Source organism: Extibacter sp. GGCC_0201, from assembly GCF_017566055.1.
Taxonomy (GTDB): domain Bacteria; phylum Bacillota; class Clostridia; order Lachnospirales; family Lachnospiraceae; genus Extibacter.
In genome coordinates this window covers 1-57,671 of record NZ_JABFCH010000022.1, presented here as the reverse complement: position 1 = coordinate 57,671, position 57,671 = coordinate 1, and the positions used below count along the sequence as shown (strand labels likewise).

50 protein-coding genes and 2 tRNA genes (1 of these 52 running past the window's edge) are annotated in these 57,671 nt (G+C 48.9%); 8 read left to right on the top strand and 44 right to left on the bottom strand.

All coding sequences use genetic code 11. The annotated features are described in order from the left end of the window. Both HJV72_RS14340 and iolN read right to left on the bottom strand, forming a co-directional pair. Positions 1 to 766 carry the 5' portion of a tagaturonate epimerase family protein gene (locus HJV72_RS14340; protein ID WP_208071925.1) on the bottom strand. Its footprint begins 677 nt before the window's first position, so the window shows 766 of its 1,443 coding nt (coding positions 1-766); it begins with the start codon at positions 764 to 766; its stop codon lies beyond the left edge, outside the window. 40 nt (positions 767 to 806) lie between these two features. Further along, positions 807 to 1,937 (bottom strand): 3-dehydro-scyllo-inosose hydrolase, encoded by a 1,131-nt coding sequence (gene iolN, locus HJV72_RS14335; protein ID WP_243765654.1) that lies wholly within the window; start codon positions 1,935 to 1,937, stop codon positions 807 to 809. Between the two features lie 282 nt (positions 1,938 to 2,219). On the opposite strand from iolN, the gene HJV72_RS14330 reads away from it, so the two are divergent. From HJV72_RS14330 to HJV72_RS14320, 3 genes are read left to right on the top strand one after another with little or no spacing between them, the layout of a single operon-like run. Next, positions 2,220 to 3,278, top strand: coding sequence for a zinc-dependent alcohol dehydrogenase (locus HJV72_RS14330; protein ID WP_208071924.1), 1,059 nt, complete (start codon positions 2,220 to 2,222; stop codon positions 3,276 to 3,278). An 11-nt stretch (positions 3,279 to 3,289) separates the two neighbouring features. Further along, complete coding sequence (locus tag HJV72_RS14325) at positions 3,290 to 4,111, top strand: sugar phosphate isomerase/epimerase family protein (protein ID WP_208071922.1); 822 nt, start codon at positions 3,290 to 3,292, stop codon at positions 4,109 to 4,111. Beyond that, positions 4,108 to 5,181 carry a LacI family DNA-binding transcriptional regulator gene (locus HJV72_RS14320; protein WP_208071920.1) on the top strand — a complete coding sequence of 358 codons (1,074 nt, stop codon included), beginning with the start codon at positions 4,108 to 4,110 and terminating at the stop codon, positions 5,179 to 5,181. The genes HJV72_RS14325 and HJV72_RS14320 overlap by 4 nt, the downstream gene beginning before the upstream one ends. Positions 5,182 to 5,249: 68 nt before the next feature. Here the strand turns inward: HJV72_RS14320 and HJV72_RS14315 are convergent, their stop codons facing one another. The 16 genes from HJV72_RS14315 to HJV72_RS14240 all read right to left on the bottom strand — a co-directional run bounded on the left by HJV72_RS14315 (position 5,250) and on the right by HJV72_RS14240 (position 24,824). Then, complete coding sequence (locus HJV72_RS14315) at positions 5,250 to 6,206, bottom strand: transketolase family protein (RefSeq protein WP_208071918.1); 957 nt, start codon at positions 6,204 to 6,206, stop codon at positions 5,250 to 5,252. Continuing rightward, complete coding sequence (locus HJV72_RS14310) at positions 6,203 to 7,069, bottom strand: transketolase (protein ID WP_208071916.1); 867 nt, start codon at positions 7,067 to 7,069, stop codon at positions 6,203 to 6,205. The genes HJV72_RS14315 and HJV72_RS14310 overlap by 4 nt, the downstream gene beginning before the upstream one ends. 43 nt (positions 7,070 to 7,112) lie before the next feature. Continuing rightward, positions 7,113 to 8,288, bottom strand: a complete 1,176-nt coding sequence (locus tag HJV72_RS14305) for an NAD(P)-dependent malic enzyme (protein ID WP_208071914.1) — start codon at positions 8,286 to 8,288, stop codon at positions 7,113 to 7,115. Positions 8,289 to 8,355: 67 nt separating this feature from the next. After that, positions 8,356 to 9,654, bottom strand: a complete 1,299-nt coding sequence (gene larA, locus HJV72_RS14300; RefSeq protein WP_208071911.1) for a nickel-dependent lactate racemase — start codon at positions 9,652 to 9,654, stop codon at positions 8,356 to 8,358. Between the two features lie 12 nt (positions 9,655 to 9,666). Then, positions 9,667 to 10,920, bottom strand: a complete 1,254-nt coding sequence (locus HJV72_RS14295; RefSeq protein WP_208071909.1) for a phosphoglycerate kinase — start codon at positions 10,918 to 10,920, stop codon at positions 9,667 to 9,669. A 164-nt stretch (positions 10,921 to 11,084) separates the two neighbouring features. Continuing rightward, the gene (locus tag HJV72_RS14290; RefSeq protein WP_208071907.1) at positions 11,085 to 12,107 is read right to left on the bottom strand and encodes a type II glyceraldehyde-3-phosphate dehydrogenase; all 1,023 of its coding nucleotides are present in this window, start codon (positions 12,105 to 12,107) and stop codon (positions 11,085 to 11,087) included. A gap of 282 nt (positions 12,108 to 12,389) precedes the next feature. Next, positions 12,390 to 12,698: an AtuA-related protein gene (locus tag HJV72_RS14285; RefSeq protein ID WP_330619000.1), complete on the bottom strand. Its 309-nt coding sequence runs from the start codon at positions 12,696 to 12,698 to the stop codon at positions 12,390 to 12,392. Continuing rightward, positions 12,699 to 14,057 carry an acyclic terpene utilization AtuA family protein gene (locus HJV72_RS14280; protein ID WP_208071905.1) on the bottom strand — a complete coding sequence of 453 codons (1,359 nt, stop codon included), beginning with the start codon at positions 14,055 to 14,057 and terminating at the stop codon, positions 12,699 to 12,701. A 31-nt stretch (positions 14,058 to 14,088) separates the two neighbouring features. Next, positions 14,089 to 15,282: an amidohydrolase family protein gene (locus HJV72_RS14275; RefSeq protein ID WP_208071903.1), complete on the bottom strand. Its 1,194-nt coding sequence runs from the start codon at positions 15,280 to 15,282 to the stop codon at positions 14,089 to 14,091. 2 nt (positions 15,283 to 15,284) lie between these two features. Continuing rightward, positions 15,285 to 16,250, bottom strand: a complete 966-nt coding sequence (locus HJV72_RS14270) for an ABC transporter permease (RefSeq protein WP_208071901.1) — start codon at positions 16,248 to 16,250, stop codon at positions 15,285 to 15,287. Then, positions 16,247 to 17,782, bottom strand: a complete 1,536-nt coding sequence (locus HJV72_RS14265) for an ATP-binding cassette domain-containing protein (protein ID WP_208071899.1) — start codon at positions 17,780 to 17,782, stop codon at positions 16,247 to 16,249. Before HJV72_RS14265 ends, HJV72_RS14270 begins: the two co-directional genes overlap by 4 nt. A gap of 14 nt (positions 17,783 to 17,796) precedes the next feature. Next, positions 17,797 to 18,771 carry an ABC transporter permease gene (locus HJV72_RS14260; RefSeq protein ID WP_208071897.1) on the bottom strand — a complete coding sequence of 325 codons (975 nt, stop codon included), beginning with the start codon at positions 18,769 to 18,771 and terminating at the stop codon, positions 17,797 to 17,799. Positions 18,772 to 18,837: 66 nt separating this feature from the next. Beyond that, positions 18,838 to 20,004, bottom strand: a complete 1,167-nt coding sequence (locus HJV72_RS14255; RefSeq protein WP_208071895.1) for a sugar ABC transporter substrate-binding protein — start codon at positions 20,002 to 20,004, stop codon at positions 18,838 to 18,840. A 150-nt stretch (positions 20,005 to 20,154) separates the two neighbouring features. Next, positions 20,155 to 22,443, bottom strand: coding sequence for a pyruvate formate lyase family protein (locus tag HJV72_RS14250; protein ID WP_208071893.1), 2,289 nt, complete (start codon positions 22,441 to 22,443; stop codon positions 20,155 to 20,157). Beyond that, a complete protein-coding gene (locus tag HJV72_RS14245) occupies positions 22,440 to 23,390 on the bottom strand; it encodes a glycyl-radical enzyme activating protein (protein WP_208071890.1) in 951 nt (316 codons plus the stop codon). Before HJV72_RS14245 ends, HJV72_RS14250 begins: the two co-directional genes overlap by 4 nt. A 12-nt stretch (positions 23,391 to 23,402) precedes the next feature. Then, positions 23,403 to 24,824, bottom strand: coding sequence for an aldehyde dehydrogenase family protein (locus HJV72_RS14240; protein ID WP_243765653.1), 1,422 nt, complete (start codon positions 24,822 to 24,824; stop codon positions 23,403 to 23,405). Between the two features lie 84 nt (positions 24,825 to 24,908). On the opposite strand from HJV72_RS14240, the gene HJV72_RS14235 reads away from it, so the two are divergent. Then, on the top strand, positions 24,909 to 25,790 hold the full coding sequence (locus HJV72_RS14235) for an AraC family transcriptional regulator (protein ID WP_208071886.1): 882 nt from the start codon (positions 24,909 to 24,911) through the stop codon (positions 25,788 to 25,790). A gap of 206 nt (positions 25,791 to 25,996) precedes the next feature. Here the strand turns inward: HJV72_RS14235 and HJV72_RS14230 are convergent, their stop codons facing one another. Continuing rightward, on the bottom strand, positions 25,997 to 27,646 hold the full coding sequence (locus HJV72_RS14230) for a mannitol dehydrogenase family protein (RefSeq protein ID WP_208071884.1): 1,650 nt from the start codon (positions 27,644 to 27,646) through the stop codon (positions 25,997 to 25,999). Positions 27,647 to 27,809: 163 nt separating this feature from the next. On the opposite strand from HJV72_RS14230, the gene HJV72_RS14225 reads away from it, so the two are divergent. Next, positions 27,810 to 28,745: an AraC family transcriptional regulator gene (locus HJV72_RS14225; protein ID WP_208071882.1), complete on the top strand. Its 936-nt coding sequence runs from the start codon at positions 27,810 to 27,812 to the stop codon at positions 28,743 to 28,745. On the opposite strand, the gene HJV72_RS14220 is transcribed toward HJV72_RS14225, so the two are convergent. The 7 genes from HJV72_RS14220 to HJV72_RS14190 all read right to left on the bottom strand — a co-directional run bounded on the left by HJV72_RS14220 (position 28,663) and on the right by HJV72_RS14190 (position 37,766). Beyond that, the gene (locus HJV72_RS14220; RefSeq protein ID WP_208071880.1) at positions 28,663 to 29,397 is read right to left on the bottom strand and encodes a LytR/AlgR family response regulator transcription factor; all 735 of its coding nucleotides are present in this window, start codon (positions 29,395 to 29,397) and stop codon (positions 28,663 to 28,665) included. The two genes, HJV72_RS14225 and HJV72_RS14220, sit on opposite strands and share 83 nt — an antisense overlap. Positions 29,398 to 29,399: 2 nt before the next feature. Beyond that, positions 29,400 to 31,082, bottom strand: a complete 1,683-nt coding sequence (locus tag HJV72_RS14215) for a LytS/YhcK type 5TM receptor domain-containing protein (protein WP_243765652.1) — start codon at positions 31,080 to 31,082, stop codon at positions 29,400 to 29,402. A 170-nt stretch (positions 31,083 to 31,252) separates the two neighbouring features. Further along, positions 31,253 to 32,506 carry a dicarboxylate/amino acid:cation symporter gene (locus HJV72_RS14210; RefSeq protein WP_243765651.1) on the bottom strand — a complete coding sequence of 418 codons (1,254 nt, stop codon included), beginning with the start codon at positions 32,504 to 32,506 and terminating at the stop codon, positions 31,253 to 31,255. Between the two features lie 179 nt (positions 32,507 to 32,685). Next, entirely contained in the window at positions 32,686 to 33,177 is a 492-nt protein-coding gene (locus HJV72_RS14205) for a GNAT family N-acetyltransferase (RefSeq protein WP_208071953.1), read from the bottom strand. Between the two features lie 127 nt (positions 33,178 to 33,304). Next, positions 33,305 to 35,050 (bottom strand): YcaO-like family protein, encoded by a 1,746-nt coding sequence (locus HJV72_RS14200; RefSeq protein ID WP_208071876.1) that lies wholly within the window; start codon positions 35,048 to 35,050, stop codon positions 33,305 to 33,307. Positions 35,051 to 35,080: 30 nt separating this feature from the next. After that, positions 35,081 to 35,371 carry a Nif11-like leader peptide family natural product precursor gene (locus HJV72_RS14195; RefSeq protein WP_208071874.1) on the bottom strand — a complete coding sequence of 97 codons (291 nt, stop codon included), beginning with the start codon at positions 35,369 to 35,371 and terminating at the stop codon, positions 35,081 to 35,083. A 28-nt stretch (positions 35,372 to 35,399) separates the two neighbouring features. Next, on the bottom strand, positions 35,400 to 37,766 hold the full coding sequence (locus HJV72_RS14190; RefSeq protein ID WP_208071872.1) for a DUF4135 domain-containing protein: 2,367 nt from the start codon (positions 37,764 to 37,766) through the stop codon (positions 35,400 to 35,402). A gap of 103 nt (positions 37,767 to 37,869) precedes the next feature. On the opposite strand from HJV72_RS14190, the gene HJV72_RS14185 reads away from it, so the two are divergent. Continuing rightward, a complete protein-coding gene (locus HJV72_RS14185; protein WP_208071870.1) occupies positions 37,870 to 40,359 on the top strand; it encodes a LuxR C-terminal-related transcriptional regulator in 2,490 nt (829 codons plus the stop codon). A 384-nt stretch (positions 40,360 to 40,743) separates the two neighbouring features. On the opposite strand, the gene HJV72_RS14180 is transcribed toward HJV72_RS14185, so the two are convergent. From HJV72_RS14180 to HJV72_RS14170, 3 genes are all read right to left on the bottom strand, one after another. Continuing rightward, positions 40,744 to 40,817, bottom strand: a tRNA-Pro gene (locus tag HJV72_RS14180). A gap of 61 nt (positions 40,818 to 40,878) precedes the next feature. Then, positions 40,879 to 40,949 (bottom strand) — tRNA-Gln (locus HJV72_RS14175). 81 nt (positions 40,950 to 41,030) lie between these two features. Continuing rightward, positions 41,031 to 42,359 carry an MATE family efflux transporter gene (locus HJV72_RS14170; protein WP_208071868.1) on the bottom strand — a complete coding sequence of 443 codons (1,329 nt, stop codon included), beginning with the start codon at positions 42,357 to 42,359 and terminating at the stop codon, positions 41,031 to 41,033. Between the two features lie 154 nt (positions 42,360 to 42,513). On the opposite strand from HJV72_RS14170, the gene HJV72_RS14165 reads away from it, so the two are divergent. Further along, positions 42,514 to 43,311 carry a MerR family transcriptional regulator gene (locus HJV72_RS14165; RefSeq protein ID WP_208071866.1) on the top strand — a complete coding sequence of 266 codons (798 nt, stop codon included), beginning with the start codon at positions 42,514 to 42,516 and terminating at the stop codon, positions 43,309 to 43,311. 91 nt (positions 43,312 to 43,402) lie between these two features. Here the strand turns inward: HJV72_RS14165 and HJV72_RS14160 are convergent, their stop codons facing one another. The 5 genes from HJV72_RS14160 to HJV72_RS14140 all read right to left on the bottom strand — a co-directional run bounded on the left by HJV72_RS14160 (position 43,403) and on the right by HJV72_RS14140 (position 47,868). Beyond that, positions 43,403 to 44,617, bottom strand: coding sequence for an LL-diaminopimelate aminotransferase (locus HJV72_RS14160; RefSeq protein WP_208071864.1), 1,215 nt, complete (start codon positions 44,615 to 44,617; stop codon positions 43,403 to 43,405). Positions 44,618 to 44,681: 64 nt separating this feature from the next. Next, the gene (gene dapF, locus HJV72_RS14155; protein WP_208071862.1) at positions 44,682 to 45,515 is read right to left on the bottom strand and encodes a diaminopimelate epimerase; all 834 of its coding nucleotides are present in this window, start codon (positions 45,513 to 45,515) and stop codon (positions 44,682 to 44,684) included. Between the two features lie 24 nt (positions 45,516 to 45,539). Then, positions 45,540 to 46,088, bottom strand: coding sequence for an ANTAR domain-containing response regulator (locus HJV72_RS14150; protein ID WP_208071860.1), 549 nt, complete (start codon positions 46,086 to 46,088; stop codon positions 45,540 to 45,542). Positions 46,089 to 46,134: 46 nt separating this feature from the next. After that, the gene (locus HJV72_RS14145) at positions 46,135 to 47,466 is read right to left on the bottom strand and encodes a glutamine synthetase family protein (RefSeq protein ID WP_208071950.1); all 1,332 of its coding nucleotides are present in this window, start codon (positions 47,464 to 47,466) and stop codon (positions 46,135 to 46,137) included. 192 nt (positions 47,467 to 47,658) lie between these two features. Beyond that, the gene (locus tag HJV72_RS14140; RefSeq protein WP_208071858.1) at positions 47,659 to 47,868 is read right to left on the bottom strand and encodes a hypothetical protein; all 210 of its coding nucleotides are present in this window, start codon (positions 47,866 to 47,868) and stop codon (positions 47,659 to 47,661) included. Positions 47,869 to 48,061: 193 nt separating this feature from the next. Between HJV72_RS14140 and HJV72_RS14135 the strand changes: the two genes are divergently transcribed. Next, entirely contained in the window at positions 48,062 to 48,706 is a 645-nt protein-coding gene (locus HJV72_RS14135) for a PduL/EutD family phosphate acyltransferase (RefSeq protein ID WP_208071856.1), read from the top strand. Positions 48,707 to 48,756: 50 nt separating this feature from the next. Here the strand turns inward: HJV72_RS14135 and HJV72_RS14130 are convergent, their stop codons facing one another. The 10 genes from HJV72_RS14130 to HJV72_RS14085 all read right to left on the bottom strand — a co-directional run bounded on the left by HJV72_RS14130 (position 48,757) and on the right by HJV72_RS14085 (position 57,519). Beyond that, entirely contained in the window at positions 48,757 to 49,002 is a 246-nt protein-coding gene (locus HJV72_RS14130; RefSeq protein WP_208071854.1) for a TM1266 family iron-only hydrogenase system putative regulator, read from the bottom strand. 38 nt (positions 49,003 to 49,040) lie between these two features. Next, positions 49,041 to 50,237, bottom strand: coding sequence for an FprA family A-type flavoprotein (locus HJV72_RS14125; protein WP_208071852.1), 1,197 nt, complete (start codon positions 50,235 to 50,237; stop codon positions 49,041 to 49,043). A gap of 156 nt (positions 50,238 to 50,393) precedes the next feature. Beyond that, the gene (locus HJV72_RS14120; RefSeq protein WP_208071850.1) at positions 50,394 to 51,035 is read right to left on the bottom strand and encodes a lysoplasmalogenase; all 642 of its coding nucleotides are present in this window, start codon (positions 51,033 to 51,035) and stop codon (positions 50,394 to 50,396) included. Between the two features lie 91 nt (positions 51,036 to 51,126). Further along, positions 51,127 to 51,897 carry a polysaccharide deacetylase family protein gene (locus HJV72_RS14115; protein WP_208071849.1) on the bottom strand — a complete coding sequence of 257 codons (771 nt, stop codon included), beginning with the start codon at positions 51,895 to 51,897 and terminating at the stop codon, positions 51,127 to 51,129. A 115-nt stretch (positions 51,898 to 52,012) separates the two neighbouring features. Continuing rightward, positions 52,013 to 52,165: a hypothetical protein gene (locus HJV72_RS14110; protein WP_208071848.1), complete on the bottom strand. Its 153-nt coding sequence runs from the start codon at positions 52,163 to 52,165 to the stop codon at positions 52,013 to 52,015. Positions 52,166 to 52,217: 52 nt separating this feature from the next. Then, a complete protein-coding gene (locus HJV72_RS14105; RefSeq protein WP_208071847.1) occupies positions 52,218 to 52,637 on the bottom strand; it encodes an Hsp20/alpha crystallin family protein in 420 nt (139 codons plus the stop codon). A 163-nt stretch (positions 52,638 to 52,800) separates the two neighbouring features. Then, positions 52,801 to 53,760 carry a DMT family transporter gene (locus HJV72_RS14100; RefSeq protein ID WP_208071846.1) on the bottom strand — a complete coding sequence of 320 codons (960 nt, stop codon included), beginning with the start codon at positions 53,758 to 53,760 and terminating at the stop codon, positions 52,801 to 52,803. A 22-nt stretch (positions 53,761 to 53,782) separates the two neighbouring features. After that, positions 53,783 to 54,667, bottom strand: a complete 885-nt coding sequence (gene pepI, locus HJV72_RS14095; RefSeq protein ID WP_208071845.1) for a proline iminopeptidase — start codon at positions 54,665 to 54,667, stop codon at positions 53,783 to 53,785. Between the two features lie 111 nt (positions 54,668 to 54,778). After that, on the bottom strand, positions 54,779 to 56,593 hold the full coding sequence (locus tag HJV72_RS14090) for a diguanylate cyclase (RefSeq protein ID WP_208071844.1): 1,815 nt from the start codon (positions 56,591 to 56,593) through the stop codon (positions 54,779 to 54,781). 56 nt (positions 56,594 to 56,649) lie between these two features. After that, a complete protein-coding gene (locus tag HJV72_RS14085; protein ID WP_208071843.1) occupies positions 56,650 to 57,519 on the bottom strand; it encodes a DMT family transporter in 870 nt (289 codons plus the stop codon). Positions 57,520 to 57,671 lie beyond the last annotated feature (152 nt).

The window sequence follows — 57,671 nt, the reverse complement described above, 5'->3', positions numbered from 1 at the left end:
AGATGAGTTCCATATATATCTCTTCTGCAAGCTCTACCGCATCCAGATATGTAACCAGAATCTCCATCCATGTCTGCCTTGTATAGGTAATGCCAATTGATGCGGCATGCGTCAGATTCAGATACTCCTCTTCCAGAATCAGGCGCTTCCTGGCCGGAATCCGTTCATAAGCCCGGCTTAACGCCTCCGCCTGGGCCGGCGGTTCCTTCAGGACGCCGGAACAGTCCAACGTAATCATAGAACAGCCATGCTCCAGTGCCGCCTCTACCTCCTGCTTCGTCTTCAGGTGGTCGCCGTCCGCACCATAGCCTTCTCTGTAGCCGGATTTGAATACGGCCCATGAAGCCGCATCGATAACGTCATCATACGAACGCCCCGTAAGGTAGAGTTCCCGCAGGCTCTGCTGCGCCAGGACAGGCTTTACCCTTGTCTGCCTGACTGCCGCAAGCTGGCCTGCATTCGCAAGCCCGAGCCTGTCGCCGCAGCCAAAGGACGCCGTAGCTGCCCCTATTGCCTGCGGCCTTGTATATCCTATTTCCATGTTGAGAACCAGCCGGTTCGCGTGGTTCAACGGACAGATCTTAATCCCACCTACGGCTTCTCCTTCAAAAAGGAATGCTTTGCAGCCGTCCACGATAAGACACTCTTTTTCTGCTGCCGTGGCGTAGATTGCCCGCAGCCCTTCCGTCTGTGCATAAGTGCTTTCCTTTATCCAGATATCGCCATCCGGCATTGCCTGCCTGATTTTCACTATGTATCTGTCCATACAGCTCTTCCTCCCGGTTCATCAATATATCATTACAACATTAAAGATGTTCAAAAACTCCCATGCGCGGAAGCTCATCGATGGACTTCCAGCCTTCGCTCAATGGTTCTTTTAAGAATGGCTCCATTTCCTTAGGATCTCTCAGCGATACTTTATCAACCGGCGGAACAGTTCCTGCCGGATACGCCTCTAGTATCTGGTCGTGCAGAAGCGTCAGGTACTTCAAGATAGCCACGATTGGCCTCTTTGCCTTTCTGGCATCGGACTGGGATGGTACGCCGACGATGCCCTCCGGTGTCGCCGATCTCTCAATCGCCGCATGTCCCTCTCCTTCGCTCCAACGGCACGGACGTCGGAACGGATCTACCGACTTGTCCATGTGTCCGTCCGGCAGAAGGCCTTCTCCAAGCTTATCCTGCACATACTGCATATCTACCATCTCTTTGAACATAAGCAGTGCAACGGATGTCTCAGCCTCATCGGCATGTACGAAATGAGTCTCAAGGCTCAGTTCGTCTGACGTCGGATAGAAGAATTCACGTACTGCCCTGTGCCAGTCGATGACCCGGAATATGCCAGGAAGCTGGTAACGCTTGCAGAATTCCTGTATTGCAGACTCAATCATCCAGAGATGCCCGTGATTATTGATAAAAATGATTTTGCGGTATCCATCGTTCCACAGACCGAGCATCGTATAGATGAGCGTCTCTTTTACAACTTCTTCCGGCATGATGACCGTACCTGGCATACCGATATGATGATATGGATGGCCTCCGTAATTGAGCGGCGGAAATGCCAGATTAACCTCCTGGCTGTGCTTCTTCGTATATCGGCGTACACCTTCTACAATCTGCGAACACATGAACGTATCCAGCCCCGTATTGTTGTGTAGACCGTGATTTTCCGTACAGCCAAGCGGTACAAAGACGATATCATCCCTGCGGCGCTTCTCAATCTGGACAGCTCTCGGCGTATTCTGGATATAGGTTCCTGCAACGCCGAGCTCTGGAGCAGAAGGTATGCCATATTCCAGCAGCACTTCATCGAGCTGGTCTTCCGTCATATCCCATACTTCCTTTTTCAGCCTTCCCACTTCATTATCTTCAAATAGGATATTGGGATCATCTGTTCTAATCCATTTCTTTTCGGACTCATTTAATTGTATCTTCAATCTCTTTCTGCCTCCTTTTTCTTGATTATTAGTCGTATTTTTAAAACGTTTTTCTAATTCAATACTATCATCAGTGCCGTTTATTGTCAATATTTTTATAAATAACCATCATTTTTTACATTTTATTATTGATTTTTTTGGAAGTTATGACTATAATATGATTAAATCTTTTTGTTATATCAAACTTACTTTTTATCGTATTTGCGAAACGTTTTTAGAGAAATACTTAACTTTTTAATCAAATCTATTGCACTGTATTTAGAAAGAAAAGGAGAATCTTACATGAAATCAATTATATTTAAAAAACCTGGCGTATACGCTTATGAAGACCGCCCCGAACCACAGATTCAAAACCGTGACGATGTCAAGATAAAAGTGCTCGGCGTAGGCATCTGCGGCACAGACCTGCACGTACTTATGGATCCTCCCATGCATCCGGCCAGGCCCGATATCATCTTTGGACACGAATACTGCGGGGAGGTCGCAGAAGTCGGACCGGATATCGGCTGGCTCAAGCCAGGCGACAAGGTTATCGTAGATCCGCATCCTCCTTGCGGCAGCTGCAAGAACTGCAGAAGCGACAGGCCCAATCTGTGTACGACGCTATACAGCCAGCAGGACAGCCCCTGGCCGGAGCACGGGGTCACAAGAGGACTGTTTGCCGACGGGGCACTGTGCAGCTATACGGTAGTTCCTTCTATCTCCGTCTATAAGATCGACAACCGCACACCGTTCGAACAGGCGGCACTTGCCGAACCTCTTTCCTGTGTCGGTTACGCCATAGAAAAGCTGGATATCCAGGCCGGCGAGACCGTGTGCATACTCGGTGCGGGCCCTATGGGGCTTCTGTTTGCTTCTATGGCAAGGGCAAACGGGGCGACCAAAGTTATCGTATCCGAACCTTATGAATACCGCAGAGAAAAAGCTATGAAATGTGGCGCTACGCACGTAGTCAATCCAAAGGAAGAAGATATAAGGCAGGTCTGCCTCGACCTGACCGACGGGCTCGGCGTGGACCATTGCATCGAGGCAGTAGGGCAGCTCCTTCAGATGAGCATCGATGTCATCCGTCCAGGCGGAAAAATCGTAATGTTCGGTCATGATGAGACGGCCGTACCGCAGATCCGCCTGGCGGATATCGTCCGCAAAGAGGCGGCAATATACGGAGGCTTCCTTGGAAAATATTATTTTGAAAAGACAGCCCGGATCATCGAAAGCGGCATACTCCCGCTGGAAGAAATCGTAACCCATACTTTCCCTATAAGCGAATATGAAAAAGGGCTGGAGCTTTTGCGGGCCGGCAAAGCTTTGAAGGTCGTCATCTATCCGGAAGAATATTAGGAGGTATCGAATTGCACATTCAATTATCCCTTACCCTTACCGACAGGATAATCGGCAGCGCCCCCTTTCTATATGAAGGGGCCTTCGAGTCAGGAATCGCTTATGCCCGCAGGCTCGGATATGACGGAGTAGAACTGCATGCTTCAGACCCGTCGGCGCTTCATTCGCCAGATTTAACTACAGCTCTTAAGGAGAACGACATACAGGTGACTGCTCTTGGCACAGGCCGTCTCTATGTCAACAAAGGACTGTCACTGACCGATGGAGATAAAGCGGTGCGCAGCGAAGCAGTCCGTAAGATGAAAGAGTACATTGACACGGCTGCCGCCTTACGTTCCATCGTTATCATCGGCTGCGTAAGAGGCAATGTCCCATCTCCCGATAAATACAGCGATACGCTTCGGCTGCTCGGGGAATCCATGCACACGCTGGACGACTACGCTGCCAGGCAGGGCGTGACTATGGTATTTGAGCCAATCAACCGCTATGAGAACAACTACCTGTGCAGCACTTATGAAATAGCGGATTTCCTTCATACGAACCAGCTGAAGAATATTAAAATGATGATGGATACGTTTCACATGAATATAGAGGAAAAAGATATCGGACAGGCAGTCACAGACAACATCGGCGACATCAGATATGTACACTTCGCCGACTCCAACCGCCTCTGGCCGGGAAAGGGGCATATTGATTTCCGGCAAATAATTGAAATATTTTCCAATTACAAGTATAATGGAACAATAAGTGCAGAGTGTCTTCCTCTGCCGACGAAACAGGATGCTGCCGTCAACTGGCTGTCTTCCGTAAAGGAGTTGTTAGAACAGATATGACAAAAAACACAAAACCGGTAGGAATCAAGGACGTCGCAAGACGTGCCAATGTCTCTATCTCTACTGTATCAAATGTATTGAACGGGACAAAGACCGTAAGTGCGTCACTGCAGGAACGTGTCATGAATGCCGTCAGCGAGCTGAACTATGAAGTCAATATGGTTGCCCGCGGCCTGAAAAGTGGAAAGACCAACACAATTGCAGTAATCGTTCCCTCCCTTACAAGTGTTTTTTTCCCTCCTCTTTTGAAAAGTATACAGACCGTCGCTAATCAGAACGGTTATTCGCTCAGCGTATTCGGCACGACCGGAAGGCTAGAGCGGGAAAAAGAATACATCCAGACGCTTCGTTCCCAATGGATCGACGGTATCCTGCTCTCCTCCTGCGTGGACACCGATGCCCCGGATTCCGCAGAGTATATCGATATGCTGTCAGACTTGAGCGTCAATGGCCATCCGATTCCTCTTATCTGCCTGGAATCGGCTATCGGTCCAAAGTTGGATGCTGTTGTCATGGATGACAAGGAAGGGCTTAAGACTGCCACGGAACATCTGATCGGCCTGGGCAGAAAACGAATCGCCTACATAGCAGCTCCCACCACGTTCTCTATGGGCAAATCAAGACGCGAAGGATATCTGGCTGCGCTGAAGCAGAATGAGCTGCCGGTGGACAGCCAGCTGATGATAGAAGGAGACTATTCTCCGGTAAGCGGTTATGATTGTATGAACGCGCTTCTTGCAAGGGATGTCGGGCTGGACGCGGTAGCTGTCGGAAACGATCAGATGGGAATCGGCGCTATCAGGGCTATCCTGGACGCAGGACTGCGCGTCCCGGAAGACATCGCAGTTATCGGCTATAACGACAACTTCCCCGCCTCTCTCATCCAGCCGTCGCTGTCTACCATCCATGTCCCCAAGACGGAGATGGGAAAGATGGCATTTGAACTGTTCCAGCGAAGAGCAGAAAACCCCAACGCATCAAGGATGCTCGTGAGACTGAACGGTGACCTGGTGGTGCGTAATTCCACCGTAGCCGCGGCAGATACGTCATGGGACCTTCGCAGCTGGTAGTCCATGAAACATAAAGCAGCGCCCGGAGAATCATTTCCATCTTCTCCGGGCGCTGCTTTGTACTATCTTTACAGCTTTCCTGTCTTTCTCACTTCCTCTACGATGCGTTCTGCCGTCAGCCCAAAGCGTTCCTCCAGGTATTCCTGAGGCCCTACTTCTCCAAACTCATCTTCTACGGCAACATACCCAAGCGGAACCGGATACGTACACCCGAGAAATTCTGACACAGCGCTGTACAGCCCGCCAATCTTATTATGGTTTTCTGCCGTCACGACCGCGCCGGCCTTTTTGGCATATTTCAGGACAAGCGCTTCATCCAGCGGCTTTACCGTAAACATGTCAATCACCGTTATCTTGATATTGTCATCTGCCAGTCTGCGGGCCGCCTCAACCGCCTTTGCAACCATGATGCCGCATGCGATGACGACCGCATCCGTGCCATATTCCTTAACGACAATACCTTTTCCGGGCTCAAACCTGGATCCGTCTTCATATATCTTTGCATTGCTTTTACGCCCTACGCGGATATATTTGATTCCAGACATATCCTTGCACTGCGCCAGAATATCTTTGAGCATCGCCGCATCTGTTATGTCAAACACATACGCTCCCGGAAGAGCCCGGTACAGGGCCATATCTTCGAACGGCATATGGGTCCCTCCATTAAAGGCCGCACATACGCCGGGATCCGTCCCAATGACGGTGATAGAATTGCCCGCATACCCCCCTGACAAGAATATCTGGTCATAACAGCGGCGGGATGCAAAGGTACCGAACGTATGCACAATCGGCTTGAAGCCAGCGCTTGAAAGCCCTGCCGCTATGCCTGCCATGTTGGCTTCGGCTATGCCGCAGTTTATCGCCTGGTGGGGATTCTCCTTTGCCCATTTCGACGTTCCGATGCAGCTCATCAAATCGGCATCCAGATAAATGACATCTTTATCTTCCTCCGCCAGACGGGGGATGACTTCTCCCAGCACTTCCTTAAATGGCCGGTCTTTCTTTCCATCAAATACGATATTCATGAAATGCCCTCCTTCCTTACCCCGGCATATGGAATGTCATCCAGCTGCTGCTTCAATTCCCGAAGCCATCTGTCATATGTCTCGTCCGTCACCGCCATAGAATGATTTGCCATCGTCTCTTCCACTTCCTCTATGCCCTTGCCTTTCGTCGTGTCCATGATAACTGCCAGCGGCCTGTCCTGTACGTCTTTACTAAGGGTCATATAAAGCTGTTCCAGATCATTGCCGTCGATGGAAACCGCGTCAAAACCGAACGCCTCGAATTTCAGGCGCAGGTCACCTGAATCGAGGATATCCTGCGTATAGCCGTCCAGCTGCTTTTTATTATTGTCTATAAGCCATACAAGATTCGTGACCTTTTTTGCCGCTGAGAACATGGCTGCCTCCCATACTTGTCCCTCGTTCAGTTCCCCGTCTCCCACGATAAGGTATGTCCTTCCCATACGTCCCTTCAGTCTGTCGCCAAGCGCCATCCCCACAGCCAGAGATGTCCCCTGCCCCAGAGATCCTGTCGTCATATCGATACCCGGCGTTTTCTTACGGTCGCAGTGGCTTGGAAGATTCGTTCCCGGCTGGTTCAGAGTCTTCAGCTCTTCATAAGGGAAGAACCCCTTTCGTGCAAGCGCCGCATAGACAGCAGGTCCGGCATGGCCCTTGGAGCAGACGAGCTTGTCCCTGCCCTCCCACAACGGATTCTTCGGATCCACGTTCATGACCACACCATACAGCACCGCCAGTGCGTCCGCAACGCTTAAAGACCCTCCAATATGACCGAATCCCCTTGCCTTGAATTCTTCTACCGCTCCGATACGGATTTCCAGCGCCAGACGTTCCAGCTCCTTTTTCAGATTATTGTCCAGCATAGCTACCTCCTTTGCTAATCCTATTCTCTCTCTTTATCTGGTATCACAGCCGCGCCACGCCGCTTCTTCTTGCTGCTTGTGCCACTGCTTCAGCCACCGCAGGACCTACTCTTTTGTCGAAGGCTGCCGGAATGATGTAATCTGCGGAAAGCTCCTCCGGGGCAATCAGCATTGCCAATGCCCGGGCTGCGGCTATCTTCATCTCATCGTTGATATCGCCGGCACGCACATCAAAGGCCCCGCGGAAGATGCCCGGAAACGCCAGCACATTATTGATCTGGTTTGGGAAATCGCTCCGTCCGGTCGCCACCACCGCAGCCCCTCCTGCTTTCGCGTCTTCAGGAAATATCTCCGGCGTCGGGTTGGCACAGGCAAATATAACCGCCCTATCCTTCATAGTCCTTACCATCTCCGCGGTTACTGCACCTGGGGCGCTCACCCCGATGAAGACATCCGCTCCTGCCAGGATATCCGCAAGGCTGCCTCTTTTCCTCTCATGATTTGTAAGCCGTGCCATCTCTTCCTTCACAGCGTTCATCCCGTCTTTTCTTCCTTCGTATATGGCTCCCGTACGGTCACACATGGTAATATCCTTCACCCCGCTGGAAAGAAGCAGCCTCGTGATGGCAATCGCGGCGGCACCAGCACCATTTATCACAACCTTGATCTCCTCCATCTTCTTTTCCACTACTTTTAGCGCGTTCATAAGCCCCGCAAGCGTGATGACTGCCGTACCGTGCTGGTCATCATGGAAGATGGGAATATCGCAGCGTTCTTTGAGCCTGCGTTCGATCTCAAAGCACCGCGGAGCCGAGATATCTTCCAGATTAACCCCGCCGAAGCTTCCTGATATCTGATATATCGTCTCTACGATGGTGTCTGTATCCTGGCTCTTGACACAGAGGGGAAAGGCGTCTACACCGCCAAAGGCTTTAAAAAGCACGCATTTCCCCTCCATGACAGGCATCCCTGCCTCTGCTCCTATATTGCCAAGCCCCAGCACTGCGGAGCCGTCGGTCACGACAAGGCACATATTGTGTCGTCTGGTCAGTTCATAGCTTTGGGATATATCGTCTTTAATCTCCAGACATGGCTGCGCGACACCCGGGGTATATGCCAGAGATAAATCTTCCTTGGATTCCACCGGCACTGTTGCAATTACCTCTATCTTGCCCTTCCATTTTTCGTGTAACCTTAGTGATTCTTTTGCGTAGTCCATAATCTTCTCCTTACATTCGCGATGGGGTCAGGCCCCTCTTCTGTTGCAGTTTTTTTTCGCACAGGGGTCAGGCCCCTGTGTGCTCCGACAGTTTCTCCTGTAGCACCGGGCTTAAGACCCTAGGCAGGGTGGAGCCGCCGTATGGCATGACAAGCACCGTTGCCTCCCTTCCCCGCCCGCCAAGCTTCGCATCTGCCGTTTCATAGGCCGCCTGCACATTGTCGAAGGGTGTCATAAACAACGTCTCCACAAATGCAGGTTCAAGTTCTGACACAAGGTATATTTCGGCCTTTTCCAGCACCATAGCGATGGCAGCGGCCTTATGGCCGCCCAGCTTGAAGTCCCGGCGTACCCTTTCAATCAGTTCCTCAGGCTTTGACGCTTCTGTCATCCACTCTTCAAAGGTCCGCTCTCCCAGCCCCTCCCGGCAAGAGCCTGCCAGGATGATGATACCGCCGTCCCTGACCGCATGTTTGGCATTGTCAAGCGCCTTCTGCGTCTGGTACAGATTCATATCTTTCGGTGCGCCGCCCTGAGAGACGATTACAATGTCCGCCGGTTCTTTGATCTTCTTCTCATACAGCGTATCCAGAAATGTGCAGCCGGCCCGATGGGCCTCTGTCACATCGCCGGCAACAGCACATATGATCTTCTTATGCTCATCCAGCACCACATTCAATATGAAATCCACCCCGCAGATTGCAGCCGCCTCCTCAATATCCTCCCGGATGGGGTTCTCTTTCATGTTCCCCGCACAGGCCAGCGGCTCTGTCATCATGCTGTGGTTTGCCTGGATAGCAGCTCTTGTAGATACCCCCGGCATAATTGCTTTGGCCCCTCCGGAATAGCCGGCAAAGTAATGGTATTCGATATTGCCAAGGCAGATTCTTCTGTCTGCCTTGGCCACTGCCCGGACGATGTCAACCGGAGTCCCCCGGGACGTCACTCCGAGATGCACGCAGTCATTGATGTCTCCGTCGATGCACGCTATCTCTTCATATGCCCTTTTCCCTGCCAGCTTCCTTTTCTCCTTCTCTGTATGTAAGCGGTGGCTGCCAAGCGCGAAGACCAGGGTGATATCACCGCTGCCGATACCAGCTGCATATAGTTCCTCCAGCAATTCCGGCATAATCTCCCAAGTAGGAAGAGGGCGGGTGATGTCACTTGTTATAACAGCTATCTTTTCTCCCGGCCTTACAATTTCCCGCAGCGGCCTGCTTGCTATCGGCTCCCGCAGCGCCCGCCGTACCTCCGCCGCTCCTGTAAGCCCATGAGGGACGGCATTTGGAAGCAGGATATCCTGCAGCTTTTCGTCCCGAATCCGTACCGTCTGTGTTGTATTTCCGAATCCCAGCTCAACTTTCATATATCCACTCCTTTAGACAGGAAATCTGGCTGTACTGTGGCGCAGCGCTTTTACTACCGGCAGCTCTTCTCCTGTCAGAAAGCGGATCAGGGCGCCCCCTCCTGTACAGATATAAGACAGCTTCTCTGTCTGTCCATATTTAGCTGCAGCCGTAATGCTGTCTCCGCCGCCGATTACCGTATATGCTTTTGTCTCTCCCATAGCTTCAAGCACAGCTTTCGTTCCAGCTTCCGTCTCTTTTTCTTCAAAGATGCCCATCGGCCCATTGGCAAATACTGTCCCCGAATTCAAAATATGCTGCCTGTAGCATGCTGCTGTCACAGCTCCTATGTCAACTGCCCCAGCCTCGTCAGGAACCGCATCCGTCTTTGCCTCCCTGCGCACGCCGTTCTCCACATAAGCCAGATCCTCCGGCATTACGATACGGCTTTCATATCTTTCATATAAACGGCTTGCCTTCTCGATATAAGGCGCGTAGTTGGACTTGCGTATAAATTCCATACTTCCCCTGCCGATATCAACACCCGCACCGGCCAATAGGATGTTGCCCGCAAGCCCTCCTGCCAGGATACGGTCTGCGGCTCCTGATTCCAGTACCGTCTCCATCATCAGAAAAGCATCCCCAATCTTAGCGCCCCCAAGGACAAAAGTACACGGACGCTTTGGCGACTTCATCAGTTCCGACAGCACACAATATTCCTTCTCGAACAGACGACCCATAGCCGAGGGCAGTATCTGTTCAAACCCGCACAGAGAAGGCTGGTCTCTGTGGGCTGCCGCAAACGCGTCGCAGACGTAGAGGTCTGCCAGCGGCGCCAGCTTCCTGACGAGAAGCGTCTCTGCCTGCTGTTTGTGGCTTAAGCCAAGCTTCTGTTCAAACAGCGTCTGTTCCTCTGCGAGAAAACGTACATTGTCCAAAAGAAGAAGTTCCCCTGCTTTCAGTGAACGAATCTTCCCAATCGCGGCAGGCCCGCACACATCATCGATAAATTCTACCGTCTTACTGAGCAGACCGCTCAATATGCGGGCATGTGGTTCTGTCGTATAATAGTTCTTGTACTCGATATCACTTCCCTGATGTGCCAGTATCACCGTCCTGGCGCCCCTGTCCGACAGTTCCTTTAATGTGGGGACGCAGGCCTCTATCCGTGCGATACTTTTCAGCATCCCCCTCTCTCTGTCTACGGGCTGGTTTATGTCCACTCTGCACAATACGGTCTTGTCTTTTACGTCATAATCATCCAGCGTATATATCCCAAAACGCACTATCTGTCACACTCCTTTCCTTCTTCTAACCTCACATCTTTTTCGGATGTTACTCTATGTATCAGGTACTTACGGGCAGCAATTTTCTGGACAGATCCGGCCTTTGCCAGCCATTATCAAGGGGCGGGGCCATGGCATGCCCCGCCCCCCAGGAGGTAAACAAATCAACTGCCGATGTGCAGATATTCGTTTGTCTTTTCTGTCGCACCGGCACCGGTATCCTGCATCCTGCACGCAGCCCTTATGCCATCCATCGTCTCAGGTATCGTAACGCTTTCCTGCGGTATATGAATCGCAAACATGATATCATCCCCGCTCTCTACGATACTGTCTTCCCACAGACCGATTTCGTACATGTCCCCTCTTGGATTGCCCAGATCCCGGGCATATTTGAAGAAGGATGCATTCCCGAGAAAACCGTCGTCAATATTCACGACCCGTATTCTTGGATGCTTACGGAATGCTTCCAGTGCCATCTCTTTCGTTATTTTCTGTTTCCCTGTGGCCAGCACGGTTATAATATGGCCATGGGTCACGGGTGTATGTACAAGAATACCGGTCGCATCGATATGCGGCATGATTGTCATCAGATCCACTGCCTGGTGAGAAGGTGCTTTGTCCATCTGCAGCGCATTTGTCAGTCCCCTGTGATAATCTCCGGGGTCAGCCACACGCCGGATGATGGTGATTGCCACTTTCTCTACTCCATAAGATCGGTCCAGACAGTCTACGGCACGGATAAGGCCGGTAGTATTGCAGCTCGTCAGCTTAAGGTAGTCCATGCCGAGCCCCTTTTCATAATTTGCATAGCCGTGGAAGAAGACGTCGGCCACTGAATTCTTCTCCCCGCCCTGGAAGATGGCTTTGACACCCTTCTTCTCATATAATTCTTTATTTTTTGCTCCTACTCCGCCGGGGGAGGAATCAAGCATGATATCCACGCTGTCCACCAGCTCTGCAAATGTTCCTGCTACGGGAATGTCAAGCTCATCAAACGCTTTCTTCCTGGCCCCGTCTACGAGATAAAGGCTGTAAGGCATCCCTTTTTCGTATAGCGCCCTGACTGCAAGCGTAGGCGCCAGATCTGCCACCCCAACCAGTTCCATATCCTTCTGCAATGCCACACCGTCCGCCAGCCGTTGTCCAATCGTGCCATATCCGGCTACTCCAACTTTGATTTTGTCCATTCTCCGCTCTCCTTTCGTCTAAGAACGTGTCTCTTTTTGTCCATTTTATCTTTTAATAAAAACGTTTTTCTATTTGTATATTATCATTTTATTATGACTGTGTCAATATTTCGTCGTTTTACTGTCATATTTAACATTTTTATTTGAATATTTTGGTGCATTTTGACTATTAATTATCTGTTTTTTCACTTTTCTCTTTATTTGTTTTCATTTGTTTGCGAAACGTTTCTTAGATATATCAAACTATTTCTGTGCTCACACACCAGACTGATTCCATACCTCTTACCAGTCTATCTCCATCTCCAGCAGGGCAGCGCTCAGAGTCTTACCATGCTTGTCCTGAGCCAGGCTTTTCAAGACTCCGCCGCCCAGCGCCTTTTCCAGTACAAAATTCAGAGAGCAGATGCCATCCGCTTCATATCTTGTCACTTTTCCATAGCATATCTCAGAAAAATATTCCTTCACCATTTCCGCCGTTACTTTTTCTTTCAGCTTTTCATAATCACTTTCACGGTATGGGATAAGCGACAGATTCGATATGTCTCCTTTATCCCCGCCACGTGAATGTGCAATTTCCCGCAGTCTCATCATTTATACCTCCAGATAATCCACTGTAATTTTGATGTCTGAACGTTCTACAAAAACAGAACAGACATTGATGATCTCATTGATTGACATCGTTACGCCTCCACAGGCAAAGGGACCGCTGCCATACATTGAGTCAAACTCATCGCTGAAGCGCACAGCCGTCTCATAGTCTTTCATGCGGGCCGCCACCCGAAGCCTTATCTCTGGAAATGTCATCTTATCTCCACAGATATGACGGGATATCTTCTCTCTGTAAAGCGAGTTATACCCAATATAATCAAGCCTCATCTCTTCTGTCTCTATTCCCATCATCTTCATGCGTTCCACGACCATATCCCCTGCAATTCTGGCACGCTCAAGACTGCTGGATCCGCCGTATGTCACGCCTCCTTCACACGTATAGGAATCTTTATAGCAGAAGTTGGCCTTCAGCTGCCTCGGTCTTCCATGGCTCGTGGCACCTGTCACCAACACCTTGTCCTTTCCCTGTTGTTTCAGATGGACATTGCCAAAATCGGCTATCGCGTCCGGCGTCATATATGCTTTCGGATCATGTATCTCATACAATACCTGTTCCTTTACTGTATCCGGTGTAACCTCTCCGCCGCTTCCTTCAGGCTTCGTGATAATAAAGTCGCCGTTCTCACTGAACTCTACGATGGGGAAACCGATATGAGCCAGGTCGACAGCCGCCTTATATGGCGGGTCTGCAAAAGTTCCTCCTGTACTCTGCGGACCGCATTCTATGAGATGTCCTGCCAGGATACCCTGTCCGAACTGGATGGGATTCTGTTGGAGTGTCCATCCGTACTCATAACAGAGAGGTGCCAATGTCAGAGCCGGATCTGCGACCCGGCCGGTAATCACGACGTCAGCCCCGTTTCTCAGCGCCTCCACGATTCCTTCTATGCCGCAATAGGCATTGCCGGATATGAGCCTGTCCCGGATATCTCCCAGCTTCCCTTCAAATTCCAGCACATCGTAATCGTAGTATGCCTCCACATTGTCATATATGTTGTCCCCGGAGACGGCAGCCACACGAAGGCCGGTGATATCCTGTTCCTTGCATATGCGCTGTATAAGCCTGACCGCAGCTTCCGGATTGGCTGCTCCCAGATTGGATATGATCTTTACCCCTCTTCCCTTGGCCGGTTTAAGCGTCCTGCGCAGACGCTCTTCGCTTAAGCGGCTGTATCCAAGCTCCGGATTATGCATCTTATCGCGCTGGCATAAGCCAATGGTCCGCTCTGCCAGGCATTCAAAGGTCAGGTAGTCGATACGGCCGTCCCTGATCAGCACTTCTCCTGCGTCAAGTCGGTCTCCTGCATAGCCGGCACCATTTGCTATTCTTATTTTTTTCATATTATCACCCTTCTTTTATGTTTCCTCTCATCTATCTTATAGAATCATACAGTATACTTCGATATGCCAGCTTTCCACGCTTCATCGTCAATAACGGGACGAATATCTCATCGAGCTGCATAACTTCTCCAAACTTGTCCGCAAGCTCCCAGTTATGCCGCTTAAGCCTGGTTATAAAAATATCCGCCTGGGCACCTGCTCTTAGTGTACCTATCCTTCCTTGCATACCCATGATACCCGCTGGTGTTGCAGTGACGGCTCTTACAACATCCTCAAGTTCCATTCCCGTTCCCAGAAACTGAGACATAACAGATAACAGCGAATGGATCTTAGACCCATAGATGCTGAATCCAATCACATCCGTACTGATAATATCCGGAGCAAAACCTTCTTTTAATGCCTCCCGGATAATCCTATTAGAATAGTTGACACGGCCACAGGCGCAGTCAAATAAAATCCCCTTCTTCCTCCCCGCCCGCACATAATCCGCAATTTTCCCGTCTTCTCCGAGGATAGTATAGTCGTTATCTCCCTGGAATATATGGCAGATGATGTCACCGGGACGCAGCAGAGACAAGATACGGTCATAGCCGCACGTCAGGTTTGTAGCATGGACACAGACTCTGCATCCGAACCTTTCGCCTAATTCAACTGCTCTTTCCAGCGGCTGCAGTTCAAGTGTTCCTGCAGTATTTGCCCCGATACGCACTTTCAGTCCGAGCAGAACATCGCGATACCGGTTCAGCAGATATTCTATCTTAGAAATATTATAGAAATCCGGATCCAGATTCTCCAGATAGCATTCTGTGATAATCCCGGTAGCTGTCACATTTAAAAAGCATTTGATGTCAATCATGCTCCGGGTAAATACATTCGTGTACATTCCTTCAAAATTGGCCGTACCTCCCGATCCCGCGTCTACCGCTGCCGTAATCCCATTCGGCAGCGTGTACAGATCAGGATTCAGGCCAAAATCGCTGAGCTGGTACCCCAGATGGGTATGGAAGTCAATCAGCCCGGGCAGGACAAAGCAGTCTGTAGCGTCGATAACGCAAGCTTCTTCGCAAGAAACATCCTCTGACGGCTCTGCAATATAACCGCCTCTGATATATATATCTTTTCTGCCGGAGAATCCGGCCGCCGGATCTATCACATGACCGTTTCTGATAATATAGTCGTCCTTCAAGTATTTCACCTTCCAATCCTTACGCTGTATATTTCTCATATTTATCCGGCTTTCATAGCGCGCGTCTCCTTATTCGCCGTCAGCATAGCTGTAGCCAGCACGATACCGTAAAAGACATTTTCAAACCAGTAAGGCATACCGGCCAGACTCAGGCCCTTAAAGCCTGCTCCCAGCAACAGCAGCGACAATGCCACCCCACGGAGGTTGAACGTGCCCGGGCGGAATACTGTCACGCTCAGATAGACCGTTGCGTAGGCGGACATCAGATATTCCGGTCCTCTCTGAGGGTTGGCCGCCCTCGCCTGCCCAAGGATGAATACCGCCCCTAGCGCCACGAACAGACCCGCGGCCATAAACGCTGCAATTCGATACCGTTTTGTATTGACACCTGACAGGTATGCCGTACGTTCATTCCCGCCGATGACATACAGTTTCTTCCCGAAGGGTGTGAATTCCAGGATAAAATACACGATAATCATCAGAATGGCCAATATGTATACGGGCAGTGCAATACTCAGAAGACGGCTGTTACATATTTCAACAACAATTCCCGGAATGTTCAGCGCAAGCACGCGCCCCCCGCTCATAGCCAGTGTCAGTCCATACATACAGATTCCCGTACCCATGGTGGCAACTGCATTCGGAATCTTGAGGAGCACAATCAGGCAGCCATTCAGAAGCCCGGCCAGTACTCCCGCCAGGAACATGGCGCCAATCACCGCCATTGCCTGGCATCCCTTCTCAGACAGATATCCTCCCACCATCAAAGTAAAGGCGGTCATATATCCAAGTGACATGTCAAACTCTCCGATTACAAGTATGAAGATGGCTCCCAACGCCACACTGCCTATAACAGCCTGTCCGATTAAAATCCGGCTCCAGTTGCTCAGTGTTAAAAAGCTTGGATTCAGCACCGAAAACAAGACTATGATGATTGCGAAGACAAGGAGCATCCCGTATCTGCTTCTTATATTTTTCCAGTTTGTTTCTTGTAATATCTTTTTCATACGTAACACCACCTTGCTATTGATTTCCGCGTCAGTGTGCCGTCGCTTTTGAGCAGCTCATGCGCTATCTCACCTTTGCGAAGGACGATTACCCTGTCACACAGCGATGCAAGCTGCTCTGGTTCCGTCGAAAAGACAATGATTCCCACATGATTCCTGGCGGATTCTTTAAGAGCCGCAAAGATTTTTATTCGTGCCCCGGGATCCACTCCATAGGTCGGATCATCCAATACCAATACTTTCGGACACGTAAAGAGCCACTTTGCTACGATGGACTTCTGCTGATTCCCACCTGAGAACTTGGCAAACTGCTGGTTCGCAAGCGGAGGCCGGATATCCAGCTCCTCAATTGCTGTCTCAACAGCTTCATAAGCTTTTTTGTTCTTTAAGAAAAATCTGTTTTCCAACGGCAATATCACATTTTCACGCAGCGTACGGTTCATGACGCCGCCTTGCCTTGGACGGTCCGTCGGCACGAGGGAGATTCCTCTCTCTATTCCTTTCCCCGGTGTCATCTTCTTCGGAAGCTTCTCACCATCCAATCGTATCTCACCGGACTTCCACTTGCCCGATCCTCCCAGAATATATGGCAGTTCAGCTGTCCCGCTGTCTGACATGCCGACTATCCCCAGGATTTCTCCTCTGTTTAATGCAAACGATATTCCTTGAATCTTATCTGCATATAAATCATCCACTTGCAGCAACGCACCTTCCTTCTTCTGCTGCAAAGTTGAGCCGACCGAATCCCACAGACGGGATATGCCAACTCGCTCCTCTGTCTTTAAAGACTGCTCGCTCTTAAGCATTTTAGATATTATAAAATCCTGGTCTATACCTGACAAAGTTCCAGAATACACGACTTTTCCATCGTTTAATATAGTCGCGTCATCGCACATCTCCATGACAGATTTCAGCCTGTGTGTCACCATTATGACCGGTATGCCTAGCTTTGCAGCCTTTCGCGCTTTTGCAAGGAAGCGTTTTGCCTCGTCTTCTGGAACAGATGCATCTGCCTCGTCAAGAATGAGTACCTTCGTATCTGACAGCTCCTCATCCTTCCCCATCGCGATTGCCATTGCCACCATACTCCGCTCCGTAGCGCTAATCTGGCCGACAAGCTTTCTGCAGGGAAGATCTATATCCCAGAACCGAAGCAGCTCTTCGCTATACTCGTAAAGCTTTTTCCACTGTATCTTTCCAAACTTGTTTTTGGGGTACCCCCGCATGACAGCAATGCTCTCTGCAATGGAAAGCGCATCTATCAGAGGTGCCTCCTGATGGACCGCCCGAATCCCAAGCCTCTTTGCCATATTTGGGTCTTTTATCTCCTGAAACTTCTGACCGTTAATACCTATATGGGCAGCAGGTTCGGGACTGTAGATGCCCGTCAGCACCTTGACGAGCGTAGACTTGCCGCTGCCATTTGCTCCTAATACCGCGTGCACCCTCCCGTCTCCAAATGTTATGTCCACATCTTTCAATGCATACAATCCGGGAAATCTCACCGTCAGCTTCTTAACATGAATCGGCATATGCTTCCTCCTCCCTATATGAGCCCATGGGCATGGCGCTCCCATATCGATATCAGGACTGCCATAATCAATACAATCCCATTAAACAAGTGTTCCATCCAATATGTGGCTCCAATCAGTCCAAGCCCGTTTACTCCTACGCCTACTACCAGGATAGCCAGAACGAGGCCTGCGATATTATAGGTTCCTAGTTTATAGGCCGCCATACTTAACAGGGCGATTGCATATGCCGGCATGAGCATCTCCATACCATAAGACGGATTGGCGCTTCCCGATTGGCCAAGCTGTGATATTGCTGCAATCCCTGTAAACAGCCCGGCAAGCATAAACACGATAATACGTACCCTGTCGGTCTTGATTCCACCAAGATACGCAACCCGTTCAGAACCACCGATTGCATACAGACTGCGTCCAAAGCTCGTATGTTCTAATATGTAATACATGACTGCCAGCAGCAAAATCATCGCCCAAGTACAATATCCCAACCCAAGGAATCTCTTCTGCCCGAAAGCGATGACTACCTTCGGTATATTGCTGGACAGTACGTTTCCACCGCTCATTCCGGTCGTAAAACCGCTCAGCGTTATTCCCACGGCAAGAGTCGATATGAAAGAACTGACCCTGAATTTCACCGTCATTATCCCGCTTATCAGCCCTGCGAAGACAGCGGCCAGCAGCATCGCCGGTATGACGACAGCCGCTCCCTGGCCTTTCTGTGAAAGCCACGCCCCAAGCATCATGCAGAAGCCGAGAAGGTACCCGAGAGACAGGTCAAATTCATTTACGACCAGAATCATCAGCGCACCGATAGACATGCATCCTGTCGTCACTTGTATCATCAAGATATTGCTCAGGTTTCTCGCCGATAGAAAGGATTCTGTCTGTACGGAGAAAAACAAAATCAGAATACCCAGCAGAATTATCAGAATATAACGCCGCAAAAAATTAATAATGAGGGGTTTTCCACCTTTACTTTTATTCGTATCCATAATTGGCCTCCTCATAAATTTCTGCTGCCAAATGTAGATAGACACATTTGGCAGCAGTCTGACGACTTATTTCCACAATGCCTTGAATTCCTTTTCATAATCGAAGAAGGAAAGCGCCGTCCAGTCCGTCCCCTGTTCTGGGAGGTTGGTCGCGTCAAGCACCGTATATGGCAGATTCTCACCCATAGGAGCGCTGTACTCCTCACCGTTCAGGTAACGGATATACTGATCTATTACAGCGTACCCCATATAGTTATTATCATAAGCTGCTGTCGCAACCTGTACATTTTCTTCACGTATGTATTCAATATTCTGCTGGATACCGAGTACGCTGATGACTTTTACGTCGTTCATCCCCGCCTGGTTCAGGCCTTCTACTATGACCGCCGCAGCCGGATCATATGCCACAAAGACATACTTACAGTCAGGATGCTTCGTCAAATATGACGTTACGTTTCGAATCAGAGTATCACCAACCTGTGAACCAGTAAACCAGAAGCTGTCATCTACCTCCATATCCGAAAGCTTCAGTTCATCCAGAAGGCCAACACGAAGGGCACGGCAGGATGGAGCTTCGTTTGCGTCCACAATCACGATCTCCCCTTCATTCCCTGCATCATTGACAATCCAGTCTGCGATAGCAGAGCCTACTGCTGCATAGTCCGGGGACACGCCAAATTCATAAGTCAGCTGACCCTCTTCCATCTCCATCTCAGGATTCGGGTCGAAGATACCTGTGGAGCATGTTGTAACTACTATGCCAGCATCTGCTGCTTCTTTCAGACCCTGCTGGATTGTAGCCGGGTCTACAGAGCATACACATATCATATCTGCCCCCCAGGAAACGGCGTTCATAATCATCTCGTTCTGCTGTGAAGAGCTCCCTGCCCCGTCATAAAACTGATACGTCCAGCCCAGCTCATCACAGATATCCTGCATCGTGTACAGAGGAGCCACACAGCCTTGCAGCGCTGCATTTGCAGAGACAAGTGCTATCTTCTTCCCATCAGGGACAGCACCTGCAGTCTCTTTTGGCCCCTGGAAGCTTGTCGGAGTAACACCCATCGCTGCCTCCGCTTTTTCGGTCCAGTCCGTGCCGTCTTCCCCCACAACCGCTTCTTTTTTTTCCGATTTTCCCGAACTGCCGGACTCTCCCGAGTCAGAAGAACAGCCTGACATGAGACCTGCGAGAAGCAGCAGACACATTACCATACTTAACATTTTCTTTTTCATACCTGTTTCCTCCTTTTTTATTTTACAGGATTTGTTTTATAGTAATTATATTGTAACTTATTAACAAAAACACAAACATGAGTCATACTGTTTTCAATTTATGATTTTCTGTCATTTTATTTAATCCGGTGTATGTTATTAGATTAAAAATCAGAAACTGTGTTTTGTCTTACGTATGATGCTCTCCTGCATCTCCTCAGACAGTGAGATGAAGTAAGCCGACATCCCGCCGAGCCGTACACGCAGACTTTTGTGCCGCATCGGATCCTTTCTGGCATCTTCCAGCATCTGTGCGTTGACGCCTGTGATTGTCAGCATCAGGCCGCCCAAATCAAAATATGACCGGATCAGTCCCGTCATACGGCTGATTCCCTGGGGACCAGACACTTCATTCGGGTTCACCTGCATATCCAGCGGCCCGCCGATGGCGTAAGGGAGCCAGTCCAGCGTCGTTACAGACCGAATCAGCGCCGTCGGCCCGGCCTTGTCCATACCGATGACCGGAGATACGTTACTTCCTATCGGTTCCTGGGATAAGCGCCCGTCTGCAGACGCGCCTATATCATGCCCCCACTTAGCATAGAATTCAAAAGTGGCTATGCCGAGCCCTATCATGTATTTTCCTGTGCCTTCTGCCCTGAGCCGGTCTGCAATAACTTTAAAATCCTCCACCAGCCCTCTTGCAATCTCGTCGCAGTACGGCTCATCGTTGCCAAACTTCGGCACATGATTACAGATATACTGATGTAAGGCCTCATATCCTTTAAAGTTTGCTCTTGTCGCCTCTGCCAACTCTGTAAGCGTAATCCTCTGCTCTTCAAATACAAGTTTCTTAATCACTGTCAGAGAATCCACACAACCGGAGAACCCACAGAGCATGAGGGTAAAGATATCATACACAGCTCCTCCGTCCGAATACTCCCTGCCCCGCTTTATGCAGTCATCCATGAAGGCCGACAATAACGGGGAAGGTGCGATATCGCTTCTCGCTTTTGAGAACCGTATCTTATTCCTTATCTCAGTGCGTGCATTGTCTTCCAGTATACGGAGGAAGACCTTGTAAAAAGACTCATAGCCGCTATAGCTGCTCAAAGGTGGCAGCCCCTCTTTTTCCACACGGCCGCGCACTAGACTTCTGCCTTGCTGAAGCTGGTATTCCAGCATCTGCAACACCTGGTTCATACAGAAGCTAAAGCTTGTCTTTCCCGGAATAAGGGTCTCCCAGCACCCATCGTTGGAATAATTTCTGGCTTCTCTAAGAGGTATCCCCATCCGGACCAGTCCTTCTATAATCGGCTCATCATTATACAGCACCGGTTCTCCGGCTCCTTTGCGAAGAATGGACGCACACAGCTCATAGAGCTTTTGCGGGGTATTTTTATGGAAACGCACCGACATTGTCGGTGTCACCGCTTCCAGGAACTTCCACCCTTCTAATATGAGGTAGGTCAGGTCATTGGTCGCATCCACACCCTCGCCGTCCATACCACCGAGAATCATATTGATAAGCCAGTGGTTGGCAGAGGTACCGTAATTATAGCTTTCATCATTGTCGTAGGTAGCTGCGTCTTCCTGTTCCATATCCCTGCCGTTAAACTGGCTGTCCATATCTCCCAGATGCATCTCCCACTGTTCAGGCTTAAGTTGCACACGCTCGCTGAATTTGGCAAGCCAGCTTATGATAAGTTCTTCTGCCTGTTCTTCTGTTATCCGTCCGGCCGCGATATCTGCTTTATAGTAAGGGTACAGATACTGGTCCGACCTTCCGATGGGAAGGAACTCCATGGTACTATGGAAGAAGGCGAATAAGAGCCACACCGACTGCAGCGCTTCCTGAAATGTCTCAGAAGGATTTTCCGGCACCCTGGAACACACCTCCATCATCTGGAGCAGTTCTTTTTTCCTGGCCTCCTCCCTTTCCTGCTTGGCTTCCTGGCGCAGAAGTTCCACATAACGTCCTGCCAGAATTCCGACCGCATTAAGGCTGATAAGCATAGACGCATACAGATGATCCGTCTCTTCATCCAGCTCTCCGCTTCTCTCTTTTTCCCGGCGCGACTCTTCTATCTCTTCCCGCACCCCCTTAAGCCCAATCCGGAGCAGCTTTTCATAATCGGCCGGATGATGCCCTGCGACAGACTTTACCGTATATCCGCATCTGGCTGCTCTTTCCTCTTCCTCCGGAAGGGCATAGACAGGAAAACATCTTCCAAACCCTACTGAGGCCATGGTAGGAACTCCCACAATAAGCTCATCCGGACGCACAGAGACAGGCATATATTTTGCCACATGCTCTATAGCCAGAGCTTTGCGGATAATCAAAGGCTTTTTCTTTATCTCTTCCTCTGTCAGTATTGTTTCTCCTTCTCCCCACCATTCCTTTTTTTTCATAAAATCTTCATCAAATAACCGCACCTTGATTCGATCACTTCTCGTCAATCCAATCCCTCCCTTTTCTCTATGTCCTTCTTATATATTCCGCCGCCACCTATGTCTGCCGGTATCCCCTTGTTTTCTATAAGCGACCGTACAGCTTCAATCTCTTCCTCTTCCATAAGCCTGCGCCCCTCAAATGAATAGCGGCGCCCGAGGGCTCTCCACTTTTCTTCTCCCGCCTGATGGAATGGCAGAAGATGTATCTCTCTTGCTCCCACCTCTATGGCAAGCGAGCATACCTGCTCAATATTCGTCACTGTATCATTTACACCCGGTATGAGAGGAAACCGGATAATGATATGCCTGCACATTGCGCCTGCCCTCCTTATATTAGCGAGAATCTGTCTGTTAGAGACGCCAGTATACTTCTTATGTTCATTCTCATCCATATGTTTTATGTCGAAGAGAAGGCAGTCTGTCTTCCCGGCCAGTTGCACAAAGGTATCTTCGCTGCAATAACCGCATGTCTCTATGGCAGTGTGAACATTCTGCTCTCTGAGCGTATCCAGAAGACGCCCCGCAAATCTGCTCTGGTACACCGGCTCTCCGCCGCTTAAGGTGACTCCTCCTCCGGTTCGGTCATAAAATACTTTGTCCCGCTTTACGGTCTCCACAATCTCCTCCACTGTGTATCCTTTTCCTGCCATCTTTCTTGCCCGGGAAGGGCAGATTTGAGCGCACAGCCCACATTCCCGGCACTTATCCCTGTCGGTCCGGGCCCCGCAGGCGGCCTGTGCCGGGCAGGAGGCACTGCACAGGCCGCAGCCGATGCAGCCTTCCGGATAAAGCATCAGCTCTGGACGGACATGCCACGTCTCCGGATTCTGACACCACCGGCATCTGAGCGGACAGCCTTTGAAAAAGATTAAGGTGCGTATGCCCGGTCCGTCATGAACGCTGTAGCGCTGGATATCTGTAATTATTCCCGTAAATGGTCTGTCTGCTTCCATCTCTATCATCCTTTACAATACACCTTTTAGCACAAAGTTCTTTTCCTGTACCATCTCGTCCAGCGTATAAGAGATTCCTTCCCGCCCGATACCACTCTTTTTATAACCGCCGAAGGCAAGTTCCACCGTACGGTAATCTGTCCCGCCGTTCATCACGACGCTGCCGCTCTTCAGCTTGTCCGCCATCTGAATCGCCCGCTTTATATCCCGGCTGAAAACAGCCCCGCTTAGGCCATAGGAAGACTGATTGGCAATCTCAAGCGCTTCCTCATCCTTATCAAAAGTTATGATTGGAAAGACAGGGCCGAAAATCTCCATATCTTTTGCCACATCCATCTCAGGCGTAACCTCTCTTAGAATCGTCGGCTCAAAAAACGCCCTGTCCAGTCGATTGCCTCCCCAGGTACAGACCGCCCCCTGGCTTATCGTGCGCTGTACCTGATTACTGACCGCATCTGCAGCCTCCTGTCCAATCAATGCTCCCATCTGTGTACTACGTTTCAGCGGGTCTCCGACCACTATCCGGTTTAATGCTTCTTTAAGCTTTCCTTCAAACTCATCTGCCAAGGTATGATGTACGAGAAACCGTTTGCTGCCGCAGCATACTTGTCCGGCATTCAGCGTCCTGCTTAAGATGGCTTCTTCCACAGCCAGGTCCACGTCTGCGTCATCCAGCATAATGAATGCGTCATTGGCTCCAAGCTCCAGGAATACTCTCGTCAGATTCCTGGCTGCCCGTTCATAAATCCGAAGTCCTGCTGCCGTACTGCCTGTCATAGAAATTGCCTGGATACCAGGATGCCCTGCCAGCACATCACCCACATCAGAACCACGGCCTGTCACTACCTGTACTACTTCTTGGGGCACTCCCGCTTCATGGAGCAGGTCTGTCAATTTCATCAGCGTAAGAGGTGAGGTGGTGGCAGGCTTCAGGATAACCGAATTACCCGCGGCCAATGCCGGTATGACTTTATGGCCGAACATGGCTATCGGGAAATTAAACGGTATGATACAGACAAAGATGCCTAACGGCTCTTTTCTCGTAAAGGTGATATCGTGAAGCCCTCCTCCTTCCCCGCTGCCTTCCGGCATCGTCCGGCCATACATATGATTCGCACGCTCACAGTAGCCTTTAGTAAGCATCTTCAGTGCTCCAAACTCACCCTCGGCCTCTGTGACAGGCTTTCCATTTTCCAGTACGAGAAGTCTCGCAAGTTCTGGTATCTTTGGCGTAAAAAGCCGGATAAATTCTTCCAGTATACAGCTTCTTTCATACTGCGGCAAAGCCGACCATTTCAAAAATCCCCTGCCTGCCTCCTCTACCGCACGGTCCGCCTCCGTCTTCGTCATGGCAGGAATATAGTCTACTACTTCACCATTTACCGGATTAGTGACCGGTATACCACCTTCCACTACCTTATTGCATCTGTTCATCATTTCCCTCCTTTGTTTGACTGAAATAATCACTTAGTATATAATAATTTTAATATCTGACTCAATATCAGGAGATGGTAATTAATGGAAAATAATATAGATACAGATATTAAAAATCTGAAAAATTACATCGATAACCCGGATACTCCGAACCTTCTGTTCAAAGGTCCACACGTCGTCATGTCCGGTTACCTTCGCAACGACCCCGCATGGTCAAGCAAGTTCCACAAACATGATTCAGCAGAAATAATATTCTGTACGGAAGGCGCCGGCTATTCCATCATCAAGGATGTAAAGTACGAACTATATCCCGGCAGACTGATTCTGTGCAATCCGCTCACCGTACACCGAGAAGCGTCAGATCCGGAAAATCCACTGCACTTTTTCTTCGTGGGTCTGTCCGGTTTCCAGATTCCCACGCTCATTGAGAACGTGCTTATCCCAGATGATATCTGCCCTGTTCAGGATGCCGGTGAATACTACCGCCAGTTTGAACTATATTTCATGGAACTCGTTCATGAGACGATTGCCCGTAGGCTTCACTATAAAAATATATCTGCCTCCCTTGCCTCCTGCATCCTAGCTCTTATGCTCCGGCTTCTGAACAATCAGCTGCAGAATATAAACTCCACATCCAGGCACAGCATGCGAATCAAAGACTATATCGACAAGAACTATACTTCCGATATCAATCTGGAACGCCTGTCCGATGCCATATATATAAGCCAGAATTATATCTCTCATATATTCAAAGAAGAGATGGGTATATCCCCCATGAAATATGTCATCAACAAACGTATCTCTCATGCAAAGCATCTGTTGTCTTCGACCTCCATGTCCGTGTCAGAAATTGCCGCCGAGTCCGGATATGAAGACCCTATCTATTTCAGCCAGATATTCAAGAAGATTACAGGGTGTTCGCCGAAAAAATACCGGGTTGAACATGGCTCGCTACCGTCTGATTAAGAATGTTATTCTTATGTAGTTTTGTTAATACAATTATATGAAATATGAATTTAAGGCAACATAGTATATTTTGTGATATACTTAATATTTTCTGTTATCTGTAGTTTAAAGTAAAAAAGGCAGATTTCCCTGTACTGGAAAATCTGCTTGTTCTGCTACAACGTATTCTTAATATAAATGTATCCGAATCACGATGCACTTTTTATTCATATACGTTCCTTAAATACACAGCAGGAGGAAGCACTTATTCTTTCTAACACACCTCGCACTGCCCCCGGCCCTACCATCATCTCCTTATAATACTCTATTACCTTTTCTGCCATTCCAGCTTCATAAAGATTTACCCCGAATATTTTATCATCCTCCAGCAGCGTCTTTAGTCGTTCTTCCTCTTCCGCTCCCAACTGCTTGCCCAGATGAAGGCCGGATATCCTTTCCTGAAGCATGTCCAGCAGAGGATCTGGGCTCAGCTCAAACGGCTGTCCGCAATCATCAATTCCGATGAGGTATCTCAGCCAGCCTGCGAACACAAGCGGAATGCTTTTTAAGTCGCGTATATTGAGCATATCAGACTCCAAGTAAGCTTTTATCGTCTCACCAAAACGGACTGCCAGCTTCTGGGATGTATCCGTGGCAATTCTCTGGGGCGTGTCCGGCATAAATGGATTTGGAAAACGGATATTAATGACGGAATCAAGGAATTCGGCAGGGTTGATAATACCTGGATGTTCTGCTGCCGGAAGCCCTTCCCGGTATCCGATGTCACATATGAGATTATGAAGTTCCCTGTCTTTCATCTCATCAGATATCCTGTCGTATCCGAGAAGGCAGCCGAACACTGCCAGTGCCGTATGCAGCGGGTTCAGGCACGTACACACTTTCATCCTCTCTGACTTTTCCACCGTCGCACGCCCTGCAAAATATATGCCCTCCCCTTCCAGCCTGGCTCTCCCGTTCGGGAAACAATCTTCAATCACAAGGTATCCGCTTTCTTCTGCATTTACAAAGGGGGCAGCATAACTATGCATCGACATGGCAAAAGGCGTCATCTCCTCCACACCATCTTTTTCCAGCATCTTTCCTATGGAAGCATCGGGACGCGGCGTTATCTTATCTATCATCGTCCACGGGAACGACACCCTGGCGGGATTATTGATATATTCCAGAAATCCGGGGGCTGCCAGGCCCCGCTCTGTCCATTCCACTACATATTCATTTACAGCCTGTTGCAGCTTTTCTCCGTTTCGGGAACAGTTGTCCATACTTACAAGTGCTATAGGTTTTTCTCCTGATTGAAAACGTGTATAAAGAAGAGAGACTATTTTGCCGATATAGCTGTCTGCCTTTTCAGGCCCGACGCGGAAGTCTTCTGCCACATCCGGAATATAATCACCCTTTTCATCAGTAAGGCAGTATCCTTTTTCCGTAATCGTAAAACTGGCCATCTGGAGAGAATCCTTCTCGAAGATCGATTTCAGGCGCCTGAAATCCATACCGTTATCCGTGTCCAGAGTCAGCGATTCCGCAATGCTTCCTATCACCGTCTTTTCAATACTGCCGTCTGCTTTTAATGTTACAAGTATCGTATAATCATCGTGGGCACGGTATACTCTGTCAATCATCTCATAATTGTATCCTGCCGCTACTATCAGTCCCCTGTCCAGCAAGCCTTTGTTGAGCAGCTTCTGTACTGCATGTGCCAGGAAAGCTCTGAATATATTTCCAGCTCCGAAATGTATCCAGTAAGGATTCTCCTTCGTCCTCTCCTTCATCTGTCCCCGGTCATACTCCGGTACATCATATCCTGCTTCTTTCCACCAGCCACTGTTCAGCAGTCCCTGCTGATCAAGTCTCATATTATCTGTCCCCTTTCCCAAATGCTTCCTGTAATCGTTTCCTTTATCATAAAAAAAGTTCTGCCTTTTTGACATTGGCAGAATTGGTATATACATTGTAAAAGTTGCGCTTTTATGATATTGTGAAGTCGAAAGGGTACCCTTGTCAACAGGGGAGGCAGATATGAAGAAATGTTTACAGACTCCATTTGGCGCACGCCAGTACATGGTCTCAAAGGATTTTGAAATCTATTATTATAACGACACGGCATTGTCCAAAATGAACGGGCATGCCCATGACTATTATGAATTCTATTTCTTTCTCGAGGGTGATGTCAGCATCAAGGCCGGCAGCGATACGTATCCCGTGAAGTCCGGTGATATGATGCTCATCCCTCCTCATGTCTTCCACCGGCCGGTGATACACAGTCTGGAGGCACCTTACCGCCGTATTGTATTCTGGCTCAGCAAAGAATACTGCACGCATCTTGAGCAGATTTCACCGGATTACTTGTACGCGATGCACCTCGTACAGTCTGGGAAGGATTGTCTTTTTCACAATGACAGAATCACTTTCAATACGATTCAGTCTAAAGTACTTCGTCTTATGGAAGAAATACATTCTTCCCATTATGCCAGGGAAGAACAGATCCGGCTCTGCGTGAACGACCTTGTGCTGTACCTTAACCGGATTATATATGAACAGAGCAGTCCTGCAAAGAATACTCCTCTGCTCCCCTTATACGAAAGTGTCACACAGTTTATCGAGGAGCACCTGGACGAAGAGTTGTCACTCAGGAGACTTTCGCAAGAATTTTACACAGGCAAATACCACATAGCACATGTGTTTAAAGAGAACACCGGCATGTCTATCCATCAGTATATCACTAAAAAAAGAGTGGAAGCATGCCGTACTGCCATTCTTGGTGGCACAGGCATCACCGAGGCAAGCGGGATGTTCGGCTTCAATGACTATTCCAGCTTCTACCGTGCATTCAAAAAAGAATATGGGGTTTCTCCGAGCCAATTCCGCAGCCTTACCACCCAAGCAGCTGGCGCAGCACCTTTGTCCTCTCACGGCCGACCGGCAGAACCTCCTGAGCAGCCCCCTGCATCTTAAGCCCGAAGCTGTTGTTGCCCCACGGAAACACTTCCCGCACTTTATCCAGATTGATCAGGTAGCTTTTATGGCAGCGGAAGAAACGGTCCCCTTCCAGCCGCTTTTCAAATTCCCCGATACTTTTCCCGTCATAGTATCCATGTTCAGCTGTATGTATCATGCATCCTCTGTTATGCGTCTCGATATAGATGATGTCATCTATATCTTCAAATATCGTCTTTCCCTCGTTGCTGATTGCAATCTTGCCGGGACGTGTCTTTACGGCCTGTCCCTGATGGCCGGCGGGCGGACGCTGGCTCTGCATCCTCTCCAGCACTTTTTTGAGCCTTCCTTTGTCGTAAGGCTTCAGGATATAATCCTCAACTCCGAGTTCAAATGCGGTCACCGCATATTCGGAATAAGCCGTGACAAAGATTATCTTTGCATCCCGCTGCATGTTTTTCAGCGCATTCACAAGAACCGTCCCATTTATATCCCCAAGATTGATATCTAGAAAAAATATGTCGTACTTCCCGGCACCCGCTAGTTCCAGCGCCGCAGCACCGGAATCGCCTTCCTCTATCACCGCGTCCGGCACGAGTTCCCTGAGCTGGTGTCTCAGCTCGCTTCTAGCAGGCCTCTCGTCATCTATCACCGCTATCCTTACCGCCATACTTATCTTCCTTTCTTGAAACAGAGCTGTACGCAGCTTCCGTCGCCGGAACTTGTTATATAGATTCCGCAATCTTCTCCATACGTGCTCTTCATCCTTTTGTACACGTTGCTGAGACCGATGCTGCTGCCGACAGTCCCGCCTTCTTCCAGCATTTCCACGACTTCGTCAGGAAACCCCTTTCCTTTGTCGCTGATCTCCACGGCATATCCCTCTTCCGTCTCCCGCACGCTTATATTTACGATCCGTTTTCCTTCCCGGTTTATCCCATATTTTACAGCATTCTCTACGACAGGCTGCAGTATTAACGTCGGAATCATGATATCCATCTGCTCCGGCACGTCGTATGTCACAGTCAGCTTGTCCTCAAACCTGCCTTTTTCCAGTTCAAGGTAATCTTTTACATGGTTGATTTCTTCCTCCATGGGCACCATGTCAGCGCCCCCGGCAAGATTATAGCGGAAGTAGTTGGCAAGAATCACGAGAAGCTCCCTGGCACGTCCGGCATTCTCCCTGCACACGCACGATATCGTATTCAACGCATTGAAGAGGAAATGGGGATTGACCTGGAACTGAAGCGCTTTGAGCTCCGCCTGCTGCCGCATAATCTCCTGGTGCTCCAGCTCAGCCATGGCAATCTGGAACGAGCCTAGCGTAACAAGATGCTGCAGAAGTTCCAGCTCACTTTTACGGAAGACCCATCTCTTCTTCATCCATACGATTAGACACCCGACAGATTTCCCTTTTATGACAAAGGGTGCAGCAGCCATGGAATACTCCTTCATCCACTCGTACCATGAGCTGCTTCTTGGCACATTGTACATCGTGGACAGGCCGCCGGTCTGCATGGCGTATTTTCCGACCCTTGGAATGCTTGTCAGGTCCGGCTGGTACTCGATTCCCTCCTGCTGCCATTCCAGAATGACCGTCCTGTCCGTAATCATGACCCCCATCCAGTCCGTCTCCCTCAATATCGCGGATGCCAGCTCGTGCATATTATCCCCTTTGCTTATCCCGTAACGCAGCAGCGGCAGGCACTTCTGCGTCAGTTCCGAAGCCTGCTGTAGCTGGCGGCTGCTTTCGATGTCCTGCTGGATGAATACATTGTTAAAGCTGGATATGAATATGAGGATACCGATGGAGTTCAATACGATCATAGGCACCGCTATCTCCAGAACCGTACTCAACGCATCTTCAAAAGGGCTTGCCAGACGCAACAGAGCTATCATGTCACAGAACTCCGCAAAGCAGGCGAGAAGGAAGAGATCCCTGTATTTCCATTTTCCTCTCTGGAAATAAGGGTAGAACCCACCTCCGAGCAGTCCGAACAGTACCGTGGAAAATGCGGATGCCATGGCAAACATCTGAGGTTCCGAGAAAAAGTAGACGTACACCGCCCCGATAAGGGAGGCATACAAGCCTACGATCGGGCCCCCCAGGATGCCGGAAGTCATGGCGCCTATCACACGCGTATTCAGGTTATATGAGCCGATATCTATGCTCGTATAGGTAGACAGGATGATGATGCCGCCGAACATAAGGGCCAGAAGTACCTGGCTTTTCAAGCTGCGGCGTTCCTGCTGGATAATATTCTGGATGATTTTAAGTTTGGAGAGCAGATTTGCCACGAGAACCAGAAGGCCAATATTCAGTATGAGCTGGAATATCAAATTATCTGACTGCATATGCGACGCTCTCTTTCCGGCCCTCAGGACCTATATCGGATGCCTTCTCCGGCATCCTTTCCTGTATCCCATCATAACACAGGCCCCCGGCACATCGCAAGGATATGCCGGGGGCCTGCTTAAGCTTTGTATGATTTTTCTGCGTACGTCGTATATGAGATAATCAATTTTTAATATGTAACTTCCTTAACACCATTGTATACGTCCCGGTCGAGCTCACCGAGCTTGCTGGCAACGAGCATGCCGACCATGACATCCACGTCTACGTTCATCAGCGTCCGGAACATGCCTGAGAACCAGTCGATTCCTATCAGTATGGCAATGCTCTCAAGCGGCAGTCCCAGTGATGACGCGAGGAACGTATAGACGATGACCGAACCTCCCGGAACCACTATCGTACCCATGCACATGAGGCAGGATAGCAGTATCGCCATGCCCATCTGATAGACGGTAAGGTCCACGCCCGTGGACTGGGCCATGAAGAAGATGGCGACCACATAGCACATGGCAGCGCCGCAACTGTTCATGGACATCGTAATCGGTCCCGTAAAGTCTGCAACCTTGCGGCTGACGCCAAACTTCGTCACCGCGTCTTCCATCTTGGTCGGAAGACAGATGGCGCCGGACGTGGTCGTCACGGCCATCATGGACATCTTTGCGAACTTCTTCGGCATCTTCGCCGGATTCACCTTGCACAGCGTGGCCGTCAGCGGTCCATAGATAAGGAACTGGACCACATCTCCTATAAACAGCACGCCGAGGAACTTGAGCATCGGTATGATAACCTTGAAGCCGGTAGAGCCTGCCACATCTGCCAGCAGACAGAAGATACCTATCGGGGCGATATGCATGACTGTCTTGATGATATTGGTGATAATCGCATTCAGGCCGGTCACCCAGTCTGCCATATTGCGGTTACCGCTCTGGCGTGTATAGGCTCCCATGGCCACACCGAAGAACAGTGCAAATACGATACACGGTACCATGGCGCTGTCCGCCATGGATCCGATGATATTGGTAGACACGAACCCTAACACCGTATCCTGTAGGGATGTCGATTCGACGGTGGCATTCGCTATCTCTTCCGCATTTGCTATCTGTATACCCACGCCGGGCTGGATCAGCATGGACAATGCTATGCCCAATCCGGCTGAAATGACTGTAAACAATATGATCCACTTGAATGTATGGAATCCCATCTTCCCTACATCCTGTCCATCACCACTTCCCACGGCTGCCGCTACTGCAGACATGACAAGCAGGATGACGGACATCTGGATCAGACGTATGAATATGTCGCCTACGAACTTTATATTGGAGGCCCACGGCCCGACCAGCGCACCGAATATGATGCCACCGATCGTGGCAATCAATATCTGTGTCGTGAGTGATATTGAAAATCTTTTCTTCTTTTCCACTTTCATTCCTCTTTTCTCATTTTCTCATACTCTCGTCTTCCGGCCGGACAGCTTTTATATACTTATATCATATAAGAAAAAAGGAATACATCAATAGCTTTTGCCTGAAATGTCAGATTTTGTGCTTTAAACGACAGTTTCTCTGTATAAACCGGAAGGAGCTGTATGCGCAAGCAGACAGCCCTCTACCGGTTCGTGCAGTATTTTCCGTAGTTGAAGTTTACTAACTCTTTTACCATCACATATTCACCCTTCGTGTCTCTCTCATCGCTAAAGGCGAAGCCAAACTGCTCGTAAAGAGAGATGGCCGCTTTATTTTCCCGGATGACGCTCAAGTATATCTTATCCCTGTCCGGATATTCACGGTACAGTCGGTGAAGCAGATCTGACATGGCAGCCTTCCCGTACCCTTTTCCCTGGCACCGGGCATCTATGAGCAGACGGTCGAGCCAGAGCCTTCCATCTGGCGGATATTCCGGCAGAAAATATCCGTACATGGCAAATCCGACTATATTATCTTTATCATATATGGCCACAGGCCTCCAGCGGCAGTCGTCGCAAGCCTCTTCCAGGCATTGGGACACAGGCTCTATATACCCTTCCTGCCCCTTTGCCGTCCTAAGTGCAAGCACATCCTGACGCAGCGCGTCCGTAACCGCTTCATAGTGAAGCTTCATAATACTTCCTCCTGACTTGGCTGGTACCGCTTTTCTAATTGACTCTACTGCTTCATAATCTCTTATTTCTTCATTTCCAATAATCATTTATACCTCTCCCTTTTTGCTGCCATTTATTATTAAAAAATCATATGATTTTTCTCTCGAATGCTTTTACCCCGGGGTACCTGCAATAAGACACATTGCAACGGGCACAGTCAAAATCCCTGCATACCGGATAGAATTTGGTAAATACTCTGGTGGAATCTTTCAGTTCTTCATCTACCTGCTCCACCAGCTTGTGCCGGCAGACGGTCCTCAGTATTTCAAGTGTCTTCTCCCGGGAGTATCCCTGTCTTCTTGCAGACAAATACTTCTTAATCGTCTTGACATGCTCCACTTCCTCCGGCAGCACCTTGCAGGCAGACAGCGCCTTTTCAGCCTTTTCATAGTCCTCCAGATAATAATAGCATACGAACAGCAAAAACTCCACCTCATTGAACGTATAAAAATGGTGGTCAAAAGGCAGCTTATAGATGCTGCTGATAGTATTCTCCATCAGTGCATGGTGCTTGATTTGAATAAGCCGGATGATATCATTAACCTTTTCCCTTGTCATTTGTTCCAGTTCTATCATGCTCTTCATAACATCTCTGGACAGTTTCATTTCTTTAAGATAGAGCAGGTCACAGCATCTTATCTCGCTGGCTCCTGCTGCAACAACGTATACCGCCGGAAATCCCAGATTAGAATTGTCTCTGATATAGACCTCATGGCCTTGCTGTACCAGAATGTCGACCATAATTTCAGCAAGCTCCTGGTTATCATACCGGGTTCCATAATCCCAGTCCGTGAACGTATAAGACTTGGTTTCCCCTAATATCTCGCAGGGATAGGCGCCATTGCCGATTTTCTTCGTATCAAGAAGGTTCGAGCGGTTTCGGCATACTTGAGGATCAAAGGACAGCCAGCTGGAACCAGTGAACTGCTTCATATCCCGCCCCTGAAAAGCCTCTGTCAATGTCCGTTCCAGGGCGATTCCCATATTCGGATGTGAACCGAACCGTATTCCCAGCGTCTGATTTTCTTTGTCAACCATAAAGCATGCAGCCACCGGATAGGCTCCGCCCAGGGAACAGTCTTTTAAGTACACCTCATATATTCCCGTCCCCTTGATTTCATCCAGGATTTTCCGGACATGGGGATACCGTGCCAATATATCCGCAGGAATATCCGGCGGCGTAATCCCTTCTGTCATAATCCTTGTCTGGACGACACGCTCAAGTATCTCGCTGACCGCCTGTACGATGGCCTCTTCCAGGGTATTTCCTGCCGCCATACCATTACTGTGGGTAAACAGTTTAGCGAACAGGGAGGGAACCTTTTCATAACTGCCCGCCTGAACATGATAAAAGTCCTGATATTCATAGTTGCCGCCAAGGAATCTTTTCACAAGCTGCCGGTTAAAAAAATGGTTCGGTATACCCGAATTTTCCAAAATATAGTCCATCATCCAGGAGGCATAGCTTCCTTCCCGATCAAAATCTTCTTCTATATTATGTACCGGAAACATGCGCCTTTTGTACCGTTCCATTAAGCCTTCTCTGTCACAGGCATGTATTGAATATGGAAATCCCCGGTTCTCAAGACGCTCCATAAATTCTGCATAGGCGCTTGCCATGCAGTATTCTCTTGTAATTCCCTTGCCGTTCGTTCCATATACAGCGGACATCTCGCCTTGTACTGTAACACGGGAACTGTAGCAGCTCTCCATAACATCTGCCGTAAATACATGCTCCGTCTCAATATCCATTCTTTTCAGTATCTCCTGAATCCTGTCCACGGTTTGTTCCGGCCGGCATTCTTTACCCTGTTGGTTCCAGATCTCTTTCATACCAGGTTCCCTCCCTAAAGTCTATCTCTGTTACAAGGCAGCCAGCATTGCCACGAACATCGTAGACAACGTACCCTCTACCTCCGCTTCCCCACGGTTTACATCCACGCTTCCGACAATCGTCTTTATATCGGCATCCGTCATTTTCATCTGCTGGTCATGCAGCCTCTTCACTTCTTCCATAAACTCATCATAACCGGCACTAAGTCCCAGTTCCTGCGCTGCTTTATATACCTCCTCCGGTGTTTTACAGCTCTTGAATTTTTCATAGATGTTTTTGTCGAATGTCTCCATCTTCTTCATAAATTCCTGCATTGTCATCGTTCTTTTCTCCTTTCTGTGAAGCTTTTTATTGTGAATCTTTAAATATCTTTGGCAGGCTTGCAGCATCCAATATACATTTCAGACTATACAGAATCCCTCCTTCCCCGTATAAGAATGAGCCTGCCCGCATATCTTTTGAACGTAACGGGTAAGTCCCTTCACGTTCCATACGCTCTGACATCGCAGCGGCAATCTTCACAGCCCTGTCTCTTAAGTCCTGCCTGTCCGCTCTATGTGCACGTTCTGCCAACCGATAGGCGGCACCTGCATTTCCGCAAAACAGACTGTCATTCTGACAGAGCCTGTCCGTTATTGCAGGCGGGTGGCAGATATCTTCAAATGCGGGTGCACCGCTTGTCTTAAGTATCTGTTCCATGCTTTTTATTCGCAACCGGACACGCTCTGTCACCATGTCTTCCGGCAGAGCATATAGGCCGGACAGCAGCCCCTGCTCACCATAGCGCCAGGAATCGTTCCAGGGATTTTTCACACATTCACTGTCCATTACCTCTTGAAGCACCCGCTCACATAGTTCTCCAGCCATTGTAATTCGTGTCTTTCGGTAAAGGCTCCCCAACACATATATCAGCCCTCCCACCCCCTCCAGAAATCCCCGCTCCATCGCGGCAGACGGCACCTCCTGTATCTGCTGCTTCAGCCGATTCAGGAACAAAATGAACAACTCGTTTTGCCGGCTTCGGTCCATACAGTCCTCCCAGCAGAGGTTCACCAGTATCCATCCCGGTATGCTTTCCAGGAAATAGCAATTAAGGCCGGCATCGTAATAATGTAATGATTTTCGTTCCACGACAAGGACCTTGCCACCCGTGCCGCTTACTAGCCCTTCTTTTATTCTGGCATTCCAATATTCCAACAGAGAGATTGCAGTTCTTTCGATGATGCTTATGGATTCACCAGAATCGGCCGTCATACCCGCTTTTGAAAAGCAGCTGGCTCCGCTCATGGCTGTCCGGTGATCCAGCCATCGCCTGATATCTTCTTTTCTTTTTACAAGATCTGCTTCGCACAGGTGCGAACATCGCATAAGAAGGTCCTGACTGTTCACTTTCTTTGAAAATAACGGTATCTGCAAGTGGTAAAGGACATCTTTTTCCGAATCACTGCACTCTTTATTCTGCAGCAGCGCCTCCTGAAACGCTTCGTGAGAACGCAGATGTCCCCTTGTTCTCAACAGCCTCAGTACATTGTAGTAATACGAGGTAGACTTTAAGATATGCCGGGCCGTACAGCCTTCCCACACGCTCAACAGCGCTTTTCTTTTCGTGATATCCATGTGAAGGAGCAGCCGGTAAGCCTGTTCAAACCCATCCGCTACTTCTTCGGCAAACGCTCTTGCACTGAGGCATTCCCCGGCATACAGGGGCAGATTTTTCCCGGCGGCCTCCCCGGATGTCAAGGCATCGTGTCCTCCATAATAGCCTTTTTCTTTTAGCAGCCAGGGAAACATACACGTATCTTCCAGATGCAGCCGGCTCTCCACCTGGTTCCCTGCCCCGGCTATGGTCTCTGTATCCACTATGACCGGACATGCGCCGTGGGCTATCACATTTTCATAATGAATATCCCGTCCGCCCAATGCATAGATAAGCCCAGACATAAAGCCCATACGCTCAAAATACTCTCTGACATCTTCTTCGCTGTCTGCCGGAACCCGGGATATATATTCTGCAAACCCATAGTCTCCGCAGTCCAGAACCCGTGGAACATAAAAGTTTCGACACGTATTAGATGCGGCATCCTGTAGAAATGTATGCCATGCCAGGTCTGTCTGCATACTTCTTGGCTTATAGATAAGCTTACCTCCATGGCTGTAGGTGATTACATGGGCACTCTTGTGGCCGCTGTGATAATCCGAACATCCGGCGCCTATTTCCTGAACACGCCCCTGAATCCCCCGAAAAAAATAGTCTGCAATTTCTTTCTGATGCTGATATAATACCCTTACAATTTCACAGATATGTTCCTTAAGATCTGTGGCCACTTCATCCATTATGCGGTTCAGCACCGGATATTCCCGGGTCATCTCTTTCCACAGTCCACCCCTCAGTATTAATTCTTCTTCCCTGCTTTTCAGCCATTTTGTCGCATCCCCATACCGCACATTATGCTTCTCCATAATCGCAAAAAGGATGTCCTTTCCCCAGAAATCGACTGCATCCATAAACTCGCCGCGAAATGGATGCAGCACTCCCTTTTCAACAATACATAGGTACGGTTCCAGGTCACATGCGCACGACCTCTTAAACAAGCGGAAATAGTATTCCAGGTATCCTTCTTTCACCGTAATACGGTAACTGTCGTTAAAATAGAATTGTTCCCTGCTCTCCATTTCATCCTTCCTTGCCGGTTTTCTCGTTACGAATAATTCCAACTTTTCATTTGTCCAAATCTTCTTTATAATAAAATTATAGTTTTAAAGACAAAAAGGTAAATAGTACGCAGTGTACTATTTATGAGCAGGATAGGAGAACTCTATGTCAAATAGCACACCCGTTTCAAAACCTTATTATTTTACTGACAAGATGCAGCATGCACTCCCGGGGATTCTGCATTCCCCGCTCTCTGTGATAGAGGCCGGCTCCGGATGCGGCAAGACAACCTTGATAGCAGAATGCTTTCTAAAAAGAACCGCTACCGGGATGCGTCATTATATATATACTTGTCTGGGAGAATCTCCCGAAAAAGCATGGGAAGGAATCTGCACATTGTTTCAGGAGGTGGACGAAGCGGTTGGGCGCCGCCTTCTGGACCTTGCCCCTCCCTGTAATGACAGCATAACCGCGATTACGCTCCAGATGGGCAGACTCTCCTGTGATGACCCTGCCATTCTGATTCTGGATAATTATCAGCTCCTTGATTTTCCTGAACCTTTGATGTTCCTGGATGCATTGTCACTTCATGGCTGCGGCAATCTGCACATTGTCGTTTTGACACATCCGCTGAAATCCACCGTCCTGAGGCATAGCAAAAATATTTATGTTATTCCTTCTGATATCCTGACCTTTGGCCCTCAGGATATCAAGTCTTACTTCCTACAGGCAGGCTGCCAGCTTGATGACGGGCAAATCACTTCTCTCTATGAAGACTCCGGAGGATTTACAGCGGCGATTCATCTGCAGCTCATACATTACCTGGCACATAACAGTTTCATATCCGCGGTTCATATTTCAAAGTTAATGGAACAGGCTATCTGGCTGTATCTTGGCAAATCGGAGCAGTATTGTTATATCATGCTGTCCCTCCTTAAGAGCTTTACCTTGGAGCAGGCATTATTATTATCCAAAAAGGCCGGGCTGGCAGAACGGCTTCCCGGGTTATTGAGTCAAAATCCCTTTATACGGTACGATATGGAGTCACATCTCTATATCATTCACAACCTGTTTCATACTTTTCTTGATGACAGGTTCAGCCAGTGGTCCGACATCGCCAAAAAACAAGCATGGAAAGAAGCCGGACATGCCTGTGCCGCCGCGGGATCATACGTATACGCAGCACTTTATTATTGCAGAGCAGGAGCCCTTCATCTTATAACATCCCTATCCTTCTCCCCGGAAGACCGGATAGAACTGATTAATCTGGACGGGCATCTTGTCGTTACTGCACTTATAGAAGAACCGGAACAAAAGACACTTAAAACCATGCCGGAACTGGCATTAAGCCTTACGCTGGAGTTATTTATCCAGGGACAATATGCCCTGCACGCACCATATTATCTTCTGATTAAGCAGCTTCTCTTTGAGACCAGCCTGTACCACGGGCGGCGTCTTGAAAAACTTCTTGGAGAGTTCGCACTTATGGAATCCTTCCTTGCCTTCAATGATGTAACCGCCATGCGTGCGTGCCACCAAAAGGCTTACAGCCTCCTACAGTCGCCTACCAGCCTCTATTCCCTGAAGGATTCTTTTACATTTGCATCCTCTTCTGTGGTTGCAATGTTCTGGAGAAAAAGCGGGCAGTTGTCAAAAACACTTACACAGGTGGCTGATGGCATGCCCTGCTACTATCTGCTCTCCCGCAATAACGGGCGTGGCGTGCCCCAGGCCATGGAGGCGGAAATCATGCTGTTAGCAGGGGATAGCAGAGGCGCCAGGAGGATGTGTACCCAGGCACTTTATGAAGCCGCCCTGTATCAGCAGGACAGCATCTGCTTTGTAGCAGAGATGACGATGGCAAGAGCTGCCATCTTACTCGGCGAAGGGGATTCCTATATGGATTCCCTGACGCGGATAATCGATAGAGGCCGCCATGGAACCGAGCACCGCTGTCTGCAGACTTGTGAACTGTGTCAGGCGTACTTAAGCCTTATTCTTGGATTTTATGAAGAGATTCCTCAATGGCTGGAGGATATGCAGGCAATCCGGCGCCGGACCCTAAATGTGACGATTCCCTTTACGCAGATCATCTATGGGCAGCTGATGTTAAACAAGCTTAAATCTAATGGAATGACAAAAAACGAATTCGAGCGGTGTATGGAAGAATTGATATATGAAAGCGAGCAGTTTCACATGCTTTTACCTAAGGTCTACGAACTAATCTATCTTGCGATAGGGAGAGATGCCGAGGGCAGGAGGATGGAAGCGCTTGACGCGCTTGGCCAGGCACTGGACCTTGCTCTGCCTGACCACGTCTATCTTCCATTTGCGGAAAATTATGTTCCCCTTGCCCCATTGCTCCAGATTATAACGGTGCGGAATAACAAAGAGAACATTGCACAGGTAACCGCTCTTGGCCAGCAATTTCAATACGGCCGGGAACGCATGTATCAATATCTGAATCGGACTGAGCTTCCTCTGTCAAAGCGGGAACAGGAAATCGCCTGGCTGCTGAGTCAGCGGCTCTCTTCCCGGGAGATAGGGGAAAAGCTCGGAATATCTCCTAACACCGTGCGAAATACCATACAGAAAATATATCTGAAACTGGGAATACATAGCAAGAAAGAACTTTATGAGAAGAGGAGGCCGTAAGGGTGGGCGATTATCACGATAAAATAGGAAGCAAATTTTCTTGCTTGGAGTGAACCCCTTTTGTTAGACAGAATAAATGTCTAACGAATTGGAGTCGTCAATGTTAGATAACCCAGTGCCGAGTGTATGCGCTTAGTATTATAATAGACTTTGTCAAGTTTAGTGTGTAAATCCAAAAGGAAAAAAGATTGAAAAAACACTGTGAAGAAATCGAAAAGCCTGACAACGAAAAATATGCCGGGAATACAAATGAAACGGTGGCGGTATCACCAAGCTACAGAAAACAACCATTCCCGACTTACAAGCCAAAGGAACGCCAGAATCATCCCGACCAGCTTTTTTACTTCTATAAAAAGCAAAAGCCCCCATAAAATGGGGGTAAAATCGGAGTGACGTGATTCGAACACGCGACCTCTACGTCCCGAACGTAGCGCTCTACCAAGCTGAGCCACACTCCGATATTTTATTTAGTTAACCGGACTCTCTGTAAAAGAGAAATCCGGCGCCCCTGCCAAGGAACTACGGATAGAGGACTTGAACCTCTACTAACAGAGTCAGAGTCTGCTGTGCTGCCATTACACCAATCCGCAATACAGCTCGTCATTTCTTTGACGGAACATGTATTATTATACCAAATAAAACACAAAAATCAAGCCTTTTTTTACAACTTTTTAATTTTCTTTTTTCCACCCTTTTTTATACCGTATAAACAGGCCAATAGTCAGGATGAGTGTTAAGCTTTCTGCCAAAGTCGGACTCCACCATATGCCGCTTCCTTCAAACAGAGCAGTCAGCAGTCCAAGGCTCAGTACGAGCATGACGATGCTTCTGGCCACCGATATCGCCATGGCTGATACCGGCTTCTCTACTGCTGTAAAATAACCGCCAATCACGATATTATAGCCTGCTACGAGGAAGGACAGCACGAAGATGCACATTACATGTACGGAATAAGCGCTCAGCTGTGTGAGTTCTTTTGCTACGAACATTCCTACTATCCCCCTGGCCCCGATGACGCTGCCGGCTGTGAAGGCGACAGATACGACTACTGTTGCCATTATTCCATACCGCATCAGCTTCCGGCAGCGGTCAATTCGTTTCTGCCCGTAATAGTAGCTAATCAAAGGCTGGTACCCTTGTGCAATTCCGACCATGGACATGATAGCGATAGAATTTACGTATGAAATAATCGTATAACTTACGAGGGCGTCCTCATTCAGGTAATGTAGTATTGCCTGGTTGAACAGGAAGATGATCAGCCCCGTCGACAGCTCCGTGATACCGGACGGCAGCCCGTTCTTGAATTCTCTCCATACAAGCGGCAGGTCCATCTTGAACTTCTGGAATTTGATGGTTCCTTTCCCCGCCAGAAAATGCATCAGATACAGACCGATGAGCGCTACATTAGACAGGCCCGTAGCAAGAGCCGCACCGCTGATTCCCATGCCCCATTCCATAACCATGAAGTAATCCAGCACTACGTTCATGAGCGATCCGGTCGCCACGATGATGGTCGCACGCTTTGGATATCCGTCTGTCTTGATTAACGTCTCAAAGGAGTATGCCAGGATAAACAGCCCGGAGAACGGCGCAAGCGTTCCGAGATAATCCAGTACGTACTCCCGGTTGTGGGCCGTAGCCCCCAGGAAATCCGCGAACCGCTCCAGATTCAGCATCACTGCTGCTGTGACAATGATAGAAAGGATACAAAGCAGCACGATATTCTGTGTAAAGACCTCATTTGCCCGTTTGATATTCTTTTCCCCGAGCATAATCGCTACCACAGTAGATGTACCTACCGCAAATAAAATAGATATCGCAAACAGCGCCATCACATAAGGCATAGATATATTAACCGCAGTCAGTGCCACCTCCGATACCCCTCTCGCGACGAAGATGCCGTCTACCATCGTATAAAGCGCAAAAACCCACTGCGCTACGATAGATGGTATGATAAATCTTATAAAATCACTTTTCAGCGATTTGCCTTCCAATCTCATAATCAATCTCTCCTTAATTCTTTTACCTTGTATTTATAGATTAAACCTTGGTATAATACTAAGGTCAAGGGTTTATTTGGGGACGTAACATAATTCAAAAGGATCACGTCCCAAATTAACAATTGCCCTGTACCTAAATGAGGAGAAGGTCTTTATGAAGCATTATTATCGCATCGGCGAAATTTCACAATTATACAATATCGGCCCGGATTCTTTGCGTTATTATGAGAAGCTTGGGATTCTAAAGCCTCACAGGGGGGAGAATGATTACCGCATGTATCATATCCATGACCTGTGGCGGCTGAATGTTATCAGGGATCTGCGGGAGCTTGGTTTTTCTATGGAGCGCATCCGGGAATATCTGGACAACCGGAGCCTGTCCACCACGGAAACTATGCTGCAGGAGGAGCTTATTATCATCCGGGAGCGTATGAAGTCCCTGGAAACGTTGCAGTCGAATATCGAAGACCGTCTGGAAATTATACGGGACGCGATAAGACAGCCAATCGGAGTGATTGAAGAAAAGACACTGCCTGCACGGCGGTGCCACACGATACACGCCGGTTACAGCCAAGACGAGGAGATGGATATGCTTATCAAGCAGCTTCTGAATAAGAACAAGGATAAGCTTTATATCATCGGGAATAACCGGATCGGTTCTGTCATCCCTGTAGACAGCGCCGCCGCGGGCAATTACAGGAACTATACTGATGTCTTTATCATTGACAAAAGCGGGGAAGATGTTATCGAACCAGGTAATTATCTCTCTGTCAGCTATCGGGGCGACTGTGCTCAGAATGCCGACTATATCCCGAAGCTTCTGGCATATGCAAGAGAGCACGGCTACAGCCTCCAGGGTCCGTTCCTGGAACTGCTCTGGACAGATATACATCAGGCATCCGAAGAAAAGGAGCACATTACGGAACTTCAGATCAGAGCAGGCCACAGATGACCACGGCTGACATAAAAGGCCGCCGGGGAAGTAATCTTCTTCTGCCGGCGGCTTTCTCTTATACGTTCCATTTTCTTTCACATTCTAAGCTCTATATCTCTTGGATCCTCCTGAGCGCGGCAACCGTATTTTCATAAGAACCAAATGCCGTCAGGCGAAAATACCCTTCACCGCTTGGACCAAATCCGGAACCCGGCGTGCCGACTACACCTGCCCGTTCCAGCAGATAGTCAAAAAACTCCCATGAAGTCATGCCTTTTGGTGTCTCCAGCCATATATACGGTGCATTTACTCCACCGGACACACTATATCCTGCGCTTTTCAACCCCTCATAGATAATAGCGGCATTTTTCATATAGTATGCTACCTGTTCTTTAAGCTGTGATTGACCCGCATCTGAATAAACCGCCGCCCCTGCCCTCTGGACAATATATGGCGCTCCGTTATATTTAGTCCCATGCCGCCGTGCCCACAGCGAATGAAGCATGACATCCCCGCATTTCAAATCTTTTGGTACCACAGCTGCGCCCAGGCGGACTCCTGTGAAACCGGCATTCTTCGAAAAGCTGCGCAGCTCTATCGCACACGTTCTGGCCCCTTCACATTCATAAATCGTGTGGGGCACATCTTCTTCAGAAATATAAGCCTCATACGCAGCATCATATATAATCACAGCCCCGTTCTTATTGGCATAATCTACCCATTCCTGTAGCTGAGGCTTCGTGACCGTGGCACCGGTCGGATTGTTCGGGAAGCAGAGATAGATGATATCCGGCACCTCCTTTGGCAGCTCAGGCGCAAAATTGGTCTCCTTCGTACATGGCATATAGATGATATTGCTCCACGTCTCTGTATTTGTATCATAAGTGCCGGTCCGCCCGGCCATCACATTCGTGTCCACATAGACAGGATAGACAGGGTCACACACAGCTATCCTGTTATCCTTTGCAAAGATTTCCTGGATATTTCCCGAATCGCACTTTGCCCCGTCCGAGATAAATATCTCGTCCGCTTTAATGTCGCACCCTTTGGCCACATAATCATTTAAAGCCATCGCATTTCTCAGAAACTCGTACCCCAGATCCGGTGCATAACCGTGAAATGTCTCTTCATGCGCCATCTCGTCCACCGCACCGTGAAGGGCATCGATGATGGACGGCACCAGCGGCCGGGTCACGTCTCCGATTCCGAGCCGTATGATAGAGCTGTCCGGATGAGCTGCCTGGAAGGCTGCCACCTTCTTGCCGATAGTAGAGAACAGATAGCTGCCCGGCAGCTTCAAGTAGTCTTCATTTATTTTAAACATCTACGTTCCTCCTTGTTATCAATACTATAATGCCGGGGTCAAAAGGTATTTTGACCCATGATACCTATATGTCTATCTCGCCGTCATATACAACTGTGGCAGGTCCTGTCATATACACCTTGTCCGATTCACGGTCCCACCGGATCATCAGGTCGCCGCCCAGCAGCTTTACCGTAATCTCATCTTCCGTATAGCCGTTCAGTATGCTCGCCACCGCCACCGCACATGCTCCGGTACCGCACGCGAGGGTCTCGCCGGAACCACGCTCCCACACGCGCATTTCCACTGTAGTCCTGTCAATCACATGGGCGAATTCCGTATTGATGCGCTTCGGAAAGCGTTCATGGCTTTCGAACTTCGGACCTGTCTTTTCCATATCCAGTCCGTTCAGATCATCCACATATATTACAATGTGAGGGTTCCCCATAGATACACCTGTCATCCGGTACTCTGTCCCGTCTACGATGACAGCCTCATCGATAACAGAATCACCTGCAGATACGATTGGTATCTGCCCTGGATCAAGTATCGGCTTTCCCATATCCACTTTGACAAGCACGGCCTTCCCGTCCTCCACGGTCAGATCCAGATACTTGATGCCGCCAAGCGTATCTACAGAGATGCTCGTCTTGTCTGTAAGCCCGTAGTCGTACACGTATTTTGCCACGCACCGGATACCATTCCCGCACATCTCTCCCCGGGAACCGTCGGCATTATACATCTCCATCTCAAAGTCGGCAGCTTCTGAAGGCTTAATCATAATAAGCCCGTCAGAGCCTACCCCGAAGTGCCGGTCACTTACGTATCTGGCCGTTTCCGGAGGATTTGCGATTCTTTCTTCAAAACAGTTCACATACACGTAATCATTTCCGAGCCCATGCATTTTTGTAAATCTCATATTATTCCTCTCTTTCCACAACTGCTATTCCGACATGATGCTCAATACCATCTCTGCCGTCTCCACCATATTCGTTCCGCTGTCCATGCTGCTTTTCTGCAGATATCTGTGTGCTTCCCCTTCTGACATGTTGTTGCGTTCCATCAGAAGCTGTTTTGCCTTTTGGATAACCTCCTGCTGAACCGGGCTCCGTCCCTTTTTTTCCTGCTTCCTCTTCCTTCTCCTGCGGTCCATGTTCTGAAGCATCATCTCCACCGTATTCATCAGGTCGTAAACCTTAATCGGCATGTTCAGCCCCACGACCCCTTCCGCAAGTCCGCTGCTCCATTTGTCAGGAGACGCTATTAACAGCATCTCAAAATCATCAGGAAGATATTCACGAAGTTCCGAATACAGCATATCTTTCAGCTTATATCCGCACACGACAATGCCTTCGTCAACCGTATCCGCATAGTTCATAGCCTGTGCCCCAGTAGTGCATACCCCGGTGACGGCCATGCCTTCGCGGGCTAACAGGTTACGGATATTGGCGGCATTGTCCTTATTCGGAAATACAACAATTATACCAACCAAACTGACACCTCCTGTATGCGTTTCTACTGGTCATGACAGGCAGGTATCAGATTCTGTGCAGATATTTTTCTATCTCCCACTCTGTGACCTGTCCACGGTAATCCCTGTACTCTTCTGTCTTAGCTTTGATAAGCTTTTCAGATAGGTCTTCTCCTAGCACTCCTTGTATGAAGGCATCTTGTTCAAATGCACGGACTGCTTCCAGAAGGCTTCCAGGCAGCGAATCGATACCGGCTTCCTTTCTCTGTGCCTCCGTCATCTTGTATATATTGCAGTCAACGCTCTGAGGCGGCATAATCTCATTGTGTATGCCATCCATTCCTGCCGCCAGGCAGACGGACAGGGCAAGGTATGGATTAGCCGAAGGATCCGGGCTTCTGAGCTCCACTCTCATATCGCCGTCCCGCGCCGCCGGTATGCGTATGAGCGGCGTTCGGTTCTTCGCCGACCATGCAATATACGCCGGTGCTTCATAGCCGGGCACAAGTCTTTTATAAGAATTGACGGCAGGGTTGGTAATAAAGCTGATTGCCTTAATGTGCTTTATGATGCCCCCTACAAAATGATACGCTTCTCTGCTCAGCCCCTTTTCATCCTCGGGGTCTGAAAACACATTGATTCCGTCCCTGTGAAGCGACATGTTAAGGTGCATGCCCGAACCGTTCGTTCCGTATTTCGGCTTTGGCATAAATGTGGCATGCAGGCCATGGCGCTTAGCAATGGTCTTGACGACCAGCTTGAATGTCATGATATTATCTGCCGTCGTCAACGCTTCATCATATTTGAAATCTATCTCATGCTGTGCCGGGGCCATCTCATGGTGGGAGGCTTCTATCTCAAATCCCATATCCTCAAGCGTGAGCACCATGTCTCTGCGGGCATTCTCGCCCAGATCAAGAGGGCCCAGATCAAAGTATCCGGCACACTCATGCGTGAGCGTAGTCGGCAGTCCGTCATCATCCGTGTGGAACAGGAAGAACTCACATTCGGGCCCTACATTGAGCTCGTAGCCTTCCTCCCGGACCTCGCCCACTACTTGCTGCAATATGAAGCGCGGGTCGCTTTCAAATGCAGTTTTGTCTGCCTTGTATACATCACAGATCAGCCTCGCCACTTTACCTTGCTGCGGCCTCCAGGGAAATATAGCAAAGGTACTCAAGTCCGGACGCAGATACATATCTGAATCCTCCACATCTGCAAAGCCATCGATAGCCGAGCCATCGAACATACAGCCGCCGTCGAGCGCTTTTTCAAGCTGGCTTACCGTAACCGCTACATTTTTCAATGTACCAAAGATATCGGTAAACTGAAGGCGTATAAATCCCACGTCCTCGTCACGGACCATTTTCAAAATGTCCTCTCTTGTGTAATTATTCATCATCATTTCCCTCCTTACTACGTTTATGTAGCATTTAAGAATGTTTAGCATGTATATTTATGCACTTTTATGTATAATCAAAGGCGTTCCCATATTTGTGAAAACGCCTTTGTCTTATACAATATAAAATTATAAATAGTAAATGGCACTTTGTCAACGTGCCAAAGTGCCGAACATTGCCATAAATACAATCTAATCTTCGTCATCCAGCCAATAGTCATCGTCAAGCTCGTTATATACGTTTCCATTATTATTACCGCAGCTGATGCCTTTCTTGACCGGCGACAGCAAGAAGCCTTTCACGACGCCGATGAGGATACAGCATATTATGAGCAGCACCTTTTCCGCCGGTGTCCAGTCCCGCTTGAAAAATTCCCTGACCGCTTCCCAAATGTTTCTCATCCTTCTTCCTCCTTATATTATCTATACTCCAAGTGAATATGTTCCCTGTTCCTATTATATGCCATTTACCTGCAATTCTCAAGCACGTAATCTAAAATATCTGAAGATTGAAAAAAGCACTCCGCTTTGTTACAATAAGCATATATCATGTCTGACTATATTCTAATTCATGGACAGAAAGGTGCGAAGAGTTATGGGAATTGCTATACCAATCGAGACGAGTGCACGCCATATGCACATCAGCGAGGCTGATTTTAAGATTCTATTCGGAGAGGACAAGGCCCTGTCATATAAAGCTCCTTTAAGCCAGCCGGGGCAGTATGTGTCCAATGAGCGAGTCACCGTCAAGGGCCCGAAAGGCAGTTTTGAAAACATAGCAGTGCTTGGGCCTTACCGCCGCGAGACACAGGTGGAGATCTCCATGACCGACTCCCGGAAGCTCGGCGTGCCCGGGATAATCCGACAGTCCGGAGACACGCAGGGCACTCCCGGGTGTACGCTCATCGGTCCGAAGGGTACGCTTAAGCTCGAACAAGGCGTCATCGTCGCCAAACGCCACATCCATATGACACCTGTCCAGGCCGGCCAGCTGAACGTCCAGGACAATGATGAGGTATTTGTCATCATGGAAAGCTATGAACGTTCGCTCATCTTCGCGGATGTCGTCGTACGCGTAAGCCCTGACTTTGCGCTTGCCATGCACGTAGATACCGACGAAGCCAATGCTTTTGCCAATGAAAACAATCCAACCGGGGTCATCCTGACGCTCTTCGGCGGCAGGACGTATAACCTGCAGAAATGGGCAGAAGAGCTCCAAAGCGGTATTCATCGCTTATAAAAAGGGACGTAACCAGATTGAAAAAGATCACGTCCCAGTTCACACAATATTCACAATTTTGCTGTCAGCGTCTTGGCGGTGACACCTGGCTGCATTCCGAGCTTGCCGGAGAGCGCGCTTGTCACATCGCCAGGGGCGTCCAACACCACGCTTATGATGGACACGCCCCGGTCACGGTAAGGAATCCCCATCCGTCCCACGATATACTCCCGGAATTCGTGCAGCAGCTCATTAATGGCTGTCACGGATTCTTCTTCTTTTATGATTATGCTGATTACGGATACTCTGTTGTCCATATGTCTCTTCCTCTGATTTTCTCTTGCCAGCTGAATGCTTACATTGCTTCTACAATTTTCCGGGCAAATGCTTCCAACTCGTCCGCGCGGTCTTCTCTAAGGACAGACTTGATAGACAGCTGCTCCAGCACGGTGATGTCTTTCATCTCTTCCAGCCGCTTCACAATCATCTTGCCTGCTGCCGGCGCCCATGTCCCGTTATCCATAAGCGCAACCGTACGCTTCTGTACCGACAGTGCCTTCATATCGCTCAACAGGTTCTCTATCGGCGGGTAGATGCCTCCATTATATGTCGCGCAGGCAAGCACCACATGGCTGCTGCGGAATATTTCTGCAATCAGGTCCGACACGTGGGCAGAAGACGCGTCATATACCTTGATTCCCTTCACTCCCGCGTCTGCCAGACAGCATGCAAGTGAATTCACCGCCGCCTCGGTATGACCATATATGGACCCATAGATGAGGACAACAGAATTCTCTTCCGGTTCGTATCTGCTCCACTTGTCATACTTATCAATGAAGAAGTCAAGGCTGGTTCTCCATACAGGCCCGTGCAGGGGACATATCATCGCGACATCAAGTGCGGCAGCCTTCTTCAGCAGGCTCTGCACCTGTGCGCCGTATTTGCCTACAATATTTGAATAATATCTTCTGGCCTCAGAAAGCCAGTCCCTTTCGAAGTCAATCTCATCGTTGAATATATTGCCGTCCAACGCTCCAAATGTGCCAAAGGCATCCGCGGAAAATAGAATCTTGTCCTTTTCATCATAAGTCACCATGACCTCCGGCCAGTGGACCATAGGCGCCATCACGAAGCGGAGCGTGTGCTCTCCTGTCGAAAGCGTGTCCCCTTCTTTGACAAGCGTAACCTTACCGTCAGATTCAACGTCAAAAAACTGATGAATCATCTGCACCGTCTTTGTGTTCGCGACCACCTGCATGTCAGGATACCGCTTCATCAGCTCCTCGATATTGGCACAGTGGTCGGGCTCCATATGCTGTACAACGAGATAATCGATGCCACGTCCCGCAAGCACATATTCCAGATTCTCCATAAACTGGCCCGTGACAGATGCATCCACCGTGTCCATCAGTGTCACCTTCTCGTCCATGATAAGGTACGAATTATAGGAAACTCCCCGAGGTATCGGGAATAAATTTTCAAACAAAGCAAGCCGCCTGTCGTTGCAGCCGACCCACACGATATCATCTGTTACTTTTCTTGTACCCTGCATTTTGCATCCCTCCTGTCGTCATTAAGGGTCCAATACCTTTTGACCCTAACATCATAATTATAACACAAACATAAAATCAGGTATAAAAAAATTTACCCTGTCTTTGCATTTTTCTTCATACAATTTGATATTCTTTATCAATAATGTGCCTTTTTCCTACAATCCGATGAACACTGCCGCTCCAAACAGATAGACAGCGCTGTAATACAGCAGCAGGATGGCGGCCCCGTATATAGGCCCATCCTTCCCCTTCGTAGTCCTGTACGCGATAATCCCGTCTGAGATGACGAAGCAGACCGCCCCTGCCGCAGCCATGAACGATACTTCTGTTCTGTAAGAGATCCAAAGGGTAACGGCCGAGGCCGCCATATAACAGAGCACTGCCATGTATATGACTGCAGCGGCTTTCAGCTTTCCAAGGTGTTTCCATTCATTTTTAAACAGGACGAATACGACCAGATACGCCAGCGCCGCCCCTGCAAAGGTATACCATTCCGGATGTGCCAGCCTGTTATAGGATGCGATGAAGCATATGTGCGCGGTCCCGAACAGCAGGATCCCCTTTACAAAGTCCAATTCCAGCGCAACATCAGCGGCCATGCACAATACGAGACCAAGCGACATGAAGGTGCCAGTCATGCCGCCGAACCTGATAGCCCCATGTATGCCAAGGTACACGGCCATAAATGTGGCAAGCGCTTTAAATACAAGCGATCTGCACCCGATTCTCCCCCTCGTAGCTCCATATATGATTGCAAATACCAGCATGAGAACTGCTGTGATAACCAATACCCTCATGTCTCCCTCTATGTTCTCCTTATCCCTCTCTAAAACGTACAAGTATATAATCCGAGTATAGCACAGTAGTTAAGGATTTAACAGGGCCATTTCAGTCTTTTATCTGCCGTCCGTTGACGTCCATATGGTATCCGTCCTTATAGATGAGTTGTGAGACCGGCACAATCTCATATCCTTTCTTCTTAAGGCCTTCGATAAGCTGATCCAGCGCGTCTGCCGTATATTTGGCACCGTTATGGCAGAGGATGACAGAGCCGTTGCCAAGTTCCTGATTATCCAGCACCGTCGATAGTATGCTTTTCACCCCATAGTCTTTCCAGTCCAGGCTGTCCACATTCCACTGAATCGTATAGTAGCCATATTCTTTGGCTGTCAGGATGACCGCATCGTCATAGTCTCCATAAGGGGCCCGGAACAAATGCATGTCTGTTCCAGTAAGTTCCTTTACTTTCTTGTGTACGGACATAAGTTCCTGCTTTTTCTCCCCATCGCTTAGCTGCGACATATTCTTATGGCTTTCGCTGTGGCTGCCCAGGTCATGTCCGGCCTCATATATGGACTTCACGTCGTCCGGATATTTGTCAACCCACCCGCCTGTCATAAAGAACGTCACATGGACATCGTGTTTCTTTAATATATCCAGTATCTTCTGCGTGTCTTCATTTCCCCACGCCGCGTCGAACGTAAGGGCCACCTTTTTCTCCTTTGTATCTACCGAGTATATCGGAAGCTCTCTGCCATTTACATTGCTTGATACCTTCACATACTGCGACACATACTTGTATGAGCCCGCAATCGCTACTGCTGTTACAAGGATCAGTACCACGTAATTTTTAACCCTTTTGACTGTTTCCTGCTTCATAAGGCAATACTCCAGAATCGATGCACTTATTCCATGTATATGCCTGTGAAATTCGTCCTACATCCAGAATGAGGGAATAATTCACTTTAATTCTGCAGACACAAAAAAGCAGCTTTTACGGCTGCTTTTTCTTTCTTTTATTTATCCGCTCACAGGCAGTCAAATACTTGGCGTCCGGCTTGCCGTGATGCTCCCGGCAGGCGTCACATCTGCCATGCCGCTCGCATTTCACCCTTTTGCAGGGACAGTCTTTCTTGATTTCTTCCACAGTCCACCTCTTTTCCCGGGACACGCCTGCTCATGGCTGTCCGTCCCATCTCCTATCCTTCGATGGCGATATATCTGTCTTCTTCTATCTTTGGCTCGTTCTCTTCCTTAGGTACAAGAACCGTCAGCGTTCCGTCTTCAAACTTCGCTTTGATATCTTCCTCTCTGACAGATTCCCCGACATAGAAGCTCCTGCTGCATGAGCCGCTGTAGCGCTCCCGCCGGATATATCTGCCGCTCTCATCCTTCTTGTCATTGTTCCTGTCCGTGACGGCGCTGATGGTAAGATAACCGTCCTTCAATGAAGCCTTTATATCTTCCTTCCTGAATCCCGGAAGATCCATCGCCAGCTCATACTTGCCGTCAGCCTCTTTTACATCCGTCCGCATCATGCTGTCAGACGTTAATCTCTTCATCGGGAAATCCCAGAAATCATCAAATGTTCTTTCTCCAAAAATCCTTGGCATCAACATAGGTCATCTCTCCTTTTTATGATAAATGTTTTATTTGTTCTATATGTAATATAACACTTATTTTTAAAAAAGTCAACGCCCATGCTATCTTTTTTTCAACAGAGGCTGTAACATAAAGACGGCACCAAAGCCGGTGCAGATAACCGGGCTTCGGCGCCGCAGCCTATTTGGAATGGATGTTTAATATAAACAGAGTGGACAATACGAGTACAAATCCTGCCACATCTATCATGCGGAACGTCGTTCCGAGGAAAGCCGCAGCAAGCACGGTGGCTGCCACCGGTTCCACGCTCGATAGAAGTCCCGCATATACGGATCCCACGCTTTTCAGCGAAGCAAGATAGAAGCAGAACGGAAATATCGTTCCTAATATGACGATAGCTAAAAATGCGATGGCTACCGCCCAGTCGATATGTACAGAGAGTCTCCATGGCCTGGTCACTATGGTCAGTACGAGGCCGCCTATGATCATGGCCCAGGCGCACACCATCTCTGCCGGATATTTCTTCAGCAGCGGGCCCGGCAGGACACCGTAAAAGCAAGTCGTGAGCGCCACCAGAAGCCCGAGCAGGATACCCTTGGGCGATACGGAAAGAGCATGAATATTCCCGTGGGTCACTACAAGAAAAATACCTGCCAGCGAACATAATACTGCTGTTATCTCTTTTGCTTTCGGCATCACTTTATAGATGACAGCAAAATAGATGATAAGCATTGCCGGATTCAGATACTGGAATATGGTTGCTGTCCCGGCGTTCGTCTCCTGCACTGCGGCGAAAAACGTATACTGCATTCCCATCATGCCCAGGATAGAAAATACGATCTGGCGGATACCGTCCCGCTTTTCTTTCCACACTACAGGGCTCTGCTTCTTGATAAGAACTGCATACAGAAATAAAAGAATGCCCGCCATAACGAGGCGGTAGGGCACGAGCCATTCCGACGTCACTTGCTTGTCCTCGAACAGGAACTGTGCGATAGGGCTTGATGCCCCCCATAACAGCCCTGCCATAAAGGCGGCAAAAAACCCCCTTTTCCTCTGTCTGTCTTTCACTTTTCTCTCATCTTCTGCGACCGGCTCTGCTTTAACCGGCTCTTCTGTGATTAATACTTCCCCACTCATCTTCTTTCTTTCCTAATTGCTTTCAATCGTTGGCATTCAGCCATTCTTTCATCAGCTCTACATATCTGTCATTGTCCTCGACAAAGCACATATGGCGGCAGAATTGGAACAGCTCCCACCTGGAGTTTGGAATCCGGTCGTACATATACTTTGCAATATACGGCGTGCACAAGTCATTCCCTCCGTTGATGACAAGAGACGGCTCTTTGATATCCTTCAGCTGTCCCGTCACATCATAGTCTTTCAGCGTTCCCATGGGTGTAAATTCATTCGGTCCCCATCCGGTCACATATGCTTCTCCGCCTTTCTGCACCGGACGCCTCAGGCATTCCGGAGATTCGTCCGTCACCGCACCTGCAGCATGGCGCAGCATGTATTCGGTCTCCGCCGCTGCATATACCGGATCGCTGTAGTCTCCTGACGTCGTCGCTTTTTCGATCGCGTCCTGCATCTCCTGCGGCAGCTCCTTGATCATGCGGTGCTGCTCTACTCCCCACATCCAGGATGCCGGCAGCGTACTGGACAGGATAAGGCTCTTAAGGCCCGCAGGCTTATGGTTGCACACGTAGTCCAGAAGAAGCATGCCTCCCCATGACTGGCCGAGCAGATGCATCTCGTCAAGTCCCAGATGCTCTCTGAGCGATGCAAGCTCTTCTATCCAGGTCTCTGCCGTCCACAAGTCCGGGCGGTTCTCTACGTAAGACTCGCCGCAGCCAATCTGGTCATACATGACAAGCTCCCGTCCGTCCTCTTCAGCGAGGCGGTCCAGCACTTCGAAATAATTATGTGTGGATCCGGGTCCGCCATGGAGCAGAACCAGCGGTTTCTTGTTCCCTGTCTTCTTTCCTACAATCCGATAATACGTCTTGTACTCTTTAAATGGCATATAGCCTTCTCTGATTTCCATCTCTAGAAAAACCTCCTTGCCGCTTGACGCGGATATTATTGTCATACCGCACACCCCTATGCGGATAACTGCATAATAATTATATCGAAAGCAACGTCCATTGTACAGTGCTTATTGTATAATCCATGAATTCTTCCCACTGCTTTTGGCCTCATACATGGCATCATCCGCATGTTTCAGACAGTCGCGGAAGCTGCTGCCTTCCTCGCACCTTACAATCCCTATGCTGCAGGTAAAATGCAAATCCGGCGCCTCCTCAAGCGTAATCTTTTCAACCGCTCTGATGATATCTGCCGCTCGTCCGTCTATGATATCCCGGCTCATCCTGCCCGGTACGAACGCAAAAAATTCATCCCCGCCGTAGCGCCCTATCACATCCCTCGCCCTGAAGCAGGCGCGGAGCACCTCCCCGACCTTCCGGATGCTTTCATCCCCGGCCAGGTGTCCGTATCTGTCGTTGATATCTTTAAAATTATCCAAGTCTATCAAAAACAGGCAGCCTCCCTGGCTCTGCCTGATATATTCAGACACCTGATCCTTGAATGCCCCTCTGTTCAACAGTCCAGACAACGTATCCCTCTGCGCCTTTTGCACAAGCGCCATCTCCTTTTTCTTTTCACCGGAGATGTCTGTAACTTTAATTACCAGAAGCCTTTTCCTTCTGCTTCCAATGCTTACGATATCAAGTCTGCACCAGATATATGCATTATCCTTTGCCTTAAGCCGTATTTCGTATTTTTCCGTCTCCCCTTCCTTCAGATGCCTCCTCAGCATATCCTCCAGCACAGGATGATCCAGAGGATGGATGAGTCCAGAAGCAGCTATAAACTGCTTAAAATCAGGTATCTCGGTCTGCTCTACCGCCAGCACCCTCGATATATTCGAAGTACACCTTAACACATCTTTGTTCCTGTCGTACTCGCACAGAATCATATCGCTGAAATTAGCCAGAAGCGCGGTACGTTTCCGTTCAAAGCGGTGTTCCTTATTGCTGTGGTAGACGATGCCCGTCACAAGCAACACCGTAACTGCCGCCAGGCCAATCAGCAGGGCGGTCATCTTTTTTCCGTTGTCCTCCAGCGTCAGGACATACTTGATCATCTCTTTAGAATGGAATACGTTCAGGATAATCCAGTCATTGTACGGAAGGAAGCTGTAAGATACATACACAGGCCCCTCTTCGCTTTCCATAATCATGACGTTCTGTTTCTTTTCGGCAATATTTTCTTTCAAAGATTCTACTTTATCCGCATTGCCCCCTGTCTCCTTCAAGATGTCAAGCACGTTCCAGTCCCTGTTGGATTCTTCCTCCAGATTTTCCGTAAATGCATTCGTTCCGTCTTTATAGATCAGAAAGCTTTCCGTATCATTTCGCATAAAACCTGTCTGACTGGAATTGAGCAGCGAAAAACCGTTGATTATCCCCCTGATGAATCCGGCCGCCTTCCCGTCTACATATATCGGCTCTGCAATCCCATAATAGTAATCTGTATCGCCTTCCCCTTCTGAAGGATAGATTTCTGAAACAACAGATTCTCCGTTTTTCAGCTTCTCTATCATCTCCACGTCCCTCGCTTCCATGCGGGAAGTGTCTAGGTCATCGAACCTGTAATAACGCACCCCTTTTGCCTGTATATCCTCATTGCTGCTCACCGCATCCAGATAATCTTCCAGGCCTTCCATACCTTCTCCTGCCTCTTCTCTCTGCTGTATCATCTCAGCTATCGTTTTAAGCGTTGTCCTGACATTCTCTACCCTGGCAGTGACTTCTGTATTCTGGCTGTCGGAATATGCCTTTATATTCTCCGCTGCCAGCTCGTCGAAAGCCTGGTTCGTCCATGACTGGTATCGTTCAAAGATAACCGTTACTCCCGCACAGCATAATAACGTACAGATGATACTGACCATTATATTTCTTCTACTCATTCAGACACTTCCCCAGGTACCCGTACATGTGAACGGTTTTTTTATTATACACATCTTTAATGCTGCCTGGCGAATACACTCTCCGCTAAAATGCATACAAGTATCGTCGCCGCTCCGATGTACCCTTTTAGCGTAAGCAGTTCGCCCAGTATAAAGAACGAAAATACCGCTGTCGCGACAGGCTGTGATGTCTGGAGCATAGAGACCGTCTGCGAGGAAATCTTCGCAACCGCTGTGTTCTGCAGCAGATAAGCGATGCACGTACATCCGATTGCAAGATAGGCAACGACACCCCATGCAGCCGGTGTCACGCTGCTTACATGGAATTCCTCCAATCCGGCCGCAAGAGCGAGACTGATTACCGCTGTCAGTCCGGCCTGGGCTGCCGACACCGTACAGGCACTCATATCTTCAAGCGACTTCTCACCAAATACCAATGCCCCCGCTACAGCAGCCGCGGTTATCAGGGCAAAGGCTTCCCCCCTGCCGAATGCAAAGCCTTCCTCCCCGCAACAGAGCAGATACAGCCCTGCCACGACAGCTATCTGTACCGGGATATGTTTCCACTCATACTTTTTCTTTAGCACAACTCTTGCAAGCACAGGCGCAATTACTACCGGAAGCGACATCAGAAAGCCAACGTTCGTTGCCGTCGTCCACTTCAGAGCTAAGTTGACGGAGATGTACGCCGCTGCCATGCAGAGGCTGGCCGGCAGGTAATCCATAATCTTTGCACCTTTTAATTCCTCTATAATCTTCTTTCCAAAAAACAGCAGGAGCACGAAAGATGCCAGCAAAAAGCGCAGGGCCAGACACCAGTAGACGGAGATGCTCTCAAAAGCAATCTTCGTCACCGGGTTGCCGATACCGTATAAGATACTCTGTAAAAAAATGAACAGTATGTAGACCGATTTGTTCTCTTTCATCATTCCCCCTGCTTTCCAGACAACAGCTTATTATGGATATTATAATACAGGGGCTGTGTAAATTCAAATGTGAGTTTAGTAAATTAGGCTGCGGTCAGGGAGCCGGGTGGCATCTGCTCCGATGCGTCCGAGGCTCCGACTATTTCACGTAT

Coding starts and splice junctions, on each gene's coding strand:
- HJV72_RS14330 (WP_208071924.1), top strand. CDS start 2,220: ATGAAATCAATTATATTTAAAAAACCTGGCGTATACGCTTATGAAGAC.
- HJV72_RS14320 (WP_208071920.1), top strand. CDS start 4,108: ATGACAAAAAACACAAAACCGGTAGGAATCAAGGACGTCGCAAGACGT.
- HJV72_RS14315 (WP_208071918.1), bottom strand. CDS start 6,206: ATGAATATCGTATTTGATGGAAAGAAAGACCGGCCATTTAAGGAAGTG.
- HJV72_RS14310 (WP_208071916.1), bottom strand. CDS start 7,069: ATGCTGGACAATAATCTGAAAAAGGAGCTGGAACGTCTGGCGCTGGAA.
- HJV72_RS14305 (WP_208071914.1), bottom strand. CDS start 8,288: ATGGACTACGCAAAAGAATCACTAAGGTTACACGAAAAATGGAAGGGC.
- larA (WP_208071911.1), bottom strand. CDS start 9,654: ATGAAAGTTGAGCTGGGATTCGGAAATACAACACAGACGGTACGGATT.
- HJV72_RS14290 (WP_208071907.1), bottom strand. CDS start 12,107: ATGGACAAAATCAAAGTTGGAGTAGCCGGATATGGCACGATTGGACAA.
- HJV72_RS14285 (WP_330619000.1), bottom strand. CDS start 12,698: ATGATGAGACTGCGGGAAATTGCACATTCACGTGGCGGGGATAAAGGA.
- HJV72_RS14280 (WP_208071905.1), bottom strand. CDS start 14,057: ATGAAAAAAATAAGAATAGCAAATGGTGCCGGCTATGCAGGAGACCGA.
- HJV72_RS14275 (WP_208071903.1), bottom strand. CDS start 15,282: ATGAGAAATATACAGCGTAAGGATTGGAAGGTGAAATACTTGAAGGAC.
- HJV72_RS14270 (WP_208071901.1), bottom strand. CDS start 16,250: ATGAAAAAGATATTACAAGAAACAAACTGGAAAAATATAAGAAGCAGA.
- HJV72_RS14265 (WP_208071899.1), bottom strand. CDS start 17,782: ATGCCGATTCATGTTAAGAAGCTGACGGTGAGATTTCCCGGATTGTAT.
- HJV72_RS14260 (WP_208071897.1), bottom strand. CDS start 18,771: ATGGATACGAATAAAAGTAAAGGTGGAAAACCCCTCATTATTAATTTT.
- HJV72_RS14255 (WP_208071895.1), bottom strand. CDS start 20,004: ATGAAAAAGAAAATGTTAAGTATGGTAATGTGTCTGCTGCTTCTCGCA.
- HJV72_RS14245 (WP_208071890.1), bottom strand. CDS start 23,390: ATGGAAGCAGACAGACCATTTACGGGAATAATTACAGATATCCAGCGC.
- HJV72_RS14240 (WP_243765653.1), bottom strand. CDS start 24,824: ATGAACAGATGCAATAAGGTAGTGGAAGGTGGTATACCGGTCACTAAT.
- HJV72_RS14235 (WP_208071886.1), top strand. CDS start 24,909: ATGGAAAATAATATAGATACAGATATTAAAAATCTGAAAAATTACATC.
- HJV72_RS14230 (WP_208071884.1), bottom strand. CDS start 27,646: ATGAGACTTGATCAGCAGGGACTGCTGAACAGTGGCTGGTGGAAAGAA.
- HJV72_RS14225 (WP_208071882.1), top strand. CDS start 27,810: ATGAAGAAATGTTTACAGACTCCATTTGGCGCACGCCAGTACATGGTC.
- HJV72_RS14220 (WP_208071880.1), bottom strand. CDS start 29,397: ATGGCGGTAAGGATAGCGGTGATAGATGACGAGAGGCCTGCTAGAAGC.
- HJV72_RS14215 (WP_243765652.1), bottom strand. CDS start 31,082: ATGCAGTCAGATAATTTGATATTCCAGCTCATACTGAATATTGGCCTT.
- HJV72_RS14210 (WP_243765651.1), bottom strand. CDS start 32,506: ATGAAAGTGGAAAAGAAGAAAAGATTTTCAATATCACTCACGACACAG.
- HJV72_RS14205 (WP_208071953.1), bottom strand. CDS start 33,177: ATGAAGCTTCACTATGAAGCGGTTACGGACGCGCTGCGTCAGGATGTG.
- HJV72_RS14200 (WP_208071876.1), bottom strand. CDS start 35,050: ATGAAAGAGATCTGGAACCAACAGGGTAAAGAATGCCGGCCGGAACAA.
- HJV72_RS14195 (WP_208071874.1), bottom strand. CDS start 35,371: ATGACAATGCAGGAATTTATGAAGAAGATGGAGACATTCGACAAAAAC.
- HJV72_RS14185 (WP_208071870.1), top strand. CDS start 37,870: ATGTCAAATAGCACACCCGTTTCAAAACCTTATTATTTTACTGACAAG.
- HJV72_RS14170 (WP_208071868.1), bottom strand. CDS start 42,359: ATGAGATTGGAAGGCAAATCGCTGAAAAGTGATTTTATAAGATTTATC.
- HJV72_RS14165 (WP_208071866.1), top strand. CDS start 42,514: ATGAAGCATTATTATCGCATCGGCGAAATTTCACAATTATACAATATC.
- HJV72_RS14160 (WP_208071864.1), bottom strand. CDS start 44,617: ATGTTTAAAATAAATGAAGACTACTTGAAGCTGCCGGGCAGCTATCTG.
- dapF (WP_208071862.1), bottom strand. CDS start 45,515: ATGAGATTTACAAAAATGCATGGGCTCGGAAATGATTACGTGTATGTG.
- HJV72_RS14145 (WP_208071950.1), bottom strand. CDS start 47,466: ATGAATAATTACACAAGAGAGGACATTTTGAAAATGGTCCGTGACGAG.
- HJV72_RS14140 (WP_208071858.1), bottom strand. CDS start 47,868: ATGAGAAACATTTGGGAAGCGGTCAGGGAATTTTTCAAGCGGGACTGG.
- HJV72_RS14135 (WP_208071856.1), top strand. CDS start 48,062: ATGGGAATTGCTATACCAATCGAGACGAGTGCACGCCATATGCACATC.
- HJV72_RS14130 (WP_208071854.1), bottom strand. CDS start 49,002: ATGGACAACAGAGTATCCGTAATCAGCATAATCATAAAAGAAGAAGAA.
- HJV72_RS14125 (WP_208071852.1), bottom strand. CDS start 50,237: ATGCAGGGTACAAGAAAAGTAACAGATGATATCGTGTGGGTCGGCTGC.
- HJV72_RS14120 (WP_208071850.1), bottom strand. CDS start 51,035: ATGAGGGTATTGGTTATCACAGCAGTTCTCATGCTGGTATTTGCAATC.
- HJV72_RS14115 (WP_208071849.1), bottom strand. CDS start 51,897: ATGAAGCAGGAAACAGTCAAAAGGGTTAAAAATTACGTGGTACTGATC.
- HJV72_RS14105 (WP_208071847.1), bottom strand. CDS start 52,637: ATGTTGATGCCAAGGATTTTTGGAGAAAGAACATTTGATGATTTCTGG.
- HJV72_RS14100 (WP_208071846.1), bottom strand. CDS start 53,760: ATGAGTGGGGAAGTATTAATCACAGAAGAGCCGGTTAAAGCAGAGCCG.
- pepI (WP_208071845.1), bottom strand. CDS start 54,667: ATGGAAATCAGAGAAGGCTATATGCCATTTAAAGAGTACAAGACGTAT.
- HJV72_RS14090 (WP_208071844.1), bottom strand. CDS start 56,593: ATGAGTAGAAGAAATATAATGGTCAGTATCATCTGTACGTTATTATGC.
- HJV72_RS14085 (WP_208071843.1), bottom strand. CDS start 57,519: ATGAAAGAGAACAAATCGGTCTACATACTGTTCATTTTTTTACAGAGT.